Raw genomic sequence first — 57,671 nt, 5'->3', positions numbered from 1 at the left:
GCTTCGGCACCGAGTAGCGCCGCACGCAGGCCCCGCTGTGGCTTCCAGCCAGGGCGCGGCGCCGATGCGATGAGCAGCTTGGTGTACGGGTCACGGGGCGCATCGAGCACCTCATCAACCGTGCCGCGTTCGATAATCTGTCCCTTTCGCATTACCACGACGTCATCAGCGATGTCACGCACCACTGACAGGTCATGCGTAATAAAAAGGTACGACAGGCCGTGCTCCTCTCGGAGTTTCTTGAGCAATTCGAGCACCTGGGCCTGCACCGAGACGTCGAGCGCCGAGACGGCCTCGTCAAGCACGATGATCTGCGGCTCCGCCGCAAGTGCCCGTGCGATCGCGACGCGCTGCTTCTGCCCGCCCGACAGCGCAGAGGGCTTGGCGTCGGCGTGCCGTTCGGTGAGCCCGACCTCAGCAAAGAGTTCGAGCACGCGGGCCCGGCGCCCTGCCTTATCGAGATCCGGCCGATGTGCTTCGAGCATCTCGTTGATGGTCGCAGACACCGGCAAGGATCGGTTCAACGATCCCTGCGGATCCTGAAACACCATCTGCACGAGCTTCGCACGCTCGCGCAGTTCACGCCTGGCAGTCGTGGGCTTCACGTCACGACCAGCGATACGAACTGTGCCCGAATCAGGCGATTCCAGGCCGACGACGACTCGGGCGAGAGTCGATTTGCCCGATCCGGATTCTCCTACGATCGCGAGGCAGGTGCCCGCGCGCAGTTCGCACGAAACGTCGTCGAGCGCGGCGACGCTCGCCTTGCGCGAGAGGTGAAAGGTGCGCTTGAGATGCGCGACCTCGATGATGGGAGTCTCGTTCATGAGCGCGTCTCCTCTCGATCGGCAGTGGGCTCCACGGCCAGGAATGCCGCGGCGGGGTGACCAGCGGGGTACAGCAGCGGGCGTGCCGCCATGAGCTGACGGGTATACTCAGTCTGGGGGGTGTCCCGGATCTGGTCTGGGGTACCGATCTCGAGGATCTCGCCGTTCTTCATGACCGCGAGGCGGTCACACATGGCAGCCGCAAGGTCGAGGTCGTGCGTCACGAAGATCATCGACAGGCCGTGCTCTCGACGCATTTCGTCGAGGATCGCGGCGACTTCGGCCTGCGTGGTCACGTCAAGAGCGGTCGTGGGTTCATCGGCAAACAGCAGTTTGGGCTGGCCCGAGATCGCGCCCGCGATCACGACGCGCTGCAGCATGCCACCCGAGAGCTGGTGCGGATACGAGTTCAGCACGCGCTCAGTGTCGTCAATGCCGACCTGACGCAGGAGATCTGCCGCCTTCGCACGAGCCTCGGCCTTGGGCATCGAGCGCGCGTCACTCATCCCCTCGACGAGGTAGCGACCAACGGGCAGCACTGGGTTGAGCGCACCGTGAGGGCTCTGCGCGATGAGCGCGAGGTCGTTGGCGCGAATGTGGCGCAGCTCTTCGCCCTTCGCCGCAAGCAGGTCGACGCCGTCGAGTTCGATCATGCCGTCGACGCGTGCACCCGCGGGCTCGATGCCCAAGATGCACTTGATCGTCATCGACTTGCCCGACCCAGATTCACCCACGAGTCCGAGGGACTCGCCCTGGGCAAGCGAAAACGAGTTGCCGTGCAAAATCTCGGTGTCTTGCCCTGTATCGGGGTCAGTCACTGTGAGAACTAGGTTTGAAACGTGAAGCATTAGCGCGTCCTTCCCGCAGCACGGCGCCCGCCGAGCTGTTCACCGACGTACCCGAATGCGGCGACGGTAATCACGATCATGAGGCCAGCAAACACGCTCTGCTCCCAGAATCCCTGTTGCAGTGACGCCTGGCCGTTCGAGACCATCAGGCCCCAATCGGGGGTCGGCGGTTGCACGCCGAGGCCGAGGAACGACAGCGCAGCGAGTTCGATCATGGCGTAGCCGAAGTTAATGGTCATGCCGGTGAGAATCTGCGTGCGCACGTTTGGCAGAATGTGCCGCACTGTGATGATGAAACCCGAGATGCCCTGCAGCTCGGCCGACGACACATAGGGCAGATTGCGTTCACGCAGCGCCACCGAACGAATCACTCGGGCGGAGTACGGGGTGAACCCGATCGCGAGCGCGATTGAGGCGGTGATGAGCGACGGCCCGAAGATCGCGATCGCGAGAATCGCAAGCAGCATGTTGGGGAATGCGAACAGGATGTCGAGCACCCGGCTGATCAGAGCGTCGACCTTGCCCCCGAACCACACGGCGGTGAGGGCGAGCGTGGTGGCGAGCACGACAGTGACGACGATCACGATCGTTGGGCCGATGAGGCTGGTACGTGCACCCCAGACGATGCGCGACAGGATGTCGCGGCCCGACTGGTCGGTGCCCATGAGATGCGCGAGACTCCATGCCTCGTGTCGGGCGGTCACGCTGCCCTCGAACGGATCGTAGGGAGCGATGATCGGCGCGAAGATCGCCATCAAGACGACGAGCACGATGATGACGGCGCTCACAACGCCCACCGCGCCGAGGCGCTTCATGAGCACCCGCCATCCGGTGACGGGCACGTCGTTGCGGTGCTTGCGTAGCAGCTGCACCGAGACCGTATCTTGCGCCTTCGTGTTGGCGCCCGGCTTGTAAAAGCTCTGCTGCTGGTCAGGTTGCTTCGACATTATGCGGCCACCTTTTTACTCAGACGAACTCGGGGATCGATGACCGCGTACAACAGGTCAACGATGAGGTTGATGAGGCCGAAGGCCAGCACCATGATCAGGGCGATCGCCTGCACCACGGCAAAGTCTTTCTTTTGCACCGAATTCACGAGCAGCGACCCGATGCCGTCGAGCGTGAACGCGTACTCGATCACGAATGCGCTCGCGAGCAGGCCCGCGATCTGCGTGCCGAGCACCGTCGATACCGGCAGCATCGAGTTGCGAATGGTGTGGCGCCACAGCACGATCTGCTTGGGCACTCCGCGGGCGATCGACATGATCACGTGCTCCGAGCCCTGCTCCTCCCGCACCGCAGTGCGGGTGATGCGCGCGACCACGGCGATGCCGGGGAATGACAGCGCGATCGCTGGGAGGGTGAGGTGCCAGATGCGATCTGTGAATCCGGATCCGGATCCGGAGACCGGAAACCATCCGAGATTTGAGCCGAACAAGAACATCAGAATCAGGGCTGCAAAGAACGTGGGCACCGCGAACCCGAGGTTCGAACCGAATACAACGAGCTTCTCGAAGACGCCGGACCGCGTGGCAGCGAGCACGCCGAGACCCACACCGAGGACGATGATGAGGAGCGCCGCATAGCCAGCAAGAAACAGGGTGGTGGGCAGGCGTGACGCGACGAGCGTCGTCACATCCTGCTGCGTGAGCAAGGAACGGCCGAGGTCCCCCTGGAACACATCGGTGAGCCAGGTCCAGTACCTCAGCAGGAAGGGATCGTCCAGCCCATATTGCGCGCGGATCGCCGCGAGCACCTCGGGGCTCACCGTGCGCCCCTGCACGAGAAACTGCTCGGGGCTACCCGGAGCAAGATACATGCCTGAGAACACGATAAAGCTGGACACAATGAGCACGGCGGCAAGCGCGCCGAGCCGTTTGAGAACGTAGATCATGAACGATCCCTTCCTGCGGGAATCACAGTTGGTGCCGGGTGCGCGGGTTACTCGGCAGCGCCGAGATCAGCGGCCCACGGGTAGTACAGGTAGACGAACGAGGCGGGTGCACCCGTGATCGCGTTGTCCATGTACATGCGCACGGCGAGGTCGTTGACCGGAACCCAGGGCTGAGCTGCCATGATGAGCGCTTCTGCCTCTACCGTGAGCTCGGCGCGCTTCTGCGCGTCGCTCTCGCCGATCGCGGCGTCGAGTGCTGCGTCGACCTTGGGGTCAGAGAAGTTCGCGTAGTTCTGGTCGCTGCCGGTCTTGGCAACGCTGATCAGGTGCAGCAACGGGTCGGGTGCGCTGAGGTAGTTCGTCGTCACGAAGCCGTCGAAGCCCTTGCGTGCCTCGGGGTCCGAGAAGAATGCACCGAACTGTGCGCTGGGCACACCGGTCGGTTCGAGAGTAATGCCGAGTTCCTTGGCCCCGTTAGCCATCTCGTTGAGGATGTCGGCGTAGAAGCTGCGCTCGCTCGGGTACGCGATCTTGATGGGCTTCGACAGGTCAACGTCAGCTGCCTCGAGCTCCTGCTTCGCGGCCTCGATGTCGAAGCTCAGGTCGGGGAGCTTTTCGTCGCGCAGCTCGGCGACGCCGTCGATGGCATCCCATGCTGACTGCGGTACAACCGAGCGCGAAACGGTGCCGGTGCCTTCGTAGACGGTGTCGGCGATGGCCTGGCGGTCGGTGGCGCGGGTGAGCGCGCGACGCACTGCCGGGTCACCAAACAGGCCTTCACCCGTCGAGATGATCGCCATGTCCTGCATGCCCTGGCCCGCGAAGAGCGTGCCAGTCGAGCTCGAGCCCAGCTGTCCGAGAGCGGGCAGTGGCACGTCGTAGCTACCCTGAATCTCGCCGGTCGACAGACCGTTTGCGATGGCCGTCGGGTCGACGACAAAGCCGATCTCAACCTGCTTCGACTTGGCCTGCCTGTCTTCGTTCCAGTAGCCGTCGAAGCGGTCGAGCGTGATCGACTGCCCCTGCTTCCAGTTACCCGGCGTGAACTGCAGTGGACCGGTGCACATGACGCCGGTGTCGGGGTTGCCGTAGTTTTCGCCGGCAGCTTCACGCTGCTCCTCCTGCGCGACCACACCGATAATGGTGCTGAGCGAGGACGGGAAGGTGTAGTCGGGGGTGTTCAGCGAGATCGTAACCTCTGAGTCGCCCGTCTTTTCAATGCTCTTGATGTTGGCGACGACGCCACCACCCCAGTAGCTTCCCTCAGCGGGGTCAATGTGACGGTTGAGCGAAAACATCACGTCTTCAACGGTCATGGGGCTGCCGTCCCAGAACGTCACGTCGTCGCGAATGCCCAGCTTCCAGTCGGTGCCGTCGGTGGTGTCTGCGCCGGTGGCCAGGTTGGGCTGTACCGAGAAATCGGGCTGCATCTGGAACAGCGACTCGCACAGGTTCGCCACGATGGTGTTCTCGGGGTAGTTGAACGCCTTGACCGGGTCAAGGCTTGCCAGCTCACCGTAGGTCGAGTTCCAGGTAACCTTCTCGGCCAGGCCCGTAGCGGCAGGCGTGGTCTGCAGTAGCCCGGCGGAAGCGTTGGCGTCATCTTTCGCTGCAGTGTCGCCGCCCCGGCTACCCGAAGCACAGCCGGCGAGCGCCAGCCCTGAGATCGCGAGAAGGGCGATTGCGGCCCTTGTCGGTGCAAGTTTCACGTTGTTCTCCATTCGAAGTTTCATCTTTGAATCTCCCTGAGCCAGCGCACAGCCGACCGAGGACCCACACTGGATGCTAGCACCCAAAACGTTTTGTGAAAAACGTTTTGTTTATCACGTTTGCATAACGAGCTCGAGGTTCTCCGCTGCGTCGGGGCCCGCCGCACACTCCCCGGGCGGGTATCCTGGGGAAGTGCAACGAAGCGGAAGGCCCACAATCAAGGACGTCGCAAAGGCGGCCGGAGTGTCTCCAACGACCGTTTCACATGCCCTCAACGGCAAGGGCGTGGTGCGCCAGGAGACCATTGCGCGCATCGAACAGGTCGCCGCAGAGATTGGCTACCGCGCAAGCCCTATTGCGCAAGGGCTTCAGAGTTCTCGACTTGGATTGCTCGCGCTCGTGATCCGACCGCTGCACAGTCTCGACACTTTCCTGCCAGTTGGCGTCGACTACTTTCTCAGGCTCGCGGGCGCCGCTTCGCTCGCGGCCATGGAACACGGCTACAGCATGATGCTTGTCGATGACCCTACCCGCCCCGACGCACCACTCAGTGCCACCGCCGCTGACGCTTACATCGTCTCCGAGCCGTTCGCAAACGACCCCGTGCTCACGATGCTCGCCGACCGCAACATTCCATTTGTGTCGATCGGCTCCGACCCAGCACGACCGAACCAGTTCGTGGAGCTTGCGACGCGCGACTGGGAGGAAGCCACGTTCATCTTGGACCACCTTGAAAGTGCGGGCGCGCAACGGGTTGCGCTTCTCACTGGCACCGATACAAACTCCTGGAATCGCGAGTCGGAGCGCGCCTATCTGGATTGGTGCGCGCAGCGCGGGCAAACCCCCAACATCGCATCGTTTCCCGAGGTGGAGGGCGAGCAGGCGGGTGCGGCCGCGTTCGCACAGTTCTTCGGCGACGGAACCGGCGACGGGCCAATCCCGCCAGACGGGATTCTGTGTCTCACCGGCCGCCACGCGGCGGGCCTCAACGCTGCCGCCGCCGAGCACGGCGTCAGAGTACCCGAAGACCTCGTCCTCGCGGCGGGCTCGGGTGCAATCCAGAATCGGCTCTCGAGCCCTTCAGTAACCACCCTGGACCTCCACCCCGAAGATATTGCGGCCCGCGCTGTCGAGATCGCCGTGCGGCTGGCAGAGGGACGCCCGCTCCCCGCCCCACTCGAGGTGTCCCACGCAACACTCGACATTCGCCAGTCCACCACCCGCACGAAGGCCTAAAAGCGCTACCCCTTCACCCAATCCACGAGCCGATAGGCTTCGGTGCATGAACGAGGTTGAACCGGGAATCTACGAGCACTTCAAGGGCGCACGGTACGAGGTCGTCGGTACGGGCAGGCACTCCGAAACTGAGGAACCCCTCGTGTTCTATCGCAAGCTCTACGATGACTACAGCTTCTGGGTGCGCCCACTCGCAATGTTCAACGAACATGTCGAGCGTGACAGCTACAGTGGCCCGCGATTTCGCCGCATCGCGTAGAAAGCGCCCCGCTTGAAGCACCAAACCGGCGTCAAGCATCAATGTTTCACGAAAAGTAATCTCTTACGCGAGATTGATGCTGCTCGCGTGATTGGAGATGGGTGCGGGACCCCCAGCACACAACAAAGGGGGCCAGCACCGAAGTGCTAGCCCCCTTTGTGTCCCTGCAACTCGCCAGCTCGCGCAGTGGCGCGACCACGCCCGGCCGCAAATCGCTGACGCGTTTTGCCTTAGGCCAGGCGTGCAGCCAGGTTCTCGTCGATCGACGCGAGGAACTCCTCGGTCGTCTGGTAGCCCTGTTCGGGGCCGACCAGCAGCGCGAGATCCTTCGTCATCTTGCCCGACTCAACAGTCTTGATAACGACATCCTCGAGCGTGTGTGAGAAGTCGATGAGCTCCTGGTTGTTATCGAGCTTGCCGCGGTGCGCGAGGCCGCGCGTCCAGGCAAAGATCGACGCAATCGGGTTCGTCGAGGTGGGCTTGCCCTGCTGGTGCTGGCGGTAGTGGCGCGTCACGGTGCCGTGTGCGGCCTCTGCCTCAACGGTCTTCCCGTCGGGTGTAGCTAGAACCGAGGTCATCAGACCGAGCGAGCCGAAGCCCTGCGCAACGGTGTCGGACTGCACGTCGCCGTCGTAGTTCTTGCATGCCCAGACGTAGCCGCCCTCCCACTTCATGGCCGAAGCGACCATGTCGTCGATGAGGCGGTGCTCGTAGGTCAGGCCCGCAGCTTCGAACTGCTCCTTGAACTCTGTGTCGTAGATCTCCTGGAAGATGTCCTTGAAGCGACCGTCGTAGGCCTTCAGGATCGTGTTCTTCGTCGAGAGGTAGACGGGGAAGTTGCGTGACAGGCCGTAGTTCAGCGATGCACGTGCAAAGTCCACGATCGACGCATCGAGGTTGTACTGCACCTGCGCGATGCCGTCACCGGGCGACTGGAAGACCTCAAACTTCTGGGGTTCGCCACCGTCCTTGGGCGTGAACTCCACGGTCAGGGTGCCTTCACCCTCGAAGCGGAAGTCAGTAGCGCGGTACTGGTCACCGAACGCGTGGCGGCCAATGATGATCGGCTTGTTCCAGCCGGGCACCAGGCGCGGGATGTTCGAGATGATGATGGGCTCGCGGAAGATCACGCCGCCCAGAATGTTGCGGATCGTGCCGTTGGGGCTGCGCCACATCTTCTTGAGGCCGAATTCTTCAACGCGCGCCTCGTCGGGCGTGATCGTTGCGCACTTGACGCCAACGCCGTGCTTCTTGATCGCGTGAGCCGCGTCAATCGTCACCTGGTCATCGGTCGCGTCGCGGTGCTCGATACCCAGGTCGTAGTACTCGAGCGTCAAGTCGAGGTACGGGTGGATCAGGCGATCCTTAATGAACTGCCAGATGATACGAGTCATCTCGTCGCCGTCGAGTTCGACGACCGTGCCTTCAACCTTAATCTTCGCCAAAGTATCTCCCAGTGTCGTGTGGTGTGAGCTCGGAGGCGCACGGCCGTATAACCGGCCGGGCGCGAGGGGCGAGCCGCGGCGGCTTGGCCGCGCCCGCAATGAGGCCCGAATGGGGGCCGTCGATCATTCTAGCCGAGAATGACCGAGTATCTCGGCATCGAGATAATTTGGCGCGCAGAATCGCGATCCGGATCACGCGCGTGCCCCGGATCTTGCGCCGTCAAGCGCGCTCGGCGCGCGCCCGGTGCGGCCTAGGCCGGAGCCAGCGCGCGGTGGTGCTGCACGTGGTCGTAGTAGTCGCGCAGCTTGAGCTTCGAGGCGGCGGCCTCGTCGATGATCACGGTCGCGAAGCGGTGCAGCTGCAGCGCGCTCGCGGGGCACAGGCTCGCGACGGGACCTTCGATCATTGCGGCCACGGCATCGGCCTTCGCCTCGCCCTGGGCGACCAGCAGCAGCCGGCGTGCGTCCAGAATTGTGCCGAGGCCCTGCGTCACGCTGTACATCGGTACTTCGTCAATCGAGTTGAAGAAGCGCGCGTTGTCGGCCCGCGTCTGGGGCGCCAGGGTCTTGAGGCGGGTGCGCGAGGCGAACGAAGATGCCGGCTCGTTGAACCCAATGTGCCCGTTCGCGCCGATGCCGAGCAGTTGGATGTCGATGCCACCGGCGGCCTCGATTGCGCGCTCGTAGTCATCGCAGGCGTCGCTGAAATTATTGGCAAAGCCGTTCGGCACGTGCACGCGAGCGGGGTCCATGCCCAACTGGTCGGCCACGGTCTTGCCGATCACGCTGTGGTAGCTCTCGGGGTGCTCGGGGTCGAGGCCGACGTACTCGTCGAGCGCGAACGCGCTCACATCGGTCATGTCGAGCTCACCCGCGCGAACCATCTCAGCGAGCGCTTCGTAGGTGCCAAGCGGCGAGGATCCTGTCGCGACTCCGATGACTGTGCGCTCCGTGCCGCGAATCACGTTGGCCATTGCCGCAGCCGCGTGAGCAGCCACTGCTGCCCCATCGGGAACGATGACGATCTCCACCTGGCCTCCTCCGCCTGCGCATTCAACGGGCGGGTGCCCGTCAAGACCGCAATCTTGCATCTAAACAAGCCCATCCTAAACGCTTCACCTGCGTCCCCCGCGCCAGGCGACACCGCGGGCGCGGGCGCAACGGTGCTCTTTCGCTCGCTTGACCAGGGTGTTACGCTGAGCGAGTCCAACGACGGACACCGGTGACTTTGTCGTCATCGACTTCTACAACGGATCGTCCGGCACGTACCTGCCGGTGGAGGAAAAGAAACATGGCTACTGTTTCGTTTGACGAAATTTCGTGCGTCTACCCGGGCGCTGAGCGCCCCTCGGTTGACAAGCTCAACCTCGAGATTGGGGACGGCGAGTTTCTCGTGCTGGTCGGCCCCTCGGGCTGCGGCAAGTCGACCACGCTGCGCATGCTCGCGGGCCTCGAAGAGGTCACGTCTGGCAGCATCATGATCGGTGACCGCGACGTCACCCACATGCCCCCCAAGGATCGCGATATCGCGATGGTGTTTCAGAACTACGCCCTGTACCCGCACATGACCGTCGGTGAAAACATGGGCTTCGCCCTCAAGATCGCTGGCGTCAACAAGGATGAGCGCGCCAAGCGCGTGCGCGAGGCCGCGCAGATGCTCGATCTTGAGGAGTACCTCGATCGCAAGCCGAAGGCTCTCTCGGGCGGCCAGCGCCAGCGCGTCGCAATGGGTCGTGCAATCGTGCGCTCACCCCAGGCCTTCCTTATGGACGAGCCGCTGTCGAACCTCGACGCCAAACTGCGCGTGCAGACGCGCACGCAGATCGCGTCGCTGCAGCGCCGCCTGGGCGTGACGACCGTGTATGTCACGCACGACCAGACCGAGGCACTCACGATGGGTGACCGGATCGTGGTACTCAAGGCAGGTGAGCTGCAGCAGGTAGGCACTCCGCGCGAGCTCTACGAGACCCCCGCAAACGACTTTGTTGCGGGCTTCATCGGATCCCCCGCCATGAACTTGTTCCCGGCCACGCTCACCGAGCAGGGCGTGCAGTTTGGTTCGACGATCACTCCCGTCGACCCCGGGGTCCGCGCGAAGGCGACGTCGAGCCAGATCACCGCCGGCGTGCGCCCCGAGGATCTGTCGCTCGTGCAGAACGGCGAACCTGGCCTCGAGGTCATCGTCGATCTCGTCGAGGAGCTTGGCGCAGATGGATACCTGTACGGCCACAGCGCCGACGAGCTCGGCTTCCAGGTTGTCGCCCGCGTCGACGGCCGCGTGCACCCGAGTGGCGGCGATCGCGTGACGCTCGCCCCCACCTCGGGGCGCCTGCACGTCTTCGACGCACAAACCGGCCTGCGCCTGAGCTAACGTTTCGACCGGGTCACGAAGGGCGTGGTGCAAGTGAGTACAACAATGCGCATTGGCATGGACATTGGCGGAACCAAGGTCGAAGCGATCGCGCTCGACGATAGCGGTGCCATCGCGGGCCATACCCGCACCGCCACCGTCCCCGGCGCAGACGGCATCATCGAAACCGCCGAATCCATTGTTGCCGAGCTCGCACGACAGACCCATCGTGACCCGCACGACTTCGCCTCGATCGGCATCGGGATTCCCGGTCAGATCGATCGCGCCCAGGGACTGGTGCGGCACGCGGTCAACGTTGGCATCGAATCGCTGCCGCTCGCTTCGTTACTTCAGGAGCGCGTTGGAGTCCCGGTCACAGTCGACAACGACGTGACGGCGGCAGCGATTGGTGCGGCACATCTCATGGGCTTGACCGGGTCGGTGGCCTACCTCAATCTGGGCACCGGCCTGGCCGCAGGCTTCGTGCTCGACGGGCGCCCGCTCCGCGGCGAGCACGACACCGCCGGTGAGATTGGCCACTTCGCGGTCGATCCACTCGGGCGCCTCTGCCTGTGTGGTCAGTTGGGCTGCCTCGAAACGGTCGCGAGCGGATCTGCGCTCAAGCGGTTCTGGGCGGGTGCGGGCGAACATCCCGGCAGGACCCTCATTCCCGCCATTGCGGCCGGTGACGCCGATGCTCAGCAGGCGTTTGACAATCTCGTGCGGGGCACTGCCACCTGCGTCCAGCTCCTCGGGCTCACGCTTGATCCGGGGACCATCGTGATTGGTGGCGGCCTGAGGCTCCTGGGGGACCCCCTGTTTGGGGCGATCACCCACCAGCTCGATGTGTGGGCTGACCGCTCCCCCTTCATTGCCCAGCTACAACTATCGGCCCGGGTTCAGCGGCTCGACGACGACTCCCCCGCGGCTGCAGCGGGCGCTGCGCTTGCTGCGATCCGGTAGTGCGATCCGGATCGCAATGCGTGGCAGCCGGGCAAGCGTGGCGGCCGAGGCCCAGAAGATTTAGCGCGTGACACTTGCAGGATTCGCTTTGCACGCTAGCCTGGGTTCATGAGCGATCTGAGACTCGAAGAACTGTCGGCTGCGACAATCGTGGCAGTGAACACCCTGGGGCTGAAGCCCGGCCAGGAGCAGTTCATCACGCCCGTCTCGTATGCAGCTGCTGCTGCGGTCACCCCAGCGCACACCGCATGGCAGCGGGTGGTGCTCGAAGACGATTACGTCGTCGGCTTCATCCACGGCAACTTCGATCCCGATGCAATGCAGGAGGAGTTTCGCGCGGCGCTGTGGCGCATTAACGTTGACGCCGATGCGCAGGGCAAGGGGGTGGGTACCTTCGCAGTGAACGCGCTCATCGAAGAGGCTCGCGCACGCGGAGTTGAACGCCTCACCGTGCTCTGGGAGCGTGGTGAAGAGGGGCCGGAGGAGTTCTTCCTCCACATTGGTTTTGTGCCGGTGGGCGAGACACCCTACGGCGAAATCATCGGCGCGATCGACCTCTAAGGAATGATCCGCGCGCTCGGGCAAGATGCGCGCGGCACGCTCGCATCAGTCGGCTCATCCGTCGCTTTCGGCGGCATTTACTTCCTCACTCCCCTGCTGCATCCTGCCCCGGCAGACTCCATCTGGGCGGTGCGCAATCTCATCACGATTCCCATCATCATGCTTGCGCTTGTGATGGCGCGGCAGTGGCACCTGGTCACGGACGTTCTTTCGCTGGTGCGGCGCAAGCCCCTGGTTGTGCTGGGCCTCCTCGGGTGCGGACTCATGATCGGCGCGCAGCTGTGGGTGTTTACCTGGGCCCCGATGAACGGTCGCGGGTTGCAGGTCGCGCTCGGGTACTTCCTGCTGCCCCTCGTGCTCGTGGTGGCCGGCAAGTTTCTTTACAAGGATCGGCTCGCCTGGTGGCAGTGGGCCGCCGCGGCGGTCGCGGCCGCAGGCGTCATCTTCGAGATCGTACGCGTGGGCGGAATCTCCTGGGAGACCCTGCTCGTCGCCTTCGGCTATCCCATGTACTTTGTGGCACGACGGTCGCTCGGCACCGGGCACCTCGGCGGGATGCTGTGGGAGTTCATCGTGATGATCCCGCTGGCGCTCGTACTGCTCAGCATCGAACTCACCTCGGGCTCGGCGCTTGATGCGAACCCGACGCTTGCATGGTCGGTTCCGCTCTATGCCGTGTGCGCAGGTGGCGCTCTCGTGCTCTACATCCTGGCATCACGACTCCTCACGATGAGTGTCTTCGGCCTTTTGAGCTACCTCGAACCAGCGCTGCTCATGATCGCGGCACTGCTCATTGGCGAGCAGATCGGTGGCCTGGAGTGGGGCATTTACGTCGCCGTTTGGATCGCGGTGTTTATCATTCTCGGCGGCGGCATCACCCGCCTCGCTCGCGCTCGGGGATCGCGTGTAAGGTTCTCATCATGAGTGAAGTAGCAGCATCCGCCGATGACGCCTGTGGCACGGGCGCGGGGTCGCACGACTCACACGGCTACATCGAGCACAAGGACGACCTCCTCAAGCGTCTACGACGGGCTGAGGGTCAGGTCCGTGGCCTGCACCGCATGGTTGAGAACGACGAATACTGCATCGATATTCTGACCCAGGTATCTGCCGCCACCAAGGCACTCGAGCGAGTCGCGCTCGCACTCCTTGATGACCACCTGCGTCACTGCGTCGCCTCAGCTGCGGCAGACGGCGGCGTCGAGGCCGCTGCGAAGCTCCACGAGGCATCTCAAGCGATCGCTCGTCTCGTTCGCTAGCTCTTCTCACACGCTAACCCGCCCATGCACTGCTTGCGCAGCGTGCCAGCTACGCGCGTCGTGTGGCCGGTGATTCAAGGGCCGAAATCGCCCGCCTGAGCGCCGTGCTTGACGTATGTGCAGTGTACGGAAAGTAGACGATCTTGACCCCGACGGCCGCGAATCGGTCTTCTAGCGCGGCTCCCTTCGCGGTTCCTCGCCAGTCGTCACCTTTGAAGAAGTGCGTGAAACGCAGGTCCTTCCAGACCTCGAGCTTGTCGGGCACACGTTCGACGTACACTTCATCGACGAAGCTGATGTGGCGCACGATCTCAGCACGCTCTCCCGTCGGAATTATCGTTTCGCATCCCTTCACCTCCAGCAGCATTTCATCGCTGACTACCCCCGCGATCAGGTAGTCGCACTCTTTGCTGGCGTGACGAAGAAGGTTGAGGTGACCGATGTGAAATAGATCGAATGCCCCTGCTGCATATCCAATGCGCATAGTGAGTGTCCCTGTTTCTGCGTTGAAAGCGGCCCCATTGCCGCCTCGTTGTCAGAGTAAGGCTGGCTCAAGCTGCTCCACATCGGCGGGATCTACGTATCGTGCCCCATGGTCAGTCTGTCTCCAACTGCGCTCCCAGGCTTCGCTGTCATCGCAGAAGGCGATCACCGATGTCGTCGACGCGAGCAACCCGGTGCGCCGCGCCCCTTTGGGCCCCGGGGTAAACTGATTGGCTACCACCTTGACGAGGTGCCCTGAGGTGTTCTGATCGGGGGACCATACGTCCTCAACGTTGACGCCTCGTTCAGTTACCGCGACGATTTCCATGTGCCGCGCCCAAGGCCTGCGCAGTACTGCAGAAATCGCTTCACGCAGTGACTCTACGCATTCCCCCGCCGTCACGATCACGCTTGCCTCGTACATCTCATACGCTCCGCTCACACCCCTGTAGCTGTTTCCAATCATTCTGCGATGAACCGGCAGTCCGTGCATCGGCGCGAACTACGTATTGCTTCGAGCCAGCTGGGTGCGGGGTCCCGCCGCTAGCGCGGAGACGGCATGCCCGGACCCTCCGGCTCACCCGCAGTTTCAGGGGGAAGAGGCGAGCCGGAGGGGCGGGAATCTGTGGGGTCAGTAGGCTCCTGCGCCGTGTGTGACGACACGTGCCGTGCGCCAGATGAGCTGCAGGTCGTTCATTACCGACCAGTTTTCGACGTAGCTGAGGTCAAGGCGGACGCTTTCCTCCCACGAGAGGTCGCTCCGTCCACCTACCTGCCACGGCCCCGTGATACCGGGCTTCACGTAGAGCCTGCGCACGACCTGTCCGTCGTAGGACGTCACCTCCGTGGGTAGCGGGGGGCGCGGTCCGACGACGCTCATGTCTCCGCGAAGCACGTTCCAGAACTGCGGGAGCTCGTCAACGGAGAGCCGGCGAAGCCACCTGCCCACGTTTGTCACCCGCGGATCATTGCGCATCTTGAACAACGATCCGGATCCTTCGTTGCGGGTCTGCAATCCCCCGAGGCGCTGCTCTGCGTCTTGGGTCATCGAACGAAACTTAAATATTCTGAATCGTTCGCCATCTTTGCCCACCCTCGGCTGCGAGAAGAACACTGGTCCTCGCGAATCCAGCTTGATCGCCAGTGCGATGAACGGCGTCGCCAACCCAATGACGATGAGGGCGCATGTGGCCACGGTGATGTCAAGCCCCCGCTTGAGGAAGTAATGGCCACCCTCGTACGACGGGATCTTGATTTGCACCATGGGGAGGCCGTCGACGGGGCGAAATGAGATTCGCGGGCCGACCACGTCGGTCACCTGATTCGACAGCAGCAGGTTGGCGGCGGTGCCCTCCAGCTGCCAACTCAGTTCACGGATGAAATCCGGGTCGTTCTCGGGCTTCGTGGCGATGACTATTGTGTCTGCTTCAAGCGCCGCTGCGGCCTCTCGTACCCGCTCAATCGAGTCGTGAAAGGGCAGCCACCCGTGGGGCGTCGCTGCAGACTTCTTGTCTGTGTCGATCAGGATTGCACCCACGATGTGAAAGCCGCTGTCCTCTGCCCCGAGCGACGTCACTACATAGGCGACGTCTCGCTGAGACCCGACAACCAGCACTCGCGAGCAGTACTCACCGTCGCTACGCTGCCTCCGCAGCCATCGGCGCCATCCCCAGCGAGAGATGAGAAGGCCAGCGAGACCGATCGGCAGCGCCGCAAAGAGCAGCACTCGATCGCCCGCCCAGCCGACAAGGAGCGCCCACACGGCGACCGCACCGAGGGCGAGGCCCGTGGCATGGGCCACCCGTTGATACTCAACGGCTCCCGAACCCAGGCATTGGTTCTCCCGACTCCTCATGCCTGCGAGGAAGAAGCTCCAGAGCAGCACCAGCATGCCTGCGGCGAGCGCCGAACGAGGACTTACTGTGGCGATGGTGGCCTGCAGCAGCGCGGCTCCCCCAACGGCGAAGACAATGATGGCATGGTCGCTGACGCGTAGGCACCAGCGAAACTGACGTTCCCAGCGGCGACGGCGCTCAAGCGTCGGCGAGGACTTCGGCGACACCGCTAGCGGTGGCGACGAGACCTCAATGTCTCGCTGTACCAACATGTGTTCCCCCTGAAGAGCCCTGTCTGCGTTGACGCCGGGGACTGATGCCCGACCTGCTGTGAAGTCAGGTTAGGAGGGTGCCCCTATTACTTTTGTCAAGCCGCAAGCGCATGATCAGCTTGATATAGCGACCCGTCTCGGAGCATCGCGAAGAGGACATCACAGCGTCGTCTGGCCAGGGCGATGAGAGCCTGGTTGTGCCGTTTGCCCTGCGCGATCTTCCGGTCGTAATAGGCGCGTGAGACGGGATCTCTGAGCGCGGCGAAGGCCGAGAGGAACAGGGCTCGTTTCAACACCCGGTTTCCGCGCCTAGACGAATGTTCGCCGCGGATCGATGACCCGGATCTTCGGGTCACGGGAGCTAGACCGGCGTAGGAAGCCAAGTGGCCAGCGGACTCGAAGTGTTTGCCCGCCACTTCGGTGAGGAGCCTGGCGGCCGTCCTAACGCCGACTCCCGGCATGCTCATCAGGACGATCGAAAGAGGGTGCGCCTCAACGATCTCTTCAACCAGGACCGCTATCTCAGCCCGTTGCCGCCGCAGCGCTGCGAGTTGTTCCGCGAGGCGCGGAAGGACGACAGCTGCGGCATTCGTGCCAACCACCACGACCGTTTGAGCAGCCAGCGCGTCCATGATCTCGGACGCAAGACGATGTCCCATACGCGGAGCAAGCCTTCTGAGGCGTGTAGCTAACCGTTGAGGGCCGGCCTGCTGCATCACTGCGGGCGATGGGTAGCGCTGCAATAGATCAAGGACCGCAGGATGGTCCAGGTGTGGGCCGATCACGCGTTCGAGTGCGGGATGGATCTGAGTGAGGAGCCCCCGTACCCGGTTACTCGTCGCAGTGATCTGCCCGAGGACGTCATCATCAAACCCGCACAGCATCGAGAGCTCAGCAACGGATTCGTCAGCGACCTGGATGGATCGCAGCGCGTGGGGCAGAGTTCTGGCGGCTTGCGCAATGATTGCGGCGTCTCGGGCATCGGTTTTTGCTTCGCCGGGGTGGAGGTCTGCGATGCGACGCATCGCTAATCCCGGCAGGTAGCCGACGAGCACCCCTTCGGCTTGAGCGACCGCGATCGGGAGTGCTCCGATGGTGGCTGGCTGGTCCACGACGACGAGCACGTTGCCATGGTGTTTGAGGTGCTGCAGGACGTCACGCATTTTGGCTTCATCGTTAGGGAGCGGTTTGTCGTAGAGACTTTTACCGGCTCGGTTGAGGGCGACGGCGTGGTGTTCGCCTTTGCCGACGTCGATGCCGACGAACACGTCGACGTTGTCGTAGTTCTCGATCATGACTGCTCCGTCCGTTGAGATTTCGGCGGTCAGCTCCTGGTATTGAGTCCCGGCATCCACGTTACGGACGGCCCTGGAACGAGTTCCTGGCCGAGCCCCTATTAGCGATCACTCAATACCGGTCAGACCCGGTGGCAACACCCCCCGGATCATGGATGACTGGGGGCAATAACCATGCCGGGTCTGACTGGCCGCCGCCCTTCCAGTGTGATGCTGGAAAGGGCTACGAACAAGGTAACGGGGTACTCACGGTTCTTGGAAGTTACGCACTCCCTACGCAGAGTCGACGCACAAAGCTCAAGGGGCGGGTGAATTCCGCCCCTTGAGCGCAGCCTAGGTCGCTGCAGTACGTAATTTCTGTGGGCTACCAGGTCTGGTGTTCGCGCCGGAACCAGTGGCGGAGCTCATCTCGGCCACTGACCTGCAGCTTGGTGAAGACGTGCCGCAGGTGGGTGTCAACCGTTCGCACCGAAAGGTGAAACTGCTCAGCGATCCATCGGCTTGAGTAGCCCAACGACGCAAACATCGCTACTTCACGTTCACGCGCTGAGAGCTCGTCGGTGTCTGGCAATGGCATCCAGATCCCAAGCTCGGTGAGCCGGCGGGCCCCCGGACTTTCCCATGCCACTTTGCCCTCGATGAGTTCTTCGCAGTGAGCGAGTATCGCGGCAGACATCGGCGGCTCAATCTTGCTCGCGGCTTCCCTGATCCGGCTCAGGTATCCCCGAGCATCGACCCGTTCTTCCATGGCAACAATGTGCAGTGCCAGCAGCTCCACGGTGGGAAGGCCCTCGGCACTCGCCCAAGCGGCGAGCTTGAGCCCGCGTACTGCGACGTTGTCCTCCATGTTCCACTGCCGGGCGCGCAGGGTCAGGACGCGCACGTAGCCGAGCACCGCTTGGGCGAGGCCTGTGCCTTGGGTTTCGGCCGCGCGAATGGCTCGTCGGCTGCCCTCCTTTTCGCCGAGAGCCGCGAGTCCGAGCGCGTGCGCAGCGTGCGCCAGGCTAGCAAGCCCGTAGGGATCTCGCTGTGCTAGGCGATCGACGAGGCGTTCTGCCCGTTGGACGGCAAGCCCCCACTTGCCGTCGGAGAGGCTCATGAGGCTTGCGGCGAGCTCGACGTATCCCACGAAATACTGGTCGTTCTGTGAGGTGTTGAGCATGCCCTCGAGCGAGTACCTGGCCGCTTCCGTGGCACCGCATCGCCAAAAGTTAATGAAGCTTGCAAACTGCAAGGATCTCGCGAGATCAGTTTGGGGCCGCTCCCCCATGAGCGCATATGAGGCGGCTCTGTCTGAAACGCGCAGGGCACTCGCAAACTCTCCGTGCTGACCGAGGAGCAGGGACGAGATGATCCGGGCTGGCGCTCGTTCCCACTCAATGGGCATGCTGCTCACGGAATCCGGATCAGGCAAGTGTCGCCATGCAGCCTGCAAGTCTCCCGAAGCGGCATACAGCATCACGCGTTCGCTCTGGATCGCCGACTGCTCGGCGCTGGGTGCCGAGCTGAGCTCCCTCTCGAGAGTGTCCATCATGGCGAGGGCAGCTTCAAGGTCTCCCATGTCGAACGCGTAGTGCCGCGCAAGTTCGAGTTCGAGCCGGATTCTGAGCATCGTGGTGCTCGCCGCAGTACGTCGCAGCCTCGCCAACGCGGCGCGCACGTCCTCCCAGCTGCGTTCGAGCACGGCGTCTTCACCGCTTTCGCGCGCGAGCCTGACGGCGCAGAGCGCGGCGGTCGCGAACTGGGTAGTGGATACGTCCGGATAGTGCAAGAGTGTGCGCGCGATGCGAAGCCTCAGCGCTGCACTCGCGATGTTTGGCGGGCTGGCTAACGCGTCGATGAGCCAATCGTTGGGGAGAATTCGATGGGCGTTCAGGCCCAGCGTCACGAGCCGCAGTAGGAGGCTCTGCTGCAGCGACGAGGCCGTAGTCGTCCCCGCTCGTAGCAGGTCAAACAGTTCACCGCTCACTTCCTCGAGGCGCTCTTCCGACATCTGTTCGACCACCGCCGCCGCGAGCAACTTGTGACTCAGGCTCAGCTGCGACCCGCTGCCGCCCCGGTGCTGCGCCTTCAGGATTCCCCTGCTGCGCAGCGCCGACAAGCTGGTCGGGTCGAGCGTACGAATGAGCACGCTTTCTCCCAGGGGTTCAGCGAGCGCGATGGTCTCGAGAGTACGCAGTTCTTCGTCGGTGCAGGAGTCCCGAAGGTAGGCACCGAACTCGCGAGGCACCATTGCAGGGCCAGGTAGCTCATACGCCACACCTCGGCTCCGTCCGATCCGGCCCTCGCTGTCAAGGCCGAGAGCCATCAGCATGACGGAGAGGGCGTTGCCCTCGGTGACTCGGTACCACCGACGCAGACTGTGAAATTCAATCCGCTCAACCCCGAGGAGTCGAACCAGGTATCTGCTACTTTCTTCCATCGTGAGCGGAGGTACAGAAACTGTGTTGGCGCGAGAGTTACTCGCGAGGTGGGCAGCGGCTGCGTTGAGGCCTCGGGCCGTTGCGACCACCCGAACGCGCGGGTTGCGGGCAATCTTGTCAATAAGCATCGCGAGACCCGGTGAGTACTGATCGATACCCTGAACCAGCAAAACCAACGGGCCGCTTCCCGGGTCTTGGAGCGTGGTCTGCACCAGCTTCATCAGCTGCTCTGCTATGCGCTCGGTGTCTTCAATCACCTCACCCTGGGGGTGCACGGAAAAGCTGGCGACCCCCACCGCCCCGTGCGCATCCTCCACCCCCAAACGCGACGCAATCGTTGACAGCGGGTTCGATGGCGCCATGATGGTAACCAGTTCGGCGGTCACTTCGAGATCGACCGACAGGGCATCCACCGCGTCTTGCGCCAGGCGGCTTTTGCCCGAGCCCGAGGCTCCAACCAAGAGCACGATACTGCCTTCGGGTGTCAACGAGTCGACCACGCGTTCCAAGAGCTGCGGCGTGACGTGTTCGACGGCGCGTTCCTTAGCTCGCACGCTCACGCTTGATCCGTGTTCCATTGCTTGTAGCTGAACAAACTCCATCTTTCGACTCCCCAAGAGACACCCGTAGGCTCCTCCCCCAAAGCGCCCGACAGTCCGTTCCGTGGGAAACCGCGGTCGCTTCAAATGGAGCGATACGTGTTTCCCGCTTACGTAAGTCTGAGCACAGATCGCCCTCCAGTCAATGCATGGGCGCTAGATTCTTGCGAGAATGCAACATTGGGTGACGTGTTTCAAGTGGAAGCGTCAGGTAATGCTTGCCATTGGGCAGCGTGCGGAGCACGATAAGGGTATGAGCGACTTCACTGGTGATCACGCAGCCCCAACAGGTTCTCCCGTTACCCCGGTCTACACCCTGTTCGCGGCATTCCGGGTAAGTTCTACCCACCCCTTCGTGGTCGACGGACGCGATGTGCCCGGGCTCATCCAAGAACTCGAAGACGTAGTCGAGATGCTCGCCAACGAAAACGTCACCGTTCGAGGCTGGTACGACGTCAGCGGCATGCACCACGACGCCGACCTGCTCGTATGGCTGCACGGCGATGCCGCTGAAGACCTGCAGTGGGGGCTCCGAGAGATTCGCCGGAGCGCGATCATACGACCCCTGATTCGAGTATCAAGCGCGCTGGGGCTCCACAGCGGAACCCACGCGACGCCCGCACTCAGCGAGGATGCCCAGCAGTGGCTCACTGTTGAACGCCGCGGCCCCCTCAACCTCAAAATCTACGAGGCCGACGACCTGACCGAGCTCGCACCCAAACTCGAGGGCGTGACGGAGCGTACCCGAACAGGTCGATTCATCGAGCTCGTAGAAATCATCGAGGTGCTGCAGTAGTCTCGCGCCGCAGTACAGTCACACTGCAGCGCTGAGGAGCTGCTTAGAGCCCCGAGTATGCGTGCAGGCCCTTGAAGAACACGTTCACAATGGCAAAATTAAAGATCACTGCCGCGTACGCAATGATCGACAGCCATGCCGAACGCGTGCCGCGCCAGCCGCGGGTCGCGCGAGCGTGGATAAAGCCTGCGTACAGCACCCAGATCACAAAGGTCCAGACTTCCTTCGTGTCCCAGCCCCAGTAGCGACTCCAGGCAGCCTCGGCCCAGATCGATCCGGCAATGAGTGTGAAGGTCCAGAACACGAAGCCAATGATCGCGAGGCGGTACGAGAGGTCCTCGAGACGCACTGCGTTGGGCATCGTTGCCATGAAGCCCAGACCGGTCGGCTCGCCAGCGAACTCGCGTGCCTCGCGGCGGTGCTGCAGCAGCTGCAGGACCGAGAGGCCGAAGGCCATCGTGAACACGCCGACCGACAGCACGGCGACCAGGATGTGAATCACGAGCCAGTACGAGTCAAGAGCCGGCTGCAGCGGCACGATCGCGACGTAGTAGTTCACCTTCGTCACGCCCAAGAAGAGCACCGCGAGTCCGGTAATCAGCGCACCGAGGAACCGCACGTCCACGAAGAACTGCACGATCAGGAAGATGAGCACGATACTGCAGGTCGCGGTGAGCGCGAACTCGTACATGTTGGCCCACGGCACTCGCTCGGCGCCGATGCCGCGCATGATGGTTGCAGCGAGGTGGAACGCAAAGCCGACGACGGTGAGCGCGAACCCGATGCGCAGCGCACGTGAGCGGCGGGGGGCCTCGGAAACGTCGGTTGCTGCTCGGGTGAGCGTCGCAACACCGCCCGCCTCAATTGCAGCGCGTTCCTTAGCCGCGGCACGCTGTGTTGCCAGGGCGGCATCGCCGCTGCGGTTCGCGAGGTCAACCGCGTAGAACACGAATGCGATCGCGTACACGATCATCGCGGAGTACAGCGCAGCAGTAGACAGGGTTTCAAGCTCGGTCAGCACAGTTTCTCACTGTAGCCCTCGTCCCTGGGAATGATCCAGCACTCAGCCCGGAGTCAGCCGCCATTCGACCGCGCAGCCCCAACTTTGCGGGGCCAAACCCCTAGGAGCTCTTGGGAACGACGACCACCGTGAACTCGAGCGGCTGAATGCCACCCTGCTCGTTCGTCATGACGATCGTCGTTTCGCCCGTTTTCAAGGCCTTGACTCCGGGGTTAAACTCGGCGCTCGAATCAATGCGTCCCGGAGTGAACTCGGCAACCGCCGCGTCTGCCGCCTCCCCCGTATAGCTATCGACCGCGAGGCTCTCCGTGTTGATGTTGAGCGCCTGCCCGACGACGAGCTCAACGCGCTCGCCTTGAAGCTCATTCACCCCCATCGTCACGGGCGCCATCACGTCACGGCCGACCGGGTCCCCGCTCGATCCGGAGCAACCCACCAAAGCCATACCCAAGAGCAGCGTCGCGGTTGTGGCCCATAGCTTCGTTTTCATGCCATCAGTGTGACACCGGAGCCTCATTGGTACAACCACAGCCGTTGCATAGATACGATGAGTTCACCTACCCGAGATGAGGATTCCGTGTCGAACGCCGATCTCACCATTCTGCTCGTGCCGCTCGTGGCCGTCGTCGCACCGTTGCTCGCCGCCTCCGTGCGCAAGGCGCTGCTGGTGCCGCTCGTGGTGTTTGAAATTTTGATGGGCATGCTCATCGGGCCGGCCGGGCTCGGCTGGGTCGAAAATGGCCCGATGCTCGAGACACTGTCGCAGTTTGGGCTCGCGGCCCTGTTTTTCATGGCGGGCAATGAGATCGATCCGGCTACGCTGCGCGGATCCGCCGCGAAGCGCGCGCTCGGGTGGTGGGGCGTTTCGGCGGCAGTGGCATTCGGGGCCGCCTTTGGGCTCGTGTTCTCGCTCCAGTTGGGCACGGCAGCTGCCGGCGTCATCATCGCCGTCGCGCTCACCGGCACCGCCCTCGGCACGATCATGCCGATCTTGCGCGATGCCGGCCTCATCCGTTCGCCGCTCGGTCAGTCGATTTCTCGGGCGGGCGCCATTGGTGAGTTCGCACCGCTCGTCGCCATCTCGGTGTTTCTGAGCGGTCGCCAGCCGCTGGCCGGCACCCTTGTGCTCATTGGATTTCTGGCGATCGCGGCCGTCGCATTCTGGCTTGCGCGTCGCGGCCCGAACATGTGGCTGCGCCGCATGGTCACGCTGACGCTGCACACGAGCAGCCAGTTCGCGGTGCGATTCGTGTTGCTGCTGCTCGCGGGCCTCGTGTCCGTGGCGATACTTCTGGGCGTCGACTTTCTGCTCGGGGCGTTCACCGCGGGCATTCTCGCCCGCGTCGTATTGCAGGGCAGCGATCCCGAGGAGATGCGCGTGGTCGAGGCCAAGCTCGATTCGGTCACCTTCGGCTTCCTCGTGCCGGTGTTCTTCGTGTCGACGGGCATCACATTCCCCCTCACCCAACTGTTCGAGAATGCTACGGCGCTCGCACTCGTGCCCGTCTTCCTACTCGTGATGCTGATCGCGCGCGGGTTGCCCGTGTGGTTCTCGCAGCCCCGCGGCACCTCGGCATCCGACCGCCGCACGGCCGCACTATTCTCGGCGACCACGCTGCCGCTCGTGATCGCCGTGACTGGCATCGGCATCGATCACCACGTGATCAGCGAGACGGTGGCCGCCGCAATGGTGGGGGCGGGCATTCTCACGGTAATGCTCTTCCCCGCTCTCGCGCTGGTCGGGCGGCGCGCGACCAGCGCGAGCCCTGCGGTGCCGACGGCCCCCGATGCGTTCCCCTATGAGGCACACGAATAGCTTCGAGACCTGAGTGGCGCGGCGCCATGATCCGGATCCCTCGCCGCATCGCCACAGCAGCCGCCACATTCCCGCTATTCTTGGACAGAATCCAGCACCCGTAGTTTCTCTCAGATGGAGCCCGTCATGACGCAGCACGCCAGTTCTTCGATGCCCGGAGGCTGCCCCGTCGCCCACGGTTCTGGCAAGGCAGCTGCTGAAGGCGGCGCTGTGGGCGCTGCTGACTCCGGCTACTTCGGGCCCGAGAGCGTGAGCTGGCGGTTGTTCTCTGACCCGTCCTCGAAGCTCGGCGGGGTCGCAGCGATTCTGTTGCAGTCGCTCAACCCGATGATGATGCGGGTGTTCGAGGGCACGAGCGGCTACGCCACAGATATGGAGGGCCGCGGTGAGCGCACCGGGCGCTACATCGACACGACGGTCTTCGGGGACCGGGAGCACGCCGACGCCGCGGGCGCGGCCGTACAGCGGCTGCACGCGGCGAGCGTGTGGACCGACCCGCGCACCGGGGAGGAACTGCGGGCAGACAACGAGGAGTGGCTCGCCTGGACGCACAACTGCATTGTCTACGGTGTGCTGCGAGCCGCCGACGCTTTTGGGCCGATCTTGACGGTCGCTGAGCAGGATCGCTTCGTCACCGAGCAGCACGAGGCCGCGCGCATCGTGGGCATCGCACAGCTCGATAACCCCGCGCTCCTGCCGCGCACCCGCGCCGAACTCGACCGCTACATTGACGACAACAAGGACTGGATGGCGCTCACGCTCGGTGCCGCCGAGATCTCGCGCAATCTGCGCGCGCCCGTGCTGCGCGGCAATCCGCTGAAGGTGTGGGCGGGCGTCAACATTCAAGACGGCATCCTGTCGCTCCTGCCCGATTGGGCGCTGCTCTTGTTCGGCATCGACGGCCGTCCCATGAACCTGCGCGCCGCCGCGGGAGTCACCCGAAGGCTCATCGCGAAGGCACGCGAGGGCAAATCGGCCGAGGATCTCATCAGCGAGGTCACGGAACGCGTGCAGACGCACCCGTACCGCAAGGTACGGCGCTAACACTGTGGGCCCGAAACCCGGCACGGAAGCAAAGCCCGGCGTGGAATCGAAGCCCGGCGTCTTTGCCGAAACAGGCTTGCTGCTGCGCCGCGGCCTCCGCAGCGTGCGGGCGGGCGGGCTGCACCTCGTCGGCCTCATCCTGGTCTGGCAGCTCCTCATCTCGCTCGTCGCGTTTCCCTTCTTCGGCTGGTTGTTTCGTGAGACGCTGCGCGCGAGCGGCATGCGCGGCCTTGACCTGAGCGCACTGTCCGAACCAGTTCGAGGCGGCTCGATGCCCGTCACGCTCCTGCTGCTGGCGGTACTGGTGACGCTGGCCTTTTGGCTGATCTCGCTGCAGTTCACGGCCATCGTCGTGCTGCTGCGATGGCCCGAGCTCTCGGCGCGCGAGTATCTCGGCGAGCTCGGCCGCGTTGCCCGTCAGCTGGTGCGCCCCGGCTCTCTACCACTCGTGGCCTACCTGTTTCTACTGCTGCCGTTGAGCGGCTTCGGGTTCACCTCGGTGCTGGCGCAGGGTGTCGCGATTCCGTCGTTCATCTCGGGAGAGCTGCTCAAGAGCACCTCGACCACGATCGCTCTCGCGGTCTTCCTGCTGCTTTTGCTGTGGCTCAATCTGCGGCTCGCGCTCACCGTTCCCATCTTTGTACTCTCGAACGGACGTCGGCCGGGGCGCGCAAGCTGGCGACTCACGCGGGGCCTGCGCGCTCCCAGCTCGCTCGCGCTCGCGGTCGCTGCCGTCACCCTGATCGCGGGCGTCACCGGCGGCCTGCTGCTGCTCGTGGCGCTGGCACCCACGGCCCTCACGGATGCCGTGTTGCCCGGAGCTTCGGTCACGGTGGCCGCGTTCTCCCTCGGCGTCGCCGAGGTGCTCGGCGCGATCATCGCGGGCCTCGCGACCGCCTGGATCGGAGGCGTGCTGATCGCACGCGTTGATCGGGGAGCTGCGCAGCTTCCGGCGCAGGTGGTTCTGGTGCCGGATCCCGGTGCCCACTCCCGTCCCGGGGCTCGTGGGGCGGCAGGTCCTGATCCGGATCACAACGCCAGTGCCCCGCGGCGGTCGCGAAGGGAAGCCATCGCCGTGGTGACGGTCATCGCGCTCGTCTCGGCCGGGCTGGGCGCCGCAAGTATCGCGCCGCTCCAGCGGCTCGCTGCCTCGCCAGCGTCGCTCGTGCTGGCGCACCGCGGGTTCTCGGACGGCGGCGTCGAGAACACCCTGAGCGGGCTCGAGGCCGCCGCGCGTGCGAACGCTGACCTCGTCGAGATGGACGTCATGCAGACCAAGGACGGGCAGTTCGTGGCGATGCACGACGCCGTACTCACCCGGCTCGCGGGGCGCGATGTGGCGGTGAAGGACCTCACGCTAGAGGAGCTCACGCAGATCGAGGTGCGCGACCTACAGGGGCACGTCGACACGATTCCGACATTTACCGAGTACGTGACCCGGGCCGCCGAGCTCGGGATGCCGCTGCTCGTGGAGATCAAGCTCGGTGGCGGCGACACCCCCGATCATGTCGAACGACTCGTCGCGGAGCTCGAGGGGCTGGGGCTGCTCGAGAGCAACATCTACCACTCGCTCGACCCGGCGAGCGTGGCCGAGCTCAAGCGGTTGCGCCCCGACCTCACCGTCGGGTACACGATGGCGTTCGCAGGAGGAGACGTGCCGGTGACCCCAGCCGACTTCATCGTGGTCGAGGAGTGGACGGCGACCGAGAGCATGCAGCTGGCCGCCCAGTCCGCGGGCCTCGGATTCTACGCCTGGACGGTCAATGCAGAGCCAAGCATTCGCGAGCACCTGCGTCGCAGCACCGACGGCATCATTACGGACCACCCCGACATTGCGGTCTCGGCCCGCAACGAGATGGAGCAGGAAACGGGATTCGCCGGGGTGCTGATCGACGCGTTTACCCGGTTCGTAACGGTGGTGTAACCGGCTAGCTCTGCTTCGCGCGGCCGCGGCGCCAGGCGTTGAAGCCCTTGATCACTTCGATGAGGATCGGGATGCCCGGGATCAGCACCAGCACGATGATGAAGATCTCGCTGTACTTCTGCACAAACGGGATCTGGCCGAGGTAGTAACCGAGCAGCGTCACGCCCACGGCCCAGAGCAGCGCACCGATGACGTTGTACGCGAGGAAGTGGCGGTGGCTCATCTTGCCCACGCCGGCCGCCGCGGGCACGAAGCCGCGAATCACCGGCAGGAACCGGGCGATGATGATGGCCTTGGGGCCGTGCTTCTCGAAGAACGTGTGCGTGCGTGCCACATTTTCGGGGTTGAAGAACCGGCTCTTCTCCTTGTTGAAGACCGCGGGGCCCAGTCTGCGGCCAATCGTGAAGCCCATTTGGTCTCCGGCGAAGGCGCAAATAAACAGCAGCAGGCAGGTGATCCAGATCGGAATATCGATGATGCCGGTGGCGGTGAAGAGACCCACGGTAAACAGCAACGAGTCACCCGGCAGGAACGCGAGCACAACGACTCCCGTTTCCAGGAACACAAACGCACAGGCCAGAATGAGGGCCGCCCAGCCGCCCGCTTTGAGCAGGGTCTCGGGGTCGAGCCAGTCGATACCGAGCAGGGCCGGGGGAATCATGCTCATCAGCAAGGTCATAGTCACCCAACAAGTATGCACATGCTCACTGAGCCGCGCATGGAAGCCATGCCCCTCGTGTGCCGCTTTCCCCGGCCACATCCCTCACCCAGAAGCAACGAAAGGCCGCGATACACCAGGTGTATCGCGGCCTTTCGTGATCCGGAGCTAGCTCAAACTACGCGGCGACCGGCGAACCGGCAGCGCGCTCAGCCATCTCCACGACGTTCTTGAGCAGCAGCGCGCGGGTCATGGGACCGACGCCACCGGGGTTCGGCGACATCCAACCGGCCACGTTTGCCACGGTGGGATCAATGTCACCCACGACGCGGCTCTTGCCGGTATCGGGGTCGGTCTTGCGCGAGACGCCCACGTCGAGCACGATCGCGCCCGGCTTCACGTCCTCGGGCTTAACGATGCCCTCTACACCGGCGGCCGCGACGATCACGTCGGCTCGGCGCAGCTCGGCACCCAGATCCGTCGTGCCCGTGTGCGTGAGCGTGACGGTCGCGTTGTACTCGCGGCGTGTCAGCAACGGTCCAATCGGGCGCCCCACGGTCACACCACGGCCGATGACGACCACATGCTTGCCAGCCCACGACAGGCCATTACGCTCCACGAGCTCGATCACACCACGCGGCGTGCAGGGCAGCGGCGAGGTGATCTCGGTGTTCGCGTTGAGCACGAGCTTGCCGAGGTTGGTCGGGTGCAGGCCATCGGCATCCTTCGCAGGATCGATGCACTCGAGAATGCGATCGGTGTCGATGTGCTTGGGCAGCGGCAACTGCACGATGTACCCGGTGCACGCGGGATCGTTGTTGAGCTCGGCGAGAACGGCCTCGAGCTCCTCCTGCGTGACGGTCTCGGTCAGCTCGCGCTTGATCGACGAAATGCCGACCTCTGCGCAATCGCGGTGCTTGCCCGCAACGTACCACTGCGATCCCGGATCAGCGCCCACCAGCACGGTCGCGAGCCCGGGCACGACGCCCTGGGCGGCGAGTGCCGCTACGCGCTCGGTGAGCTCGGCCTTGATGGCGGCGGCCGCAGCCGTGCCGTCAAGCCGCTGTGCGGTCTGAGCGTCTTCAGCCACGCGGATTACCACTGCTCCAGGCCGGGGTACAGCGGGAACTGGTCGGCGAGTGCGGTGACGCGTGCCTTGAGTTCCTCGATGTCGCCGGTCTGCTGCAGTGTCAGCGCGATGATGTCAGAGACCTCTGCGAACTCGACGTCGCCGAAGCCGCGGGTAGCGAGCGCGGGCGTACCGATACGCAGGCCGCTCGTGACCATCGGCGGGCGGGGGTCGAAGGGCACCGAGTTGCGGTTGACCGTGATGCCCACGTTGTGCAGCGCGTCTTCGGCCTGCTGGCCGTCGAGCGGCGAGTGGCGCAGATCTGCGAGAACGAGGTGCACGTCGGTGCCGCCGGTGAGCACGTCTACGCCAGCAGCCTTCGAGGCCTCGGTCGTGAGTGCCGATGCGAGCAGCTTTGCGCCCGAGAGGGTGCGCACCTGGCGCTCTTTGAACTCGTCGGTGGCCGCAAGCTTGAACGCGGTCGCCTTGGCAGCGATCACGTGCATCAGCGGGCCGCCCTGCTGGCCGGGGAACACGTTCGAGTTGATCTTCTTGTAGAGATCGAGATCGTTCGTGAGGATGAAGCCCGAGCGGGGGCCACCGATGGTCTTGTGCACGGTCGACGAGACGACGTGTGCGTGGGGCACCGGGTTGGGGTAGAGGCCCGCAGCCACGAGACCAGCGAAGTGAGCCATATCGACCCAGAGGGTTGCACCGACCTCGTCTGCGATCGCGCGGAACGCTGCGAAGTCGAGCGTGCGGGGGTATGCCGACCAGCCGGCGATGATGACCTTGGGCTTGTGCTCGAGTGCCTTGGCACGCACCACGTCCATGTCGATGAGCATGGTCTCGGGGTCAACGCCGTAGTGGGCGACGTTGTAGAGCTTGCCCGAGAAGTTGAGCTTCATGCCGTGGGTGAGGTGGCCACCGTGCGACAGCTCGAGACCGAGAATCGTGTCGCCGGGCTCGGCGATTGCCGAGAGCACCGCGGCGTTAGCCGAAGCGCCCGAGTGGGGCTGCACGTTAGCGTATGCGGCACCGAACAGCGACTTTGCGCGATCGCGTGCCAGGTCCTCTGCAACGTCGACGTACTCGCAGCCACCGTAGTAGCGGCGGCCGGGGTAGCCCTCGGCGTACTTGTTGGTGAGCACTGAGCCCTGCGACTGGAGCACCGCGCGAGGCACGAAGTTCTCGCTTGCGATCATCTCAAGCGTTGAACGCTGGCGACCGAGCTCGTTCTTGAGAACTTCGGCGATCTCGGGATCGACGACCTCGAGCGGCTCGTTAAAGAATGCTGACTGGGTTGACATGTGTGCTCCTCGTAGCTCAACTCCGCACTGGGGCGCGCGAAAATGGATTCGGATTCGGCCCAGGCGAGCGGCCATCCCTGACGGGAAAGGTAATTTCGTCGTTCCCCGATGGTGTCCCATCTGCACGCCAGTCACGACGAAGTTAGTTTACCAACTCTCGGCAAGTGTGACGCCATATTGCCTTCTGTCTCGGCGCGCGCGTCGTCGGAACCTCGCGCTGCGCGGTCCCCCTCGCCGCTGCCCCGCTCCCCTTCAGCCCACATCCACTACCCTTAGTGCTCGTGACCAGTCTCGTAGCGAACAGCACCAACGCCCAGTGGGTTCTTACCCTTTCCTGCATTGACGGCCCCGGCATCGTGCACGCGATCAGCGGTGCGATCGTCGCCGCGGGCGGCAATATCGCCGAGAGCCAGCAGTTCGCTTCGGCAGACACGGGCCGTTTCTTTATGCGACTGCAGGTTGAGGCCGTCGCGCAGCCCGAGACCTTTGACGCGCGCTTCGCCGCCGCGCTGGCGCCGGTCACCGAGCGCTACCACATGGCCTGGCGCCTCGACCAGGTGGGTCGCCCCGTGCGCACCCTGCTGCTCGCGTCGACCGCCACGCACTGCGTTAATGATCTGCTGTACCGCCGCCGCGGCGGCCAGCTGCCCATCGAGGTGCCGCTGATCCTCTCGAACCACGAGACCGTGCGTGACATCGCCGAGTTCTACGACGTGCCGTTCGAGCACCGCGCCATCAAGGGCAAGGAAGACAAGGCCGCCTTCGAGGCACGCGTGCTCGAGGTCGTCGAGGAACAGAATATTGAGCTCGTCGTGCTCGCCCGCTACATGCAGATCCTCTCACCCGATCTGTGCGAGGCACTCGCGGGCAAGGCGATCAACATTCACCACTCGTTCTTGCCCGGCTTCAAGGGCGCGAACCCGTACAAGCAGGCACACCAGCGCGGCGTGAAGCTCATTGGTGCGACGGCGCACTTCGTGACGACCGACCTCGACGAGGGCCCGATCATCGAGCAGGACACCGTGCGGGTCGATCACTCGTATTCGGTGCGCCAGCTCACGCAGCTCGGCCAGGACATCGAGTCGCGCGCGCTACGCAACGCGGTGAACTGGTTCGCCGAGAACCGCGTGCTCTCGGACGGCGACCGCACGATCATCTTCCGGTAGGTCGGAGCACCTACCCCGGACGCCTACCGCGAGGCGTCGAACTCTGCCTTCAGGCCAGCGACCATCGCGCGCAGCCCGAGCTCGAACGACGCATCGGCTGGCCGAGTTTCGCGCGCGCCGAGCGCGGACTCCCGCGCACGGTAGGCCTCCGCAAAGGCCACTGCGGCCGAGTCATCGCTGGGTTTCATCATGTCGTCGGGAGCCGCAGCGTCGAGTGCCGACCCGAGAATAAACGACTCAAGCGCCACTATCGCCACCAGCACCTTGCTGGTATCCCATCCGGCGCGCACGAGCGCATCGACCACACGGTCATACATCAGCGTCGTGGCCCCGGCCCCCTCGATCGGCACCACTGCGAGCAGCGCAATCGTGGACGGGTGTGCCACAAACGCCCGCCGATATACCTTGGCCCACTCGGTGAGCGCCTCATCCCACGGGAGGTGATCAAAGGCTTCGGTCGGGATCCGGTCGCTCACGAGTTCTCGCACGCCGGCAATGAGTTCGGCCTGGCCACTCACGTGATTGTAGAGCGCCGAGGGCCGCACCCCCAGCCGCTTGGCAACGCTTCGCATGCCCGCGCCCTCGACTCCGTGTTCATCGATGAGCGTGAGGCCGGTCTCGATGATGAGCTGGCGCGACAGCACGTTTTTTCTGGGTCTACCCACTCGCCGCTTGGGCGCGTCGAAGGCGTCGGAACCCGCGGAAACCGCGGGCGCCTCGGCGCTTTGCTCGATCGTCGTCATTGACCCTCCTGGTTGCGTCGCGCGCGCAGCGCGCGTGATCCGGCATCTCCACAGTATCCCCGATTTCACGACGCATCTTGTTCGACGTCGAGCGAATTGCGCCCTCCCGCGGAATCGGCTACTGTCGTCACGATGGTTAAAAGAACATTGTTCATTTAACTCAAGTACACCCTGCATCAAAGGAGATCCACGTGAGCGCGACGACGGGCAAGGCCCACTTGAAACGAGAGCTCGGCCTCGGCGGCCTCGTACTGTTTGGCCTGGCATACATGGCCCTGGCTACCGTGTTCACCACGTATGGCATCGTCAACCAGATCACCGATGGCAAGCTGCCCCTCGCCTACGTGGTCGCGCTGCTCACCATGCTCTTCACCGCAAACAGCTACGCGTCGATGGTGCGCCGCTACCCGGTCGCGGGCTCCGCTTACACCTACACGCAGCAGGCCTTTGGCGGCGGCGCGGGCTTCCTTACCGGTTGGGTGCTGCTGCTCGACTACCTCTTCATTCCGATGATCAACTTCATCATTCTGGGCCTCTACGTCAGCACGCAGTTCCCGTCGATCCCAGCAAAGGCCGTGTCCATCGTCACGCTTGTGGCGGTGTTCGTGTTCAACATCCTCGGCATCAACCTGGTCAACAAGCTCAACATCTTTGTGGTCAGCTTCTCGGCCGCCGTCATTGGCATCTTCGCGATCTTCTCGATCAAGATGGCGATCGCAGACCCCAATGCCCCCAGCATGATCGAGCCGTTCATTCCCGGCGCGGAGGGCTTCAGCCCCATCTTTGCCGGCGCCGGCGTGCTCGCCCTGTCGTTCCTGGGATTCGACGCCGTCTCCACGCTGTCCGAGGAAGCCAAGCACCCGCGCCGCGACATTCCCCGCGCCATCATCCTCACCGCCGTCATTGGCGGCGGCCTCTTCATCTTCGTCTCGTGGGTGGGCGCCATCGCCTACCGCCCCGAAGACTGGAGCATGATCCCCCGCGAGATGATCGACGCCGCAGGCATCGTCCTCGCCAACCACGTAGCGGGCGAGTGGCTCGGCATCCTCTTTGTCCTCTTCACCATTGCGGGCTGCTTCGGGTCGGGCCTCGCAGGGCAGGTCTCGGTCGCACGCATTCTGTACTCGATGGGCCGCGACGGCACGCTCCCCAAGCCGCTCGGCCGACTCTGGTCGCGCTTCGGCACCCCCGTCGTCGCTGCCTCGACAGTGTCGGTGTTTGCGCTCGCAAGCCTGTTCCTGACCCTCGAGCAGGCCGCCTTCATGATCAGCTTTGGCGCGCTCGCGGCCTTCGCCATGGTCAACCTCTCGGTGATTCGCGTGTACCTGTTCCCCAACGACGGCCAGTCTCCTGCCCGCACTCCGAAGGACATCGTGCTGCGCGGCGTCTTCCCCGGCATCGGCCTCGTGCTCACGATCTGGCTGTGGACCTCCCTCGAGGGCATGACCTGGATCGTCGGTAGCATCTGGTTCGCGATCGGGCTCGTGATCCTGCTCGTCAAGACCCGCGGGTTCCGCAAGCCGGTTCCCCGCATGGACTTTTCCGAGGGCCCCGAAACCACCGCTGTCGATGCGATGGGCGAGGCCGTACCCTTCAAGTAGCCTGCGACGGAGTGTCCTGCACGCGCAGGGCACTCCCCCGCGCTCCTTCTCACCCGTCTCACTGCCGCACCGAGCGTTAAGGAATCAATCATGACCCTCACAGTTTTCATCGATGGCGACGTCGTCATCTCGACCGACGGCGCTCGCACCGACGCGCTCGCAGCACAGGACGGCCGCGTTGTCGCCCACGGCGATGACGCCCGTGCACTCGCGAGCGATAGCGGCGCAGTCGTCGTCAATCTTGCGGGCGACACCCTCGCCCCCGCCCTCGGCGAGGGCCACGCGCACCCAGTACTTGGCGGCCTCGAGGCCCAGGGCCCCGCGGTGCGCGAGGCGAAGGACCTCGACGGCATTCTCGCCGCGGTCGCGAAATGGAAGGCCGAAAACCCCGAGGCAGAATGGATCGTCGGCGCAAGCTACGATGCAACCTTCGCGCCCGGCGGCCGCTTCGATGCCCGCTGGCTCGACGAGGTCACGGGTGACACCCCCACCATTCTGCGGGCCTGGGATTACCACACGGCCTGGGTCAACACCGCGGCACTCAAGGCAGCTGGCATCACGGCCGAGACGCCCGATCCCGCGCTCGGCCGTATTCTGCGCCGCGAAGACGACACCCCGCTCGGCACGCTGCAGGAGGCCGCCGCGAATGACTTCTTCGCCACCATCGTGCCGCCGTTTTCGCTCGAGGATCGCGTTCGAGCCCTCGAGGAGGCCACGCTCGCCTACGCCGCGCAGGGCACGACCTGGGTACAGGACGCCTGGGTCGACGCCGCCGATATTGAGGTGTACCGTGCCGCGGCCGCCGCGAACCGGTTGCACACGCGCGTCAACCTCGCGCTGCGGGCCGATCCTGCGACCTGGCGAGAGCAGCTCGTCGAGTTTTCAGACGTGCGCCAGGAGTTTCGCACGCTTGGCCACCCGCTCGTCACCGCCGAGACGATCAAGTTCTTCGTCGACGGCGTGATCGAGAACCACACGGCCGCGCTCACCGACCCCTACAGCGATACGCCCGAGGACCGCGGGCTCCCCAACTGGACCGAGGACGAGCTCATCGCAGCCGTCACCGCGCTCGATGCCGCAGGCTTCCAGCTGCACCTGCACGCGATCGGCGATCGCGCAGTACGCATCGCGCTCGACGCGCTTGAGTCGGCTCGCAACGCTGCTCCGGATCACGTGCGCGCTCACGTGGTCGCCCACGTCGCGATGCTCGCCCCCGAGGACATTGAGCGCTTCGCGAAGCTCGACGTGATCGCCAATTTTGAGCCGTACTGGGCCCAGTGCGACGCGGTGATGCGCGCGCTCACGATTCCCCACATCGGACACGACCGTGAGTCGTGGCAGTACCTCATTGGTTCGGTCGCCCGCTCGGGCGCAACCGTATCCTTCGGCAGCGATTGGCCTGTCACCACTAAGGACTGGCGGCCCGCGCTCGCTACCGCCATTGCGCGCCGCGACGTCACCGACCCGTCAGACCCGACCTGGCTGCCCGACGAGTGCGTGTCACCGGCCACCGCCTACTCGGCCTACACGACGGGCATCGCCCGCCAGGCGCTCGCCCCCGACCGCGGCTCCCTCGAGCTGGGTCGCGTGGCTGACCTCGTGCAGCTGTCGGCGAACCCGCTCACCACCACACCCGAGCAGATTCCCGCCATCGAGGTGCGTGGCACCTGGCTCGCGGGTCAGCGCACGTTCTAGGGCTCGCGCCCCAGCACCAGCGTCGGAAAGGCCACTAACTCCGGAAGAAATCGCGCTCCGCGATCCGGAATTAGTGGCTTTTCCGTTTCTAGTCAGCAAGGACATTGCCCCGCACACGCCACGAAGAAGAACAATGTTCATTAATGCTCCAATTCCGCGCTAGGCTGCATATCGCGGGTGGGTCACAATTGGAGTGACCACCGTGCACCAGCATCGAAGGAGATACTTTGAGCGATTCAGCTAGCCCCCACCTCAAGCGGTCCCTCGGCCTCGTCGGACTGACCCTGTTCGGTGTCACGTACATGACCGTCATCACGGTCTTCACGACGTACGGCATCGTAAACCAGGTCACCGATGGACACCTACCGGCAGCGTACGTCGTTGCCGTCGTGGCGATGCTGTTCACCGCGGCCTCCTACGGTGCGATGGTGCGACGCTACCCGGTCGCCGGGTCCGCCTACACCTACACGCAGCAGTCATTCGGCGGCGCGGCGGGCTTTTTGACCGGCTGGGTCATGCTGCTCGATTACCTCTTTATTCCGATGATCAACTTCATGCTCATCGGCATCTACCTCAACACTCAGTTCCCCGCCGTGCCCGTGTGGGTGTTCACGCTCGCCGCACTACTGCTCGTGCTGATGTTCAATATCCTGGGAATCAACCTCGTCAACAAGGTGAACTTCGCGATCATCGCGCTCTCGGTCGTGCTCGTGGTGGTGTTCATGGTCCTCGCGTTCAAGAGCGCCTTTGGCGGCGACGCGTCGGTGAGCCTTATCGAGCCCTTCACATTCGGTGAGGGCGGCATCGGCGCCATCGCTTCGGGTGCCGCGATCCTCGCGCTGTCGTTCCTCGGCTTTGACGCAGTGTCGACACTGTCCGAAGAGGCAAAGAACCCGCGCAAGGACATCCCCCGCGCGATCGTGCTGTCCACCCTCGTGGGCGGACTCTTCTTCATTCTGGTCTCGTGGGCCGGTGCCGCCGCGTTCTCGCCCGACTGGTCAACGCTCAGCGACGTGGAGATCGAAGCCGCGGGCGTCACCATCATGGACAACATCGGCGGCGACGTGTTCACCGCGTTCTTTGTGGCCGTGTACGTGGTCGGTGCCTTCGGCTCGGGCATGACCGGCCAGGTGTCGGTCTCACGCATCCTCTACGCCATGGGCCGCGACGGCATGTTGCCGCGCCCGCTCGCACGCTTGCACCACCGCTTCGGCACCCCCATCGTCGCGGCGTGTGTCGTGTCATTCTTCGCGCTGTCGGCGCTGTTCCTGTCGCTCGACGTTGTCGCCTTTATGATCAGCTTCGGCGCACTCGCGGCATTCGCCATGGTGAACCTGTCGGTGATTCGTACCTACGTCTTCCCCCGCGGCGGCCGGCGCGAAGCGCTCACCGCACGCCTCGTGCTCACCAAGCTCGTCGCACCGCTGATCGGCTTCGCCCTTACTATTTGGCTGTGGACTTCGCTTCAGGCCACCACCTGGATCGTAGGCGGTATTTGGCTCGCGGTCGGCGTCGTGATCATCGCAATTGTGACGGGCGGGTTCAAGCGTCCCGTCCCCAAGATGGACTTCTCGGAGGCCGACCCGACGACCGAGCAGATCGATCAGATGGGTGAGGACTACCCGCTGCACGGAGGCCGCGGATAACAGGTAGCCGGGAGCGCCAGCAGCCGCGGGCGCTCCCGCTTTACCGCAGGTGCTCGACGTCGCCCGCGCTCACTGTGAGCTCGCCGCCGGTCGGCAGATCGACTACGAGCGAACCGTCGGCGGCGAGCGCACGGGCCCGGCCATCGACGATCCCGCCCCCGGGCAGGTGCACGCGCACCTCGGTGCCGATCGTGAGCGAGTTGCGCAGCACGCGATTGCGGGCGGCGCTCGGGTGCGTGCCCGCGAGCTCGGCGAGCTTCATCAGTTCGCTGGCAACTCCGGCGAGCAGTCGGTCAGCGAGTTCCGCCCCGGCCGCGTCTGCAAAGCTCTCCGCCTCGCCGACGGCCGCCCCCGCAGCGAGCAGCGAGGTCGCACGGTCGGTCGGGAGCTCCCACTCGGGAATCAGCACGTTGATACCCATACCGACGATCGCGCTCCCGTCGGGCAGCAGCTCGCACAAAATACCGCAGAGCTTCTTGCCCGGGCGGCCGGCGATCGCATCGTCTTCGTCGCGCACGTGCACGTCGTTGGGCCATTTCACGCCCACGCGCAGCACCTCGCGCTGCTCGAACCCGACGAGTTCATCGTCATAGCCGTCGGTCTCTCCATCGCAGGCAGCGGTAAAGAAGGGTTGCAGCGCGCCCTGTACGGCCGACCCAGCGATGAGCGGCAGCCAGGCCGGCCCGAGCTCGCCCCAGTCGGGTACGTCAGCGGTAGCCGCGCGCACGCCGCTCAGCGTTGTTCCGAACCCCCTCACGAGCACGGAGACAGCAAGCGCCGTGCCCGGGGGTGTGAGCCAGCTGCGGTCGAGCCTGCCGCGCCCCTCAGTCTGGTTCGCGGTTGCCAGCAGGGCTCCGTGCGGAACCGGCGCGTCGGCCTCGACTCCGCGCTGAACCAGGTCCCGCAGCTCGGCGTTGGTCGAGGCCGACGCCTCGCGCCACATGACTTCGGGCAGTAGTTCGCGCGTTCGCTTGAGTTCCACGCTCTGAGGCTACTCTGCGTTGACGCTTTCGGCTCGTATTCGGTGCCACGGGCCGCCCGATTCCATTTGGCAGAAGTTGTGGCGTTCCGGCCGCGAACCCACCATTTCCGACAACTCGATTGCGCACACCGCACAAAACAGCCACACGTGACACTTAGTTCGCGAAACTCCCGCAAGCAAAGCACTAAACCACGAGAGCCGTAGGGTATCGACCAAGGATCCGCGATTCCGTTGTTGATTATCTGAGGCCATGTGCATGTACCCCGCGCTAGGCTGGCATGCGTGACTGGAGACAATAACGACCTCGCTACGACCGCAGGTCGCATCGCCGACCACCGCCAGAAGTACCAGGAGGCAGTGGGCGATCGCGACACCGCTGCGGCCGCTAAGCAGCACGCCCGCGGCAAGATGACCGCCCGCGAGCGCATCACTGCCCTGCTTGACCCGGGCTCGTTCGTCGAGTTCGACAAGTACGTGAAGCACCGCACCCACGGCTTCGGCATGGAGAACTCGCGTCCGTTCGGCGACTCGGTCGTCACGGGTGCCGGCACGGTCCACGGCCGCCAGGTCGTCGTGTACTCGCAGGACTTCACTACGTTCGGCGGCTCGCTCGGCGAGGTCGCCGGCGAGAAGATCGTCAAGGCCATGGAGTTCGCGCTCAAGACCGGCGCCCCCTGCCTCGGCATCCTCGACTCGGGCGGAGCTCGCATCCAGGAAGGCGTCGTGGCATTGAGCCAGTACGCCCGCATCTTCAAACTCAACACCATGTGCTCGGGCGTGATCCCCCAGATCTCGATCATCATGGGCCCCTCGGCCGGCGGCGCGGTGTACTCCCCCGCCCTCACCGACTTCGTCATCATGGTCGACAAGACGAGCCACATGTTCGTCACCGGCCCCGACGTCATCAAGACCGTTACGGGCGAGGACGTCGGCTTCGAGGAACTCGGCGGCGCGCTCACGCACAACCAGAAGAGCGGCGTCTCCCACTACCTGGCGAGCGACGAGCACGACGCGCTCGATTACGCCCGCGCGCTGATCGGTTACCTGCCCGACAACAACCTGGCAGAGACCCCCGTCTACGACACCGACACCGCACTCGAGATCACCGATCTCGACCGCAAGCTCAACTCGGTGATCCCCGACAGCCCCAACCAGCCCTACGACATGAAGACGGTCATCGAGGCGATCCTCGACGGCAGCGACTTCCTCGAGGTGCAGCCACTGTTCGCCCCCAACATGCTCATCGGTTTCGGCCGCGTCGAGGGCCGCACCGTCGGCATCGTCGCGAACCAGCCCAACCAAATGGCGGGCACGCTCAACATCGACGCGAGCGAGAAGGCGGCACGATTCGTGCGCTTCTGCGACGCGTTCTCGATCCCCATCCTCACCCTCGTCGACGTGCCCGGCTACCTGCCCGGCACCGACCAGGAGCTCCAGGGTGTCATTCGCCGCGGCGCAAAGCTGCTCTACGCATACGCAGAGGCCACCGTGCCGCTCGTGACCATCATCACGCGCAAGGCGTACGGCGGGGCATACATCGTCATGGGCTCGAAGCAGATGGGTGCCGACTTCAACATCGCGTGGCCCACCGCCGAGATCGCCGTCATGGGCGGCTCGGGCGCCGTCAACATCCTGTACCGCAAGGAACTCAAGGCCGCGGCAGACGCTGGCCAGGACGTCGAGGCGCTGCGTGCCGAGCTGACCGCCAAGTACACGGCCGACGTCACGAGCCCGTTCCTCGCTGCCGAGCGCGGCGAGCTCGACAACGTGCTCGAGCCCGCGGGCACCCGCCTCGCGGTCATCAAGGCGCTGCGCGGCCTCCGCGGTAAGCGCATGGAGCTGCCCGCTAAGAAGCACGGCAACATCCCGCTGTAAGGCAGGGAGCGCACCATGACTGACGAGAATTTGATTCCGGATCCGGCCCCAGCCGACCTGCTGCCTCCCGACGCGACCGCACGCGATGCGGCACGTCGGGAGGAGATCGGCGAGCCCGACGACACGATCACGGGCGACGACATTCGCTTCGTCACGAAGCAGGTGTCCGACGCCGAGCGCGCGGCCGTGATCTCGGTGCTCACCCAGGTGCGCACCGAGGAGACCGAGCGCGTGAAGCGTCGCGAACGCCGCGAGCGCGAGCCGTGGGCTCGGTCGCAGCGGGTGCCCGACGGCATCAGCGACCTGCTGATCGAGGGGTAGCCCACCCCCAGGCGTCCTTCACTGAAGGCCTGCGCTGCTTCGCTTGAGTTCAAGTCGTGCAGCGCAGGCCTTCGGCGCATCCGGGCCACGTCAGGCGCATCCGGGCCACGTCAGGCGTATCTGGGCTACGTCGCTGCGCCCGCGCTAGGCTGAACCGCATGAGCCCCACTCCCGGTGATGCGCTGCGCGACCTGCGCGCGCTCATGGCTCGCGGCGTGACGCTCGACTTTCAGCCCCAGGGTCCGCTCGCCGACCGCCCGCTACGTCGATCGGCGGTGCTCATACTGTTCGGTGCGCTCGATCAGGTTCCCGCCCACGCCCCGTACACGGTCGCGCCCGAACTCGACGTGCTGCTCACCCGGCGTGCGACCGGCATGCGTCACCACGCCGGCCAGATCGCATTTCCCGGCGGAGGGTGGGAGCCCGGTGATGCCGACTCTGCGGCGACCGCGCTGCGCGAGGCGCAGGAGGAAACCGGGCTCGACCCGACGGGTGTCGAGGTGCTCGGCGAGCTACCCGAGATCCACCTGCCGGTGAGCAACAACCGCGTCACCCCGGTCGTGGGCTGGTGGCACGCGCCCAGCGAAGTGTCCGCAGATCGCACCGAGTCAGTCGATGTGTTTCGCGCGCCCGTTGCCGAGCTGCTGGCCCCGGCGGCCCGCGGCACGTCGGTGCTCAGGCGTAAGTCGGCCACCGGGCCCGCGATCACGCACCGGGGTGACGCGTTCAGGCTCGCGCCCCGGCTGGGGGGCCACATCGTGTGGGGGTTTACCGGGATCCTGCTCGCGACCCTGTTCGATGAGCTGGGCTGGGCGCGGCCGTGGGATCCGGATCAAGAATTCCCCGTGCAGCCATAGCCCGGGCCCGATTACGCGTGCGTTGCGTCGCCCGCGGGGAACACCGTGTCGGTGTCGCCCAGCTGCAGCGCGAGCGCGGTGGCCTGCGCGGCGTCCTCGAGGTTGAGCGCGCGACGGTAGGCCATGCTCACCGAGTCGGCGACGACCGAGCAGCCATGGTGCTGCATGATGACGCAGTTGTGTTCGCGCAGTGCCTCGGCTGCGGTATCTGCGAGCTCGTCGGTGCCGTTGTGATAAAACGGCGTGACCCCGATCGAGCCGACGTAGTAGGCATGGTCGAGCGTGAGCAGCCGCACAGGCTTGTCGAGACTCGCCATGACGACCGCGGTGCGCGGGTGCAGATGCAGCACGCACGTGATGTCGGGGCGGGCGAGGTACGCGCGGTGGTGCAGTTTCCACTCGCTCGAGGGCTTGGCGCCGCCGTCCCGAATGGCCCCGGTCTCCGCGGGATCCAGCGAAAGGACCGCGAAGTCGTCCTGCGTGAGCTGGTCCAGCCAGGTGCCGCTGCCCGACACTGCAAACTCAGTTTCGCTGATGCGCACCGAGAGGTTGCCCGCGCTGGCGAGCACGAGGCCGCGGTTCACGGCGTCGCGGCCCACTTCGATCAGTTCTGCGATGAGGCCTGCTGCTGTCTGTTCTTCACTCACGTGTTCTACGGTAGCGCAGCGGGCCGATGCCTACCCCGTGATTTCGCCGCCCAGCATGCTGCGGTGTGCGGCTACCGCCTGCTGGTCGCTCAGCGAGGCCACGTAGTCGAGAATCGCGCGTGCACGCCCCTGCCGCCACAGCCCCGCGTCGCTCGTGTCCCCCAGCAGCAGCTCGGGCCGCGCCTGACGAAGCGCAAACGTCGCCTCAGTTGACTCGGCCACCCATTCGGTGAGGCGGCGGGGCGCGCGGCCCGCGTCGTCGGGGTCGGCGAGCCAGTCGTCGAAGCCGAGCGTGAGCTGGCTCACGATGCGTGCCATGCCACGCTGCGGCTGGGCGAGCTCGGGCCGCTCGAGCACGAAGTGGGCGTGCACGAACTTGAGCACGGCGACCTCGTGCCAGGCCTGCTGGTTGAGCCGCACGGGCCCGCTGCGCACGTGCGGCTGCTCTTCGACGACGATGGAGGTGCGCAGGTGATCGATCCAACGTCGCGTGAATTCAGACACCGCGCGCTCTGAATCGATGCCGCCGTCGTAGGGCACCGCGAGCAGCCCCTCACCCAGCTCATCGCGTACCCGCAGCACCGCGGCTGAAAAGGCCCCGCGGTCTGCGATCCAGCCATCCTTCTCGCTCAGGCGCCGCCACAGCAGCTCGAGCGCGTGGCCCGGCGTGCGCCAGCTCGCCGCGAGTTCGCCGCGGTGTTCCTCGGCGAGCTCACGCGATCCAGCCAGCCAGGCCCGCAGTTCGCCGGCGACAGCGGCCTGCTGCAGCACACCGGCCCGGGTGAAGTCGTCGAGGTCGTGCACGGCGTAGGCGATGTCGTCGGCGAGGTCCATGACCGCGCACTCAACGGTCTGCATGCCGCGCGCGATGCGGGGAAAAGCGGCCAGCACTTCGTCCATCTCGTCGGCCTCGAGCGCGTAGGCCGAGAACTTCTCGGCGCCGTTCAGCGCGTCTCCGCCCACCCCTCGGGGGCGTTCAGAGGCGGGCACGGGGTGCGCATCTGCCGCGAGGCCGTTGGCGGGGGCGGCCCACTCGCCCCGCGTCCACGGGTACTTGAGGGTCGCGGCCCGGCTCGCCGCCGTGAGGTTGAGACCCGGAAACTGGCGGCCCAATGTGTCGAGCTTGGTGAGAATGCGAAAGCTCTGGGCGTTGCCCTCAAACCCCTCCGCGAGCCCGAGCTGCTCGCGAGCCACGCGGTCGAGCACCCGCTCCCCCAGGTGCCCAAACGGCGGGTGGCCGAGGTCGTGCGCGTGCGCCGCGGCCTGTGCCACGATCGTGTCGCAGCCGCCGAGGCGCGCAATCATCGCGCCGGTTTCGTCGTCAGCCGCCGCCTCTCCTCGCGTGAACGCGACGTGCGCGGCCTCGTGCCCCGCCAGATTTGAGGCGATGACCCGGGCTACCGCGCTGACCTTAAGCGAGTGCGTGAGCCGGTTGTGCATCACGGGCCCCACGCCCGACTGCGGCATCACCTGCGTCACGTCCGACAGTCGAGCGAAGTATGACGAGAATCGAATCCGCTCGAGGTCGATGCGGTATTCAAGTGGATCGCGGCGCCCCGCGGCCGCCCCGTTCTCGACGGGCTCAGGCAGCGCCCCGGCGGGCGGGCGGTGCTGCGACGCCTCGACCTCGGTGTAACGGCGCGATTCTCGCGCGGCACTGACTTTCGGCTCACCCACTGCGGGCGCGTGAGAATGATCCGGATCATGGCCTTGATGCCGCCCACCTAAGGCGCCTCGCGTCAGCATGACCCCATTCAAGCATGTCTGATGTGCCCGTTAGTATTACGGACACGAGCAAGGGAGGCTCTTCATGACGATTTCAACGAGCGACGCAGCCCGTGAACCAGCGACAAACACGACGCGTGCCACCAGCGTGCCCGGGATTGAGCGCGCGACGGAGCGCGACTGGGCGAGCTGGCTCGAGATTTTCACCGCACACGACGCCGTACACCTCACGCACGCACAGATCGCGAAGATTGCTCGCGATCATGTCCCCGATGCGCTGCAGAGCCCCGATTGGTGGGCGCAGGGAATCGCGATCGCATTCGAGCAGCACTCCGGCCTGCGCGTGCCCGGGCAGGGATCCGACGGCCTGTTTCGTGTGAGCGCGAGCCGCACGATGCCCCTCGACCGCGACGCTGCGATTGCCGCGTGGGTCGCCGCTCACGGTGACGCCGCCGAGCACCGCGGATGTGCCGTGTTAAAGCCGCGACCCTCGCGCACCGAGAAGCGATCGTTTTGGCGGTTCGACCTCGAGGGTGCCGGCCGGGTAGAGGTGTCGGCTACTCCCAAGGGCGACGACAAGGTAACTCTCGGCGTCAACCACGACGGCATGCCTACGGGCGAAGAAATCGAGGAGTGGCGGGCCTACTGGAAGTCATTGCTCGCTGCGCTCTAAGCCGCTTCGCGGTTCACAGCCCGTTCCCGTGTTGGTCGCGTTGAATCGGCAGCGCACGACCTCAGACCGCAGGCACATCCTCGCCCTAGGGAGTCCCCTTCATGAGCAACGCAATCGGAATCGTTTGGAACCCATCGAAGACCGACAAGGGTGAGCTGGGCGCCGCGTTCGACGAGGCGCTCGCCGGCACGGCTGGCGATGCCTCACGCGAGGTGCTCTGGTTCGAGACCGCGGTGGACGACCCGGGCCGGGGCGCCGCAGCCTCCGCCGTCGAGCACGGCTGCACCCTTGTGATCGCTGCGGGCGGCGACGGCACGGTGCGCGCGGTGGCTGAATACCTAGGCGGATCCGGATCCCCCAAGGCCGACCTCGGCATTGTGCCGCTGGGCACCGGCAATCTGCTGGCGCGCAACCTCGGGGTGCCGCTGGGTAGCCCGCGTGCGGCCATTGAACTTGCGCTGCGAAGCGAGGGCGCACCGCTGGATCTGGGCCAGGTGGAGTTCACCACCTCTGATGGCGCCACCCAGCAACTCGGGTTCGTCGTCATGGTGGGCTTTGGTATCGATGCTCAGATGATCGTCGAGACTGACGACGAGTTGAAGGCCAAGGCCGGATGGCTCGCGTACGTAGAGTCGCTGGGCCGAGCGGCCTCGGGCACCGAGGTCGTCGAGTTCGCATTCACGCAAGACGAAGGCGAGACGGTGCAGGAGCAGGCGCACACGCTGCTCGTCGCCAATTGCGGCAGCATTCAGGGTGGCGTCACGCTCCTCCCCGATGCCCGGCCCGATGACGGCGAGCTCGACCTGCTCCTTTTGCGCGCCGACGGTGCGGTGGCCTGGCTCGACACCATGCGCAACATGACCTGGGACAACGGGCTCAAGCGGCTATTCACCCGTGCGAGCACCGCCGAGAGTTCAGAGTCGACGGCGCACCTTCGCGCCCGACGGGTACTCGTGTCGCTGCCGGTGCCACTCGCCTTCGAGGTGGATGGCGAGGATGTCGGCGAGGTGAGTTCCTTTGAGGCTACGATCCTGCCCGGCGCACTGCGGGTGCGGGCCTAGCCCGGCAGTTGCTCCGTAATCGCGCGCCGCAGCTCGCCGATCCGGGTGCCCGACCGGTCACACACGACCAGGGTGTCGCCCTGCAAACGCACGCTGTGGACGCCGCGCAACCAATCGTCGACGCCGAAGCAGGCCTTCAACGTCGATACAAACATCCCGATGACCGCCCCATCGTCAGTAGCGGCATAGGTCGAGAAGATGCCATTGCAGCCGTCGCTGCCCGTCACTGCGCCGTCTACCGTGAACTCGAGATGCGGGTTGCCAGGCTCGTTCGACTCCCACCGCCCGATCAGCGGTTCGCTCTGGGCATTGGACATATGCACAGCGTAGTCCGGTCCGCTGTGTGGGCGGCGCGGTTCTGGCTTCCAAAATCTTGCCCCCTGACCAAGTTCACGCTACGTTTATTCGGTGTGTGGCGATTTCTGGCGCCACGATAGTGACGCACCGCCGCGCTTCGCGCGCATCGACATTGGGGGCCCTCGTTATGCTGCACCGTTCTGCCTTGCTGTTTCGCAAACCACTCGCGATCGGCGCTACGCTCGCGATCGCGCTCGGTGGTGCAAGCGCATCCTCTCCCGCGTTTGCGGAGGAAGCCCCGCCCTCCGCGGTGGCACAGCTCACCGACGACCCCGGCACAGCCACTATCGAACAACCCGAGACGGAGAACCCTGCTGACGAGTCGGCACCGCCGTCGCAGGCCGACGAGCAGGCGTTCGAGGCCGCGGGCATCGACCTCGTGGGTGTGGGTGTGAACGCCGCGGGCGAGACCGTTGTCGTGACGACCGGCGGCGACATCGATTCGCCAGCGGGGCAGGCAGCAATCGAAGACTTCGCAGACTCCCATGGTGAGCACGACGAGATCACCACACTCCAGCTGGAAGGTCCCGTCAACGCCGTCGCAGCTAACGATCTCGTCGGCGGCGCAGGGTATCTCGCCGCCAACACCAGCACCGGGACAACGGGATACTGTTCACTCGGTTTCGCCGCGTGGAGCCCCTCTCGCAAGCCCGCCTTCATCACAGCTGGTCACTGCATGAGTGGCCCGGAAGACACCCTTGCAGTTGCCGTTACGCCCCAGGAAGAGCCCGCTGCTGGCGGCCCCGGAACAGTGCCCGACCCGGGTCTCCCCCTCATTGGCTGGTTCGGGTTTGCGCAGTATGGCGGCGTGGGCGGCACCACCGGAACAAACGGAGATGCTGATTCGATCGATATCGCAGTGATCGATGTCGACGAGGACGAAGACTGGAATCTGCTGCCAGAAGTCACCGACTGGACTACGCCCGGCCTGACGCCCGGTTCCCTTGCCGAGAGCACGACCAAGGTGGAGCGCGTCGGGCTGCCCCAGCTCGGGCCCATTGCCCGCAGCGGCCGCACGACGGGCCACGAAGCGGGAACCGTACGGCCGATCGACATCCTCGATGGCTGGATTCAGGTGAGTGGCCGTTGGGTACACGGGTTCTCCAGCGGAACGTACGCAATTCCTGGAGACTCCGGCGGCTCCGTGGTGCAAGGCACCACGGCGGTAGGCGTCGTGAGCGGTGTTGCCGCAGACGTGTGGGGCGGCCCGTTTTTGTGGTCCTCGCTGCTGCAGGACTCACTGCCCGCCACGGGTGGCTACGAAGTCGCGCTCGACATCGCCGCCCCCACCACCGGCACGAACAACGCGACCATGGGCGACGGCATCGCCGTTACAGTGCCGACAAACGCTACCGGGCTCACAGTGGCCCTGAACGGCCAAGAGACCGCCCTCACCCCGGTCGACGGCGTCGCCACCGTGCCCACCCCCGCGGCAGGCGTCTACGACTACACCTTCACCGCCACCAATGGCATGAGCCAATCGGTGCCCACTGCGGCGACCGTCACCGTCGCTCCCCCCGCCCCCACTGTCACATCGATCACGAACGGTGAGACCTTCAAGGACGGCGCAACACCGAAGAGTGTCTCGGGCACCGGCATCGAGGGCGCAACGGTCGAAGTAGCGCTCACGACCCTCGCAATCGCCCTCCCCGGAACGTCAGGCGCACCGGCGAACCGCACCCAGCCCGATGTGACTTACACCGCAACGGTACAAAACGGGACATGGTCTGTCGACCTGGAACCATTGGGCGCGGATGATAATGGGTCAGTCAAAATGGAGCTCGCGGCCACACAGACGGCGAACAAGGTCTCGTCGGCCCCAACTACGCTGGAGTTCACGGTGTACGGTCAGCGCAAGCCAATGCCGCCCGAGACGACACCGACGCCCGGTGGTGAACCGGCCAAGGCGCTCGTCAACACCGGTGGCCCGAGCGTCGCGCCACTGGGCCTCGCTGCCGGTGCGGCTTTGCTGCTCGGCGCGTTGGCGCTCGGCGCCGCAGCGATCCGGCGCAGAAACCAGGCCACGCGCTAACGCTCGCGGCAAGACACTACCGCAGGAGCTCGCCGAGTTAGCCCTCGGCGAGCTCCTGCGCCTCGGGCGGCAGTTTGCGCACGCGCGCCCGGCGGCGCTTCTTCTCGGGGATCATGCCGCGCATCTCCTCGAGCTTGCCGAAGCACAGCAGGCGGTCCTCAGCCTCGAGTACCAAATGCTTGCGCGGGTTCGGAATCACCTGCACGCCGCGGTGCAGCGTGAGCACAGTGACGTCGCGATCCCACAGCCCGAGGTCACCGAGCGTCTTACCTACGTGCTCTGAGCCGTGCATCGTGAGCTCGGCAACCCCGTAGCCCGTCGACACCGACAGCCGCTGACGCACATCGATCTCGGGAAAGTTCACCTGGCCCGCGATGTAATCGATGATCGCGCCCGCGACATCAAGCCCGGTCGCGGCTTCGACGCCCTGCAGCCCCGGCGACGAGTTGACCTCCATGACGAGCGGCCCCTCGTCCCCCTCGAGCATGTCAACGCCCGCAACTCGCAGACCCATGATCTGCGCGGCGCGCACGGCGGCCTGTTCATATGCCGGATCGAGGGTGACGGCCTCCACGGTTCCGCCACGGTGCACGTTGGAACGAAACTCGTCTCCCGCGGCGGTGCGGCGCATGGCGGCGACCACGCGGTCGCCCACCACGAGCGCGCGTACGTCTCTGCCGCGGCTCTCGGATACAAAGCGTTGAATCAGCACGTTCTGGCGCGTGGAGTGCAGCGTCTCGATGATGGCCTCGGCGACTTTGACCTGCGGGGCGAGGATCACGCCAATGCCCTGGGTGCCCTCGAGGAGCTTGATGACGACGGGGGCGCCACCGACGCTCTCGATCGCGGGGCGCACGTCGGCGCGGTTGCGCACGAACGCGGTGGCGGGCATATCGATGTTGTGGCGCGAGAGGATCTGAATGGCGCGCAGCTTGTCGCGCGAGTTTGAAATGCCGTTCGCAGTGTTGGGGGTATAGACATCCATCTGCTCGAACTGGCGCACCACCGCCGTACCGAAGTAGGTGATGGAGTTGCCAATGCGGGGCAGGATCGCGTCGTAATCGCTCAGCAGCTTGCCACGATAAGCGAGGTCGGGTTCGTCCCCTGCGAGGTCGATCGAGAACCGCAGCGTGTTCAACACGCGTGCCTTGTGCCCTCGCTGCTCGGCTGCGGCCAGGAGTCGCTGGGTCGAGTACGCCTGCGGGGCGCGCGAAAGAATCGCGAGTTTCACCGTGAATACCTGCCAAGATAGAAGTGTGAACGGACTCCCCTATTCAAGCACCCTTACGGGGTGGCGGGAATGGGTACGCCTTGAGGGACTCGGCGTGCCCTGGGTGAAGGCCAAGATCGACACTGGCGCACAGACGTCTGCACTGCACGCCACCGAGATCGTCGAGTTTGAGCGTGACGGCGTGCCGTGGGTTCGCTTCCTGGTGCAGCCGTGGCAGGCAGACGAGAACGACGCCGTATGGGTCGAGCGGCCGGTACACGACCGGCGCCTCGTGCGCAGTTCGTCGGGGCACGCTGAAGCACGCCCCGTGGTGCTCGCCACGCTCAATTTAGTGGGCCGCGACATCGAGGTTGAGCTGACGCTCACGGACCGCGAGGAGATGGTGTTTCGCATGCTCGTGGGCCGCGAGGCGCTGGCGCAGGGGTTCGTGGTCGACTCGAGCGAGTCGTTCCTCGGGGGCCGCCCGCCACGCGCGGTGCGCCGCCGCAACCGCGGGCTCGTGTAGTTACTGGGCCCCACCACTAAATGGGTCAGGCCGGTCTAGTCCGCTTGCAGTAACTCCGGGACTTTCACCTATTCCGGATGCAACCCCCGCAAACTTTCCGAAACTAGTGAAAGTTCCGGGGCTAGTCAACTGGCCCCCTACTCCCCTCACCACCTCCACCTAAGCTGAGAGGGTGAATGAGCGATGGCGAGACGTAGCAGCGGCGACCGGACTCCTGGGGGCGAACGGTGAGCCGGCGCCCACGATCTTCGCCGAGATGACGGCCCTCGCGACCCGCACGGGCGCGGCGAACCTCGGCCAGGGCTTCCCCGACGCCGACGGCCCCGAATGGGTGCGTGAGGCCGCGGTCGAGGCGATCCGGAGCGGACAGAACCAGTACCCGCCCGGCCGCGGCACCCAAGAGTTGCGGCGCGCCATCGCGGCGCACCAGGCCCAGCACTACGGGCTCACGCTTGACCCCGAGACCGAGGTCCTCGTGACAGCTGGCGCAACCGAGGCGCTGGCAGCCGCGATCACCGCGCTCGCGGGCCCGGGCGACGAGGTCGTGACGCTCGAACCGTTCTACGATTCGCACGCCGCCGCGATCGCGCTTGCGGGCGCGACGCACGTCACGGTGCCGCTCGTACCTGCTGCGGGCTCCGGATCGGGGTTTGAGGTCGACCTCGCCGCGCTCGACCACGCGATAGGGCCGCGCACCCGTCTGATACTCGTGAATTCGCCGCACAACCCAACAGGCACCGTGCTGACGGGCTCCGAGCTGGCGGCGATTGCGGCCGCGGCAACGCGAGTCAACGCCGTCATCATCACAGACGAGGTGTACGAGCACCTCACGTTTGGCCCGGCCCACACCCCGATGGCCACACTGCCGGGCATGGCCGAACGCACCCTCACGATTTCATCGGCGGGCAAGACGTTCTCACTCACCGGCTGGAAGATTGGCTGGGTCACCGGGCCCGCATACCTGGTCGACGCTGTGGCGACCGTCAAGCAGTTCTTGACCTATTCGGGCGGGGCTCCGTTTCAGCCGGCCATCGCGCGGGCGCTCACCGAGGGCGAGGGTGACATTGCTGAGCTGCGCGCGGGCCTCGCGGCGCGCATGGAGCTGCTCCTCGACGGGCTGCGAGCCGCGGGCCTCGATCCGGTGCGGCCCGGTGGCACGTACTTCGTGTGCGCCGATGCGTCGCCGCTGTTCGACGCGGTCGCAGCGCTCGCCGGCACGACCATCACCGATGGAGCCGCCTTCGCCCGGGCCCTCCCCGTCGCAGTAGGGGTTGCGTGCGTGCCGGTGTCTGCGTTCTGCCGCGAGGGTTCGGTGACCGCGCACGCGCTGCGCAATTGGGTACGGTTTACGTTTGTGAAGGACGAGTCCGTGCTGCGCACCGCCGTCGAACGGCTCGCGACGCTGGTCACCCCAGCGCAATAAGAAATCCGGCCGACGGTTTCGCGTTCAGACCCTGTGGTGAACGGAAATCGTCGGCCGGATTAATCGGCTGCCGCGAGTCAGGCGGCGCGAGCCAGTCGCACGAGCTCAGCGGTGTGCTGCGAGGTGCGAATCTGAGCCGTCACGAACTCGAGCCCGATGCGCAAGAAGATGACATTGAGAACCGCAGGGATCCAGCCAAAGATCAGGACGAGCACGCCCCAGATCATGAAGATGCTGCCGCCGTCACCTCCGAACGCCGAGTACGCTGCGTTCTCGATGCCACCCAAGATGAAGAAGAACAGCGCGGCGCCTAGCCAGCCCAACACCGATAGGGCGATGCCGAGTACATAAATGACCTTCACAAAGCTCGTGGTGACCGAGCGCTCAGCGGCAAAGCTCAGATCGAACAGGCTGCGAAAGAAGCCGGCCTGGGCCGAGTGAGCATACTGCTGGTGGGGCAGCTGCTGGCCTGCCGCCTCGCCGGGGACCTGACCGGTGGCCTGACCTCCGGCCTGCATCCCGGCAAAGCCTGCGCTGTGGTTGCTGGTGTCAAGGTTCACCGTGTCACCAGGAAGTGCGGTGCTCTGCTCCTGTGGACGCAAGTCCTGGGTCCACTGCTCGCCATCCCAGAAACGAAGCTGACCGCTCCCACTCGGATCGGGGTACCAGTTGGCAGCAGGCTTCTGCGGGGTTGCATCGGTCATATCTGGGTCCTTAAGCTCTTCAAACAATGTGAGAGCACCCCATAAATGACAGGTATAACCTAGGCACTCTCTAAGCGACGGTACCAGAGCAGCTCATGACGGCTCCAACACAATGAGCCTCCCGCTCAAGCGAAAACACTCGAGCGGGAGGCTCATTTACTGCGGAGGATAGTTTTCTTCAACCCGCCACCCCATTTGGCGTTGATTTCATGCCATTTTTGAGCCTACAGGTGGGTCTGATTTTCAGAAATACAGTCGCAAATACTGTTGCAGATACAGCAGTATGGCTTGCGAACCCCGTCATAATGCCTGATCACATATTCCCACAGGGACTCAATCCACCCCATTTTCGGGGCCTATTTGGACTGTTTTGGTCGAGTGTTTACAGTCCCGCTCTTCGCAGGTAGCCACCTCCGGGAATGAGCCCTTCGGGTAGGGCCGGACAGTTATCGGCGACCGTACCGGCCCAAAAGTCGGTGATGGTGTCGAGGTCATCGTCGGTGTACTCAATGTCACCGTCCATGTAAATCTCCTTCAGCCCCTCCCAAAGCTCGTTCACCTCATCGGCGCAGCGACCACATTGCATCCCACTGTGGGGAGGCGGCTCCTCACCGGCTTCGTGGAAAGCTAGATCGAGGTCTTCCATCCGGGTATCAATGTAGGACTGAGTCCTCTCGGACAGGGCCGCATCAAGGAGCTCTGCGGTGAGGGTGCCTGTACGGGCGGCAGGAATGAGCCGGTCGAGTGTCATGCTTTCACGCTAGTACGGAATCGGGGTTAATGGAGAACGACTCTCACCTGAAGGGTGACGTACGGGTGAGAGCATTCATTTTTTGGATCACGAAGAGCGTTACGCCACACCCGTCACCGACACAGGTACTCTTCTTAGTGTCCCTCCTACTTCCACATAAGGAACTCAATGATTTCTAAAGCTCGACTAACTGCCGGAGCTTCACTGCTCATAGCAGCCGCACTCTTGACGACAGGATGCTCTGCAGTCACAGAGCTTGCCTCTAAAGTGACAACACCGAGTGACGCTGAAGTCACGACGGAGATGCTGAGCACTGCTGCCCCTGAGCCACTGTGGACTGCAGACGCTCAAAGCGTTGGAAGAGGCCCGATCATTGTGGGCGAGACAGTAGTCAGTCACATCTTTCGAGATGGCAGCCTCACCCTTGTGGGATATGACCTACTGACCGGTGAAGAGAAGTGGGCACATGCAGGGGTTACCGGCTCCGTTAAACCGGAGGCCGAAATCAACCCTCGACTGATTGAGGCTGAGGACGGTTCAGTAGTTGCAGTGAACATTCTTACGCCCGTCAATGAGGACCTCCCTGACGGACAGGGGACAAGGTGGCGGCACCCCTATCAAATCATTGATGTGCAGACCGGTAGCGTTGTCGCGGATAAGACTGAACAAGTAGTCTTTGGTGCCCCCCTCGTAGCATGCATCATCGAGAACGTGTACTGCACTTCCGGCATACACAATGGTGGGGATTTTAACAAGATGGCGATTGATAGCCAAGGAAATCCGATTGACGATCCCCAAAGAACCGCCGCACCTGAGTTCAACTTTGCAGATAGAGCGTATGAGGGTGGAATCTTTATGGGTGAAGCAGGGGGTGGGACTCCTGCTGTTGCTCGAATGAGTGAGGGCGAAGTGCTTTGGAGCGTTCCGCTCTCTGAGCTTGGAATCGCCGAACCTAAGCGCACCTCGGAGTGGGAAGGCTATGAAGGATTCGCGACCGGTGCTGAATGGTATGAGGATGAGAACATCGTTGTCATTGGTGGTGGGAACCGCATCCCCAACGCAGAAGGTTTCGCGGCAGGTACAGAAACTTCTGCCGGTCTGAACGCTGAAACCGGAGAGATTCTTTGGACCGCTGAAGGTGCCACCTGCTTTGAGGGCGTCATGTGTCTCGGAGAAACGACCGCCAACGTCAAGGACCACGTCTACTCCTACATTCCGGCAGACATGCCGCTCGCAGGCTTTGACCCGAAGACCGGCGAAACCACTTGGACTACCGAAGTGGAGGGCCTCGAACTATATAACAAGGATGCATGGCAGACACCCGGCTCAGCCGTGCACCTAATCAACGTGGCCGAGGGCGCACGCCTCCTCAATATCGAGGATGGATCGCTCACTGCACCCACTGAAGATCAACGATTCGCCTGCCGACAAACCGGGCCTTCATACAGCGCCCCCAAGTTGTCCAAACCCACCGAAGCGAACGTGGATTGGACCGGAAACTATTTCACCGGTGCATGCACTGCAGGCAGTGATGAAGCCGACTTGGACCCCACCAACTTCACTCAAGGGGTCGTTGCCGCTGCTTCCTTGAAGCCTTTCACTGCAGCTACTCAGTGGAATGCCCTTGAGGAGCAGGTCCGAGTTATCGCCACTGAGGAAGGCTTCGCAGCCTACAAGTTCTAACGGCCCTTACCTACAAACAGCTCTGCCCCCTTCTGTCATTTGAGACGGAAGGGGGCAGAGCTGTATTTTCGGAGGTCACACGGTGAGGTATGAGACCTGACCGAATGCCTCCACGCTTGTGCGGTCGTAGGAGCGGAGAATGTCGAGGGATGAATGCTGTGAGATGCGGGCGATGTTTTCTGCACTGATTCCCTGCTGTGATGAGAGGGTAATGAAGGTCGCACGAAGTGAGTGCGAGCTGTAAGCAGCTGAGCCCACCTCGGTTGTTATTCCTGCAGCGGTCAAGCTGTCACGTACGAGCTTTGTGATGGTGATGGCGGGGTGCTTGATCGCCGTGTGCTTGATCTGCTCACCGCGCATGGTGGGAAAGACGGGAAAGTCGGGGTGAGTTTCTTTCGTGATGCCCTGTGAAGCGAGCAGAGACAGCCAAGCATTAAGGGCACGAACCGGGTCAACGAGAGCCTGCGGGGCGGCTTTGACAGGGATAGATACGCCTACTGCTTCCTGATCGGTCTTCGAGAATCGCACGGTCAGGAGGATTCCGTCATAGGTGCGGGTCGAGCTAATGTCTTTTAGCTTGAGTTCCGCGATGGAGGATGAGCGCAGGGCTGCAGCGATCCCAATGGCGATGAGGGCGCGATCACGTACAGCGCGCACGGCCCCCTGCCGCTTCAAGTGGCGGTGCAGCGCGGTGATCTGCTCAGCTGTGAGTGCTTCAGCCTTCTGCGGTGTTTCATTCCTGCGGTGCGTACGCGTGAGGCCCGAAACAAACTGCGCGACAATCTCACTGTTGAGGAGCCCGAGCGCGTGAGCATTCTTCCTTGATGCGTCGTGCTTGATCGCAGAGAGGGTCTTCGTGATGGTGCTGAGAGTGACACCCCCACTCTTCCGCTCCTGCAGGTAAGAGAGTACCTGCTGCGTGAAACGTGCAGCATCGAGCTGACCTGACTCCTCTTGGGGGTAGAGCGCCCATCCGCGCGATGCGAAGTGCACATCAAGAGTCTTCATCTCCTGCGCGTATGCCTTCACAGTGGTCGGAGCCAACGCTGATTCGAGAGTCGTCAGAACTGCGTCGATGTTTGTGATGGGGGCGAGAGTGGTTTTCGTCATGAGAGGTGCTCCGTTTCGGTGTTGAGAGGAGTATCTCTTGCGCCTCGGACAAACTTGAAGAATGAGCCGCCTCGCCTCGCAGACTCGCGCGTTTAGATAGGCTCAGTTCTATGACGACTGACGTAGCTCAACAGAGGCTCGCCGCCAAAACGTTCGCTGACAAGTGGGCAGCGGTGAAGAACGAGAAGCAGTATGGACAGTCGTTTTGGACGCGCTTCTTCACAGAGATAGTTGGGGTTTCTGACCTGCTCGTGGCAGGTATCGAGTTTGAGTTCCCGGTTAAGAACGTTGAGACCGGGAAAACGCAGTTCATAGACGTGCTGTGGGGCGGAATCGCCCTCATCGAACACAAATCTGCAGGTAAAGACCTCGACAAGGCAGAGGTACAGGCGCGGCAGTATCTAGTCTCCCTCCCTCATAAGCTCAGGCCGCCGTATGTGGTTCTTTCAGATTTCGCGCGCTTCCGAATCATTGACGTCCTGCGGGGCGAGTCCATCGAGTTCACGTTGGAGGAGCTACCGAAGAATCTCGACCGCATCAACGCAGTCTTCAAGGACTACTCCAAGCGGGCCACCATCAATGAAACGGTCGCTGACAAGAAGGCCGTTGAGAAAATGGCGACCCTCTACTTAGAGTTTGAGAAAGCGGGATATGAGGGGCACGACCTAAGCGTTTTCCTTGTACGTGTGCTCTTCCTCTTGTTCGGTGATGACACCAACATGTGGGTGCGCCCGAAAGCGTTTCAGCAGATTGTTGAGGACAGCGACGAGAGCGGCTCCGACCTCGGCGGCCTGATTCATCAGCTCTTTGACGTCCTCGACCGAGAGAAGGAGCGACGACCACAAACGCTGCCACCTGAGTTCTCGCTCTTCCCTCACGTCAACGGTGGACTATTCCAAGAGTCCCTCCCCATCTTCTACTTCAACAAGCAGATGCGGGACGCCCTCCTCGATGCTTGTTACTACGATTGGTCGTCCATTTCCCCCGCGATCTTCGGGTCGATGTTCCAAACCGTGAAGAGTCGCGAAGACAGGCACCAACTCGGTGAGCACTACACATCAGAAGCGAACATCCTCAAGGTCATTCGGCCTCTGTTCCTAGATGACTATTTGGAGCGAACCCGCACTGCATGGGACGACCCCAAGAAGTTGTCTGCTCTCCGTGACGAACTCGGCACCCGTAACTACCTAGACCCCGCCTGTGGTTCAGGAAACTTCCTCATCGTGGCGTACCTACGTCTACGCGACATCGAACGAAAGATCATCGCCCGTTTGCAGGAGCTCTCTCATGGGCAGGGACAAGTAGGCCTTTCAGGGCTTAGCGAGTACGGCGTCCGAGTCAAGCTCACGCAGTTTCACGGGATTGAATATGAAGAGTGGTCGTCGCAGATCGCGACGGTGGCGATGTTCTTGGCTGATCGTCAGGCCAACCTCGCACTCTCCGAGATTATTGGCGAGCCGATTAACCGGTTCCCGCTGAAAGAAAGCGCGACGATTGTTTGTGACAACAGCCTGCGTATTGATTGGGCAGATGTCTGCCCAATCAACGACAACACCGTCATCATGGGAAATCCGCCATTCGTCGCCGCGCACGACCTTGATGATGATCAGAAGAATGACCAAAAGCTCGTATGGGGAAAAACGAGCGGAGTCGGGAGTCTCGACTATGTCGCTTCATGGTTCTATATAGCCGGGAAACTGATCCACAATACGAATGCCGTCGCGGGCTTCGTTTCAACCAACTCGCTTACGCAGGGCCAACAGCCCCCTGTGTTGTGGCGAGAACTGTATAGGTTCGGGATTGGGATTGACTTCGCCCATCGCTCATTCGCATGGTGGAATGATGGCGGTAAGGTCGCATCAGTCCACGCGGTGATTATTGGTTTCTCCGCCCGCACAAAACCCGCTACACGGTCAATGTGGATTTACGAAACGCCAAAGGGCGAGCCGGAACTCACCAAGGTCAAAAACATCAACGCATATCTCTTGGATGCGGAGAGTGTGCTCGTCGGAGCCCGCACCAAACCGTTGAACCCCCTTGTCCAAGAAATGGATTATGGAAGTAAGCCCACAGATGGGAAATATCTCTCCAACATTTCTGCAGCCGAGGCCGAGAGAATCCGCGCCACTGATCCACTCGCCGCGAAGTACCTGCGCCGGATTGTCGGAGCGCAGGAGCTCATCGACGGCGCGGAACGTTACTGCCTATGGCTCGTTGACGCGAACCCGACCGACGTCAACAAGTCTCCGGAGCTGCGCCAACGCATTGAAGGTGTCCGAAAAATGCGACTCGCTTCAACCAAAGCTAAGACCGTTGAAGATGCTAAGCGCGCCTCCGAGTTTCAAGAAATCAGGCAGCCGCTAGTTGATTACATCGCGATTCCGCTACATACGTCTGAGAACCGCGAGTACATCCCGATGGGTCTCCTCACCTCTGATGTCATCATCAATAACGCACTTTCTGCTGTTCCCGACGGGTCCCCGCTGACGTTTGGTTGGCTAATGTCTCGCCCATTTAATGTTTGGGCTCAAGCAGTCTCAGGTCGGATCAAATCTGACCCTCGGATTTCCAACACCATCACATATAACAACTTTCCCTTCCCCCATGCAGAAGAAAGCATCGAGAAATCCATCTCAGCTGCAGCCCAAGCAGTTGTTGCAGCTCGCGACCGTTACCCCGAGGCATCCCTCGCAGACCTTTACAACCCCTCGTCTATGCCTAGCGCCCTGCGGGATGCGCATAAGCAGCTCGACCGGGCGACGCTGAAAGCTCTAGGGTTGAGGTCCAATGCGTCAGATGATCGAGTACTTGAGGAGCTTTTTCACCGTTACTCGCAGCTGACCGGTGGTTTCCTCGCGGAGCTTGAGCCGCGCAAAAGACGACGCTAAGGATCGACTCGTAAATCCTTCGAGTTCTACAGAATCACGGCTAAAACCTAAAACCTCACCCACAGTTTTAAGAAAGGACGCGGGTGTACATCAACGAC

At 63.8% G+C, this 57,671-nt stretch carries 51 protein-coding genes and 1 riboswitch (2 of these 52 only partly in view); of the genes, 26 read left to right on the top strand and 25 right to left on the bottom strand.

The window, feature by feature from the left end:
• The 5 genes in view from C795_RS0107035 to C795_RS0107015 are tightly spaced (at most 47 nt apart) and all read right to left on the bottom strand, a layout consistent with a single transcriptional unit that may run on beyond the window.
• Positions 1–827: the 5' portion of an ABC transporter ATP-binding protein gene (locus C795_RS0107035; RefSeq protein ID WP_020380565.1), read on the bottom strand. It extends 4 nt beyond the left edge of the window; only the first 827 of its 831 coding nucleotides appear in the window; it begins with the start codon at positions 825–827; the stop codon falls past the left edge of the window.
• Positions 824–1,675 (bottom strand): ABC transporter ATP-binding protein, encoded by an 852-nt coding sequence (locus C795_RS15435; protein ID WP_017793050.1) that lies wholly within the window; start codon positions 1,673–1,675, stop codon positions 824–826. Before C795_RS15435 ends, C795_RS0107035 begins: the two co-directional genes overlap by 4 nt.
• On the bottom strand, positions 1,675–2,622 hold the full coding sequence (locus C795_RS0107025; RefSeq protein ID WP_017793049.1) for an ABC transporter permease: 948 nt from the start codon (positions 2,620–2,622) through the stop codon (positions 1,675–1,677). The genes C795_RS15435 and C795_RS0107025 overlap by 1 nt, the downstream gene beginning before the upstream one ends.
• Positions 2,622–3,569: an ABC transporter permease gene (locus C795_RS0107020; RefSeq protein ID WP_017793048.1), complete on the bottom strand. Its 948-nt coding sequence runs from the start codon at positions 3,567–3,569 to the stop codon at positions 2,622–2,624. Before C795_RS0107020 ends, C795_RS0107025 begins: the two co-directional genes overlap by 1 nt.
• Before the next feature lie 47 nt (positions 3,570–3,616).
• Positions 3,617–5,278 (bottom strand): ABC transporter substrate-binding protein, encoded by a 1,662-nt coding sequence (locus C795_RS0107015; RefSeq protein ID WP_232225453.1) that lies wholly within the window; start codon positions 5,276–5,278, stop codon positions 3,617–3,619.
• Between the two features lie 193 nt (positions 5,279–5,471).
• Here C795_RS0107015 and C795_RS0107010 point away from each other — a divergent pair, with 193 nt between their 5' ends.
• Both C795_RS0107010 and C795_RS0107005 read left to right on the top strand, forming a co-directional pair.
• Positions 5,472–6,515 carry a LacI family DNA-binding transcriptional regulator gene (locus C795_RS0107010; protein WP_033349219.1) on the top strand — a complete coding sequence of 348 codons (1,044 nt, stop codon included), beginning with the start codon at positions 5,472–5,474 and terminating at the stop codon, positions 6,513–6,515.
• A gap of 46 nt (positions 6,516–6,561) precedes the next feature.
• The gene (locus C795_RS0107005) at positions 6,562–6,774 is read left to right on the top strand and encodes a DUF1653 domain-containing protein (RefSeq protein ID WP_017793045.1); all 213 of its coding nucleotides are present in this window, start codon (positions 6,562–6,564) and stop codon (positions 6,772–6,774) included.
• Positions 6,775–7,004: 230 nt separating this feature from the next.
• Here the strand turns inward: C795_RS0107005 and C795_RS0107000 are convergent, their stop codons facing one another.
• Both C795_RS0107000 and nagB read right to left on the bottom strand, forming a co-directional pair.
• Positions 7,005–8,219, bottom strand: a complete 1,215-nt coding sequence (locus C795_RS0107000; RefSeq protein ID WP_017793044.1) for an NADP-dependent isocitrate dehydrogenase — start codon at positions 8,217–8,219, stop codon at positions 7,005–7,007.
• Positions 8,220–8,470: 251 nt separating this feature from the next.
• Entirely contained in the window at positions 8,471–9,250 is a 780-nt protein-coding gene (gene nagB / locus C795_RS0106995; protein ID WP_017793043.1) for a glucosamine-6-phosphate deaminase, read from the bottom strand.
• Between the two features lie 260 nt (positions 9,251–9,510).
• Here nagB and C795_RS0106990 point away from each other — a divergent pair, with 260 nt between their 5' ends.
• From C795_RS0106990 to C795_RS0106970, 5 genes are all read left to right on the top strand, one after another.
• A complete protein-coding gene (locus tag C795_RS0106990; RefSeq protein ID WP_017793042.1) occupies positions 9,511–10,590 on the top strand; it encodes an ABC transporter ATP-binding protein in 1,080 nt (359 codons plus the stop codon).
• Between the two features lie 33 nt (positions 10,591–10,623).
• Positions 10,624–11,532 carry an ROK family protein gene (locus C795_RS0106985; RefSeq protein WP_232225452.1) on the top strand — a complete coding sequence of 303 codons (909 nt, stop codon included), beginning with the start codon at positions 10,624–10,626 and terminating at the stop codon, positions 11,530–11,532.
• Positions 11,533–11,640: 108 nt separating this feature from the next.
• A complete protein-coding gene (locus C795_RS0106980; RefSeq protein ID WP_017793040.1) occupies positions 11,641–12,093 on the top strand; it encodes a GNAT family N-acetyltransferase in 453 nt (150 codons plus the stop codon).
• Between the two features lie 3 nt (positions 12,094–12,096).
• The gene (rarD, locus tag C795_RS0106975; RefSeq protein WP_017793039.1) at positions 12,097–13,017 is read left to right on the top strand and encodes an EamA family transporter RarD; all 921 of its coding nucleotides are present in this window, start codon (positions 12,097–12,099) and stop codon (positions 13,015–13,017) included.
• A complete protein-coding gene (locus C795_RS0106970) occupies positions 13,014–13,352 on the top strand; it encodes a metal-sensitive transcriptional regulator (protein WP_017793038.1) in 339 nt (112 codons plus the stop codon). Before rarD ends, C795_RS0106970 begins: the two co-directional genes overlap by 4 nt.
• A 49-nt stretch (positions 13,353–13,401) precedes the next feature.
• On the opposite strand, the gene C795_RS0106965 is transcribed toward C795_RS0106970, so the two are convergent.
• The 4 genes from C795_RS0106965 to C795_RS16575 all read right to left on the bottom strand — a co-directional run bounded on the left by C795_RS0106965 (position 13,402) and on the right by C795_RS16575 (position 20,238).
• On the bottom strand, positions 13,402–13,836 hold the full coding sequence (locus C795_RS0106965) for an adenylyltransferase/cytidyltransferase family protein (RefSeq protein WP_017793037.1): 435 nt from the start codon (positions 13,834–13,836) through the stop codon (positions 13,402–13,404).
• A gap of 630 nt (positions 13,837–14,466) precedes the next feature.
• The gene (locus tag C795_RS0106955; protein ID WP_051053768.1) at positions 14,467–15,942 is read right to left on the bottom strand and encodes a sugar transferase; all 1,476 of its coding nucleotides are present in this window, start codon (positions 15,940–15,942) and stop codon (positions 14,467–14,469) included.
• A gap of 95 nt (positions 15,943–16,037) precedes the next feature.
• The gene (locus C795_RS0106950) at positions 16,038–17,237 is read right to left on the bottom strand and encodes an IS110 family RNA-guided transposase (protein ID WP_026139509.1); all 1,200 of its coding nucleotides are present in this window, start codon (positions 17,235–17,237) and stop codon (positions 16,038–16,040) included.
• A gap of 364 nt (positions 17,238–17,601) precedes the next feature.
• Positions 17,602–20,238: a LuxR C-terminal-related transcriptional regulator gene (locus C795_RS16575; RefSeq protein ID WP_017793033.1), complete on the bottom strand. Its 2,637-nt coding sequence runs from the start codon at positions 20,236–20,238 to the stop codon at positions 17,602–17,604.
• A 274-nt stretch (positions 20,239–20,512) separates the two neighbouring features.
• On the opposite strand from C795_RS16575, the gene C795_RS16570 reads away from it, so the two are divergent.
• Positions 20,513–21,055, top strand: a complete 543-nt coding sequence (locus C795_RS16570; RefSeq protein ID WP_083879156.1) for a chlorite dismutase family protein — start codon at positions 20,513–20,515, stop codon at positions 21,053–21,055.
• A 43-nt stretch (positions 21,056–21,098) separates the two neighbouring features.
• Here the strand turns inward: C795_RS16570 and ccsB are convergent, their stop codons facing one another.
• Both ccsB and C795_RS0106930 read right to left on the bottom strand, forming a co-directional pair.
• Entirely contained in the window at positions 21,099–22,028 is a 930-nt protein-coding gene (gene ccsB, locus C795_RS0106935; RefSeq protein WP_051053772.1) for a c-type cytochrome biogenesis protein CcsB, read from the bottom strand.
• 148 nt (positions 22,029–22,176) lie between these two features.
• The gene (locus tag C795_RS0106930) at positions 22,177–22,566 is read right to left on the bottom strand and encodes a hypothetical protein (protein WP_017793030.1); all 390 of its coding nucleotides are present in this window, start codon (positions 22,564–22,566) and stop codon (positions 22,177–22,179) included.
• A 57-nt stretch (positions 22,567–22,623) separates the two neighbouring features.
• On the opposite strand from C795_RS0106930, the gene C795_RS0106925 reads away from it, so the two are divergent.
• The 3 genes from C795_RS0106925 (at position 22,624) to C795_RS0106915 (ending at position 26,860) form a co-directional block, all read left to right on the top strand.
• Positions 22,624–23,892: a cation:proton antiporter gene (locus C795_RS0106925; RefSeq protein WP_157486998.1), complete on the top strand. Its 1,269-nt coding sequence runs from the start codon at positions 22,624–22,626 to the stop codon at positions 23,890–23,892.
• Positions 23,893–24,018: 126 nt separating this feature from the next.
• Entirely contained in the window at positions 24,019–24,936 is a 918-nt protein-coding gene (locus C795_RS0106920) for an oxygenase MpaB family protein (protein WP_017793028.1), read from the top strand.
• Between the two features lie 40 nt (positions 24,937–24,976).
• Positions 24,977–26,860 carry a glycerophosphoryl diester phosphodiesterase membrane domain-containing protein gene (locus C795_RS0106915; RefSeq protein ID WP_157486997.1) on the top strand — a complete coding sequence of 628 codons (1,884 nt, stop codon included), beginning with the start codon at positions 24,977–24,979 and terminating at the stop codon, positions 26,858–26,860.
• A 4-nt stretch (positions 26,861–26,864) separates the two neighbouring features.
• On the opposite strand, the gene C795_RS0106910 is transcribed toward C795_RS0106915, so the two are convergent.
• The 3 genes from C795_RS0106910 to glyA form a co-directional block, all read right to left on the bottom strand.
• Positions 26,865–27,539, bottom strand: coding sequence for a VTT domain-containing protein (locus C795_RS0106910; RefSeq protein ID WP_017793026.1), 675 nt, complete (start codon positions 27,537–27,539; stop codon positions 26,865–26,867).
• Positions 27,540–27,696: 157 nt separating this feature from the next.
• Positions 27,697–28,608: a bifunctional methylenetetrahydrofolate dehydrogenase/methenyltetrahydrofolate cyclohydrolase gene (locus C795_RS0106905; protein WP_033349309.1), complete on the bottom strand. Its 912-nt coding sequence runs from the start codon at positions 28,606–28,608 to the stop codon at positions 27,697–27,699.
• 5 nt (positions 28,609–28,613) lie between these two features.
• Positions 28,614–29,897 (bottom strand): serine hydroxymethyltransferase, encoded by a 1,284-nt coding sequence (gene glyA / locus C795_RS0106900; RefSeq protein ID WP_017793024.1) that lies wholly within the window; start codon positions 29,895–29,897, stop codon positions 28,614–28,616.
• A gap of 50 nt (positions 29,898–29,947) precedes the next feature.
• Positions 29,948–30,042: riboswitch (ZMP/ZTP riboswitch) on the bottom strand.
• A 136-nt stretch (positions 30,043–30,178) separates the two neighbouring features.
• Here glyA and purU point away from each other — a divergent pair.
• Entirely contained in the window at positions 30,179–31,063 is an 885-nt protein-coding gene (gene purU, locus C795_RS0106895) for a formyltetrahydrofolate deformylase (RefSeq protein WP_017793023.1), read from the top strand.
• Between the two features lie 23 nt (positions 31,064–31,086).
• Here the strand turns inward: purU and C795_RS0106890 are convergent, their stop codons facing one another.
• Positions 31,087–31,806 carry a TetR/AcrR family transcriptional regulator C-terminal domain-containing protein gene (locus tag C795_RS0106890; RefSeq protein ID WP_017793022.1) on the bottom strand — a complete coding sequence of 240 codons (720 nt, stop codon included), beginning with the start codon at positions 31,804–31,806 and terminating at the stop codon, positions 31,087–31,089.
• A 191-nt stretch (positions 31,807–31,997) separates the two neighbouring features.
• On the opposite strand from C795_RS0106890, the gene C795_RS0106885 reads away from it, so the two are divergent.
• From C795_RS0106885 to C795_RS0106875, 3 genes are all read left to right on the top strand, one after another.
• Positions 31,998–33,407, top strand: coding sequence for an APC family permease (locus C795_RS0106885; RefSeq protein WP_017793021.1), 1,410 nt, complete (start codon positions 31,998–32,000; stop codon positions 33,405–33,407).
• A gap of 90 nt (positions 33,408–33,497) precedes the next feature.
• Positions 33,498–35,102, top strand: a complete 1,605-nt coding sequence (locus tag C795_RS0106880) for an amidohydrolase (protein WP_017793020.1) — start codon at positions 33,498–33,500, stop codon at positions 35,100–35,102.
• A 227-nt stretch (positions 35,103–35,329) separates the two neighbouring features.
• Positions 35,330–36,748 (top strand): APC family permease, encoded by a 1,419-nt coding sequence (locus C795_RS0106875; protein ID WP_017793019.1) that lies wholly within the window; start codon positions 35,330–35,332, stop codon positions 36,746–36,748.
• A 40-nt stretch (positions 36,749–36,788) separates the two neighbouring features.
• On the opposite strand, the gene C795_RS0106870 is transcribed toward C795_RS0106875, so the two are convergent.
• Complete coding sequence (locus C795_RS0106870; protein ID WP_017793018.1) at positions 36,789–37,730, bottom strand: biotin--[acetyl-CoA-carboxylase] ligase; 942 nt, start codon at positions 37,728–37,730, stop codon at positions 36,789–36,791.
• Positions 37,731–38,012: 282 nt separating this feature from the next.
• Here C795_RS0106870 and C795_RS0106865 point away from each other — a divergent pair, with 282 nt between their 5' ends.
• The 3 genes from C795_RS0106865 to C795_RS0106855 all read left to right on the top strand — a co-directional run bounded on the left by C795_RS0106865 (position 38,013) and on the right by C795_RS0106855 (position 40,783).
• On the top strand, positions 38,013–39,605 hold the full coding sequence (locus tag C795_RS0106865; RefSeq protein ID WP_017793017.1) for an acyl-CoA carboxylase subunit beta: 1,593 nt from the start codon (positions 38,013–38,015) through the stop codon (positions 39,603–39,605).
• Positions 39,606–39,620: 15 nt separating this feature from the next.
• A complete protein-coding gene (locus C795_RS0106860; RefSeq protein WP_017793016.1) occupies positions 39,621–39,926 on the top strand; it encodes a hypothetical protein in 306 nt (101 codons plus the stop codon).
• Positions 39,927–40,084: 158 nt separating this feature from the next.
• Entirely contained in the window at positions 40,085–40,783 is a 699-nt protein-coding gene (locus C795_RS0106855; RefSeq protein WP_017793015.1) for an NUDIX hydrolase, read from the top strand.
• Positions 40,784–40,794: 11 nt separating this feature from the next.
• Here the strand turns inward: C795_RS0106855 and C795_RS0106850 are convergent, their stop codons facing one another.
• Entirely contained in the window at positions 40,795–41,430 is a 636-nt protein-coding gene (locus C795_RS0106850) for a class II aldolase/adducin family protein (protein ID WP_017793014.1), read from the bottom strand.
• Positions 41,431–41,460: 30 nt separating this feature from the next.
• A complete protein-coding gene (locus C795_RS0106845) occupies positions 41,461–43,176 on the bottom strand; it encodes a deoxyguanosinetriphosphate triphosphohydrolase family protein (protein WP_157486996.1) in 1,716 nt (571 codons plus the stop codon).
• A 64-nt stretch (positions 43,177–43,240) separates the two neighbouring features.
• Between C795_RS0106845 and C795_RS0106840 the strand changes: the two genes are divergently transcribed.
• Together C795_RS0106840 and C795_RS0106835 are read left to right on the top strand one after the other, a co-directional pair.
• Entirely contained in the window at positions 43,241–43,828 is a 588-nt protein-coding gene (locus C795_RS0106840; RefSeq protein WP_017793012.1) for a hypothetical protein, read from the top strand.
• Positions 43,829–43,929: 101 nt separating this feature from the next.
• Positions 43,930–44,889, top strand: a complete 960-nt coding sequence (locus C795_RS0106835) for a diacylglycerol/lipid kinase family protein (protein WP_017793011.1) — start codon at positions 43,930–43,932, stop codon at positions 44,887–44,889.
• Here C795_RS0106835 and C795_RS15420 read toward each other — a convergent pair.
• Positions 44,886–45,206, bottom strand: a complete 321-nt coding sequence (locus C795_RS15420) for an META domain-containing protein (RefSeq protein WP_017793010.1) — start codon at positions 45,204–45,206, stop codon at positions 44,886–44,888. The genes C795_RS0106835 and C795_RS15420 overlap by 4 nt on opposite strands.
• Before the next feature lie 167 nt (positions 45,207–45,373).
• Between C795_RS15420 and C795_RS0106825 the strand changes: the two genes are divergently transcribed.
• Positions 45,374–47,278, top strand: coding sequence for a S1 family peptidase (locus tag C795_RS0106825; protein WP_017793009.1), 1,905 nt, complete (start codon positions 45,374–45,376; stop codon positions 47,276–47,278).
• Between the two features lie 37 nt (positions 47,279–47,315).
• On the opposite strand, the gene C795_RS0106820 is transcribed toward C795_RS0106825, so the two are convergent.
• Complete coding sequence (locus tag C795_RS0106820; RefSeq protein WP_017793008.1) at positions 47,316–48,509, bottom strand: RimK family alpha-L-glutamate ligase; 1,194 nt, start codon at positions 48,507–48,509, stop codon at positions 47,316–47,318.
• Positions 48,510–48,534: 25 nt separating this feature from the next.
• Between C795_RS0106820 and C795_RS0106815 the strand changes: the two genes are divergently transcribed.
• On the top strand, positions 48,535–49,014 hold the full coding sequence (locus tag C795_RS0106815; RefSeq protein ID WP_083879149.1) for an ATP-dependent zinc protease family protein: 480 nt from the start codon (positions 48,535–48,537) through the stop codon (positions 49,012–49,014).
• Positions 49,015–49,186: 172 nt separating this feature from the next.
• Positions 49,187–50,437, top strand: a complete 1,251-nt coding sequence (locus C795_RS0106810) for an aminotransferase class I/II-fold pyridoxal phosphate-dependent enzyme (protein ID WP_017793006.1) — start codon at positions 49,187–49,189, stop codon at positions 50,435–50,437.
• A 77-nt stretch (positions 50,438–50,514) separates the two neighbouring features.
• Here the strand turns inward: C795_RS0106810 and C795_RS0106805 are convergent, their stop codons facing one another.
• Together C795_RS0106805 and C795_RS0106800 are read right to left on the bottom strand one after the other, a co-directional pair.
• Complete coding sequence (locus C795_RS0106805; protein WP_017793005.1) at positions 50,515–51,141, bottom strand: DUF4282 domain-containing protein; 627 nt, start codon at positions 51,139–51,141, stop codon at positions 50,515–50,517.
• A 382-nt stretch (positions 51,142–51,523) separates the two neighbouring features.
• Complete coding sequence (locus tag C795_RS0106800) at positions 51,524–51,892, bottom strand: hypothetical protein (protein WP_017793004.1); 369 nt, start codon at positions 51,890–51,892, stop codon at positions 51,524–51,526.
• A 168-nt stretch (positions 51,893–52,060) separates the two neighbouring features.
• Between C795_RS0106800 and C795_RS17180 the strand changes: the two genes are divergently transcribed.
• Positions 52,061–53,575, top strand: a complete 1,515-nt coding sequence (locus C795_RS17180; protein WP_157486995.1) for an outer membrane protein assembly factor BamB family protein — start codon at positions 52,061–52,063, stop codon at positions 53,573–53,575.
• Between the two features lie 75 nt (positions 53,576–53,650).
• Here C795_RS17180 and C795_RS0106790 read toward each other — a convergent pair whose 3' ends face one another.
• On the bottom strand, positions 53,651–54,685 hold the full coding sequence (locus tag C795_RS0106790; RefSeq protein ID WP_017793002.1) for a tyrosine-type recombinase/integrase: 1,035 nt from the start codon (positions 54,683–54,685) through the stop codon (positions 53,651–53,653).
• Positions 54,686–54,795: 110 nt separating this feature from the next.
• On the opposite strand from C795_RS0106790, the gene C795_RS0106785 reads away from it, so the two are divergent.
• Entirely contained in the window at positions 54,796–57,573 is a 2,778-nt protein-coding gene (locus C795_RS0106785) for a class I SAM-dependent DNA methyltransferase (protein ID WP_017793001.1), read from the top strand.
• Positions 57,574–57,656: 83 nt separating this feature from the next.
• Positions 57,657–57,671, top strand: the beginning of a protein-coding gene (locus tag C795_RS0106780) for a hypothetical protein (RefSeq protein ID WP_017793000.1). It continues 534 nt past the right edge of the window; 15 of the gene's 549 nt are visible here — the first part of the coding sequence; its start codon is at positions 57,657–57,659; the stop codon falls past the right edge of the window.

The sequence above is a fragment of the Leucobacter salsicius M1-8 genome (assembly GCF_000350525.1).
In the GTDB taxonomy this organism is placed as follows: domain Bacteria; phylum Actinomycetota; class Actinomycetes; order Actinomycetales; family Microbacteriaceae; genus Leucobacter; species Leucobacter salsicius.
This window is presented reverse-complemented; position numbering and strand designations above follow the sequence as displayed.

Excerpts from the sequence above, each read along its gene's own strand:
- C795_RS0106930 (WP_017793030.1), bottom strand. The coding sequence starts at position 22,566 with ATGAAAACGAAGCTATGGGCCACAACCGCGACGCTGCTCTTGGGTATG.
- C795_RS17180 (WP_157486995.1), top strand. The coding sequence starts at position 52,061 with ATGATTTCTAAAGCTCGACTAACTGCCGGAGCTTCACTGCTCATAGCA.
- C795_RS0106910 (WP_017793026.1), bottom strand. The coding sequence starts at position 27,539 with ATGACCTTGCTGATGAGCATGATTCCCCCGGCCCTGCTCGGTATCGAC.
- C795_RS0106955 (WP_051053768.1), bottom strand. The coding sequence starts at position 15,942 with ATGTTGGTACAGCGAGACATTGAGGTCTCGTCGCCACCGCTAGCGGTG.
- C795_RS0106840 (WP_017793012.1), top strand. The coding sequence starts at position 43,241 with ATGACGATTTCAACGAGCGACGCAGCCCGTGAACCAGCGACAAACACG.
- C795_RS0106990 (WP_017793042.1), top strand. The coding sequence starts at position 9,511 with ATGGCTACTGTTTCGTTTGACGAAATTTCGTGCGTCTACCCGGGCGCT.
- glyA (WP_017793024.1), bottom strand. The coding sequence starts at position 29,897 with ATGTCAACCCAGTCAGCATTCTTTAACGAGCCGCTCGAGGTCGTCGAT.
- C795_RS0106950 (WP_026139509.1), bottom strand. The coding sequence starts at position 17,237 with ATGATCGAGAACTACGACAACGTCGACGTGTTCGTCGGCATCGACGTC.
- C795_RS0106825 (WP_017793009.1), top strand. The coding sequence starts at position 45,374 with ATGCTGCACCGTTCTGCCTTGCTGTTTCGCAAACCACTCGCGATCGGC.
- C795_RS0107005 (WP_017793045.1), top strand. The coding sequence starts at position 6,562 with ATGAACGAGGTTGAACCGGGAATCTACGAGCACTTCAAGGGCGCACGG.
- C795_RS0106835 (WP_017793011.1), top strand. The coding sequence starts at position 43,930 with ATGAGCAACGCAATCGGAATCGTTTGGAACCCATCGAAGACCGACAAG.
- C795_RS0107020 (WP_017793048.1), bottom strand. The coding sequence starts at position 3,569 with ATGATCTACGTTCTCAAACGGCTCGGCGCGCTTGCCGCCGTGCTCATT.
- C795_RS0106880 (WP_017793020.1), top strand. The coding sequence starts at position 33,498 with ATGACCCTCACAGTTTTCATCGATGGCGACGTCGTCATCTCGACCGAC.
- C795_RS15420 (WP_017793010.1), bottom strand. The coding sequence starts at position 45,206 with ATGTCCAATGCCCAGAGCGAACCGCTGATCGGGCGGTGGGAGTCGAAC.
- C795_RS16575 (WP_017793033.1), bottom strand. The coding sequence starts at position 20,238 with ATGGAACACGGATCAAGCGTGAGCGTGCGAGCTAAGGAACGCGCCGTC.
- C795_RS0106845 (WP_157486996.1), bottom strand. The coding sequence starts at position 43,176 with ATGCTGACGCGAGGCGCCTTAGGTGGGCGGCATCAAGGCCATGATCCG.
- C795_RS0106920 (WP_017793028.1), top strand. The coding sequence starts at position 24,019 with ATGACGCAGCACGCCAGTTCTTCGATGCCCGGAGGCTGCCCCGTCGCC.
- C795_RS0106890 (WP_017793022.1), bottom strand. The coding sequence starts at position 31,806 with ATGACGACGATCGAGCAAAGCGCCGAGGCGCCCGCGGTTTCCGCGGGT.
- rarD (WP_017793039.1), top strand. The coding sequence starts at position 12,097 with ATGATCCGCGCGCTCGGGCAAGATGCGCGCGGCACGCTCGCATCAGTC.
- C795_RS0106790 (WP_017793002.1), bottom strand. The coding sequence starts at position 54,685 with ATGACGAAAACCACTCTCGCCCCCATCACAAACATCGACGCAGTTCTG.
- C795_RS0106855 (WP_017793015.1), top strand. The coding sequence starts at position 40,085 with ATGAGCCCCACTCCCGGTGATGCGCTGCGCGACCTGCGCGCGCTCATG.
- C795_RS0106785 (WP_017793001.1), top strand. The coding sequence starts at position 54,796 with ATGACGACTGACGTAGCTCAACAGAGGCTCGCCGCCAAAACGTTCGCT.
- C795_RS16570 (WP_083879156.1), top strand. The coding sequence starts at position 20,513 with ATGAGCGACTTCACTGGTGATCACGCAGCCCCAACAGGTTCTCCCGTT.
- C795_RS0106925 (WP_157486998.1), top strand. The coding sequence starts at position 22,624 with ATGAGTTCACCTACCCGAGATGAGGATTCCGTGTCGAACGCCGATCTC.
- C795_RS0107025 (WP_017793049.1), bottom strand. The coding sequence starts at position 2,622 with ATGTCGAAGCAACCTGACCAGCAGCAGAGCTTTTACAAGCCGGGCGCC.
- C795_RS0106970 (WP_017793038.1), top strand. The coding sequence starts at position 13,014 with ATGAGTGAAGTAGCAGCATCCGCCGATGACGCCTGTGGCACGGGCGCG.
- C795_RS0106965 (WP_017793037.1), bottom strand. The coding sequence starts at position 13,836 with ATGCGCATTGGATATGCAGCAGGGGCATTCGATCTATTTCACATCGGT.
- C795_RS0106800 (WP_017793004.1), bottom strand. The coding sequence starts at position 51,892 with ATGACACTCGACCGGCTCATTCCTGCCGCCCGTACAGGCACCCTCACC.
- C795_RS0106805 (WP_017793005.1), bottom strand. The coding sequence starts at position 51,141 with ATGACCGATGCAACCCCGCAGAAGCCTGCTGCCAACTGGTACCCCGAT.
- ccsB (WP_051053772.1), bottom strand. The coding sequence starts at position 22,028 with ATGATCGTGTACGCGATCGCATTCGTGTTCTACGCGGTTGACCTCGCG.
- C795_RS0106980 (WP_017793040.1), top strand. The coding sequence starts at position 11,641 with ATGAGCGATCTGAGACTCGAAGAACTGTCGGCTGCGACAATCGTGGCA.
- C795_RS15435 (WP_017793050.1), bottom strand. The coding sequence starts at position 1,675 with ATGCTTCACGTTTCAAACCTAGTTCTCACAGTGACTGACCCCGATACA.
- C795_RS0106860 (WP_017793016.1), top strand. The coding sequence starts at position 39,621 with ATGACTGACGAGAATTTGATTCCGGATCCGGCCCCAGCCGACCTGCTG.